This window comes from Brevibacillus gelatini (genome assembly GCF_003710935.1).
GTDB lineage: Bacteria > Bacillota > Bacilli > Brevibacillales > Brevibacillaceae > Brevibacillus > Brevibacillus gelatini.
The window spans coordinates 1-57,671 of record NZ_RHHS01000015.1; the positions used below are offsets into that span (position 1 = coordinate 1).

General features: G+C 55.5%; 10 protein-coding genes (1 of these 10 running past the window's edge). 8 read left to right on the forward strand and 2 right to left on the reverse strand.

From position 1 onward, the window contains the following. The first annotated feature begins 91 nt into the window (after positions 1-91). From EDM57_RS05445 to EDM57_RS05460, 4 genes are read left to right on the forward strand one after another with little or no spacing between them, the layout of a single operon-like run. Positions 92-3,211 (forward strand): efflux RND transporter permease subunit, encoded by a 3,120-nt coding sequence (locus EDM57_RS05445; RefSeq protein WP_122903760.1) that lies wholly within the window; start codon positions 92-94, stop codon positions 3,209-3,211. 24 nt (positions 3,212-3,235) lie between these two features. After that, positions 3,236-4,570, forward strand: a complete 1,335-nt coding sequence (locus EDM57_RS05450; RefSeq protein WP_122903761.1) for an efflux RND transporter periplasmic adaptor subunit — start codon at positions 3,236-3,238, stop codon at positions 4,568-4,570. Positions 4,571-4,590: 20 nt separating this feature from the next. After that, positions 4,591-5,382 carry a thioesterase II family protein gene (locus tag EDM57_RS05455; protein WP_122903762.1) on the forward strand — a complete coding sequence of 264 codons (792 nt, stop codon included), beginning with the start codon at positions 4,591-4,593 and terminating at the stop codon, positions 5,380-5,382. Next, a complete protein-coding gene (locus tag EDM57_RS05460) occupies positions 5,379-6,929 on the forward strand; it encodes an aldo/keto reductase (protein ID WP_122903763.1) in 1,551 nt (516 codons plus the stop codon). Before EDM57_RS05455 ends, EDM57_RS05460 begins: the two co-directional genes overlap by 4 nt. Before the next feature lie 129 nt (positions 6,930-7,058). Here EDM57_RS05460 and EDM57_RS05465 read toward each other — a convergent pair whose 3' ends face one another. Together EDM57_RS05465 and EDM57_RS05470 are read right to left on the reverse strand one after the other, a co-directional pair. Continuing rightward, positions 7,059-7,823, reverse strand: a complete 765-nt coding sequence (locus EDM57_RS05465) for an ABC transporter permease (protein WP_122903764.1) — start codon at positions 7,821-7,823, stop codon at positions 7,059-7,061. A 1-nt stretch (position 7,824) separates the two neighbouring features. After that, positions 7,825-8,760, reverse strand: a complete 936-nt coding sequence (locus EDM57_RS05470; RefSeq protein ID WP_122903765.1) for an ABC transporter ATP-binding protein — start codon at positions 8,758-8,760, stop codon at positions 7,825-7,827. A gap of 549 nt (positions 8,761-9,309) precedes the next feature. Between EDM57_RS05470 and EDM57_RS05475 the strand changes: the two genes are divergently transcribed. The 4 genes from EDM57_RS05475 to EDM57_RS05490 all read left to right on the forward strand — a co-directional run. Continuing rightward, on the forward strand, positions 9,310-16,032 hold the full coding sequence (locus EDM57_RS05475) for a non-ribosomal peptide synthetase (protein WP_281274218.1): 6,723 nt from the start codon (positions 9,310-9,312) through the stop codon (positions 16,030-16,032). Positions 16,033-16,059: 27 nt separating this feature from the next. Then, positions 16,060-31,521 (forward strand): non-ribosomal peptide synthetase, encoded by a 15,462-nt coding sequence (locus tag EDM57_RS23880; protein ID WP_281274219.1) that lies wholly within the window; start codon positions 16,060-16,062, stop codon positions 31,519-31,521. 13 nt (positions 31,522-31,534) lie between these two features. Continuing rightward, complete coding sequence (locus EDM57_RS23885) at positions 31,535-54,754, forward strand: non-ribosomal peptide synthase/polyketide synthase (protein ID WP_122903768.1); 23,220 nt, start codon at positions 31,535-31,537, stop codon at positions 54,752-54,754. 75 nt (positions 54,755-54,829) lie between these two features. After that, positions 54,830-57,671 carry the 5' end (the start) of a non-ribosomal peptide synthetase gene (locus EDM57_RS05490; protein WP_122903926.1) on the forward strand. Its footprint extends 12,416 nt past the window's final position, so the window shows 2,842 of its 15,258 coding nt (coding positions 1-2,842); the start codon lies at positions 54,830-54,832; its stop codon lies beyond the right edge, outside the window.

Below are 57,671 nucleotides of genomic sequence, written 5' to 3' on the forward strand. Positions count from 1 at the left end.
GGGTTATGGTGATGAATCAATTTTCTTGAAGTAAAAAAGCGGAAGGCGTAATATAGATGATGGAATTTATTAGCAATGAGGGGGGGATTCCTTGCGTTTTTTAACGACATTTTCTCTCAGAAATTCAACCGCTATTATCATCATCAGCCTACTCGTCGTCATTAGCGGCATCGTCGCTGCCATGTCGCTCAAAGTAGAGCACATGCCTGACGTTTCCTTTCCTGTGCTTGTCGTCAGTACCGCTTACCCGGAAGCATCGCCGGAAGACGTGCTCGACGATGTAACGAAACCGCTGGAACGGGAAATCGGGCAAGTGTCGGGCATTACCGCATTGGAATCGTATTCGAACAGCAACAGCTCCATGCTGAAAGTCTATTTGGAAACCGGTGCGGATGTACAGGCTGCCCGAGACGAGGTGGAGCGAAAAATTTCCGGTGTCGCGCTTCCCGAAAAAGCGAGCAGGCCGCAAGTCATGGTCCAGGGCTTTAGCAGTCAGCCTGTCTATTATTTGTTTGTAACAGGGCAGAACGAGGAAAGCGGGCTGGATCTGTTCGACAGCGAAGTAAGGGACACCGTGCTCAAAGAACTGGAAGGAATTGAGGGCGTCGATAAAGTAGCGACAGTAGGCGGACAATTCCAGGAAATGAAAATCATGCCGAAAGCAGATGCGCTCAACTACTACGGTATCTCCCCGTTGCAATTGAAGCAGCTTTTGCTCGAGAACCATATCGCTTTGCCGATCGGCACGATCACGGAAGATGGGGAAGAACGGATTATCCGCGTAGTGAGCCGATACCGCAACGTGGAAGACATCCGCAATACCAAACTGTTCCTGTCGGGCGACCCGGAAAACGGCATTGCCTACGTCAGACTTGGCGACATCGCAGACGTCAACTTTGACCGGGCAGCGCAATCGATCAGCCGCTTCAATGGGCAAAACGGCATCAATATCAACATCTATAAGACACGGGATGCCAATGCCGTAGAAACAGGCGATGCCATCAACGAAAAAATCGCCCATCTTCAGGAAACGTACAAACATTTGACCTTTACCACGATTTACGATTCATCCCTCGATATTAAAAACTCGATTAACGGCATGCTCAAGGAAGGCTTGCTCGGAGCCATCATGGCTTCGCTGATTATCCTGCTGTTTTTGCGTCATGTAAAAGCTACGATGATCGTCCTCGTTTCCATCCCGACGTCGATCCTGGTGAGCCTGATCTTCATGTCCTGGATGGGCATTACGCTCAACATGATTACGCTGTTCGGAATGGCGGTCGCGGTTGGCCGGGTCGTGGATGACAGCATCGTCGTGATCGAAAATATTTTCCGCCACTTGCAGTTGAACAAGGAACGCAAGGAAAGCCTGATTCAATTTGCCACCAATGAAATGCTTCACGCCATTACTTCATCGACTTTTACGACCACTGCCGTATTTTTGCCGATTGTCTTTGTCAGCGGGATGATCGGAGAGGTGTTCCGGCCATTCGCACTGACGGTTGTCTGCTCGCTGTTTGCCTCTCTGCTGGTAGCCGTGACGATAGTTCCGTTGCTGGCCAAGATGATAATCCTGAAAAATCGCAATATTAAGGAATATGAGCACGGCAAAGTGACGCACGCTTACAGAAAGCTGCTTCAATGGTCGCTGCACCACAAGCCCGCAGTCGGTCTTTTGTCTTTTGTCCTCTTGGTAGCAAGTCTGGCGCTGTTGCCGTACATGAAATTCGGGTTGCTGCCCGAGTCGGAAGCAAAGTACATATTCGCCCAAGTGACATTGCCAAAAGGAACCCAACTGAACGTCCTCGACGATACGATTCGTCAGCTCGAAAGCAAGCTGCAAGCCCAGGCGGAAGTCGAGTCCATCCAAAGCAGCCTTGGTTCGGAAGACGGAGCGGATATTCGGCGGACGAACGAAGCTGTCCTGCTGATAAAAACAGGGGAAGATACAGACCTCGACCAAACGATCAAAAAATTTGAGGAAATCATCAAACCGTCGATCCCGCTTGGCTCGGAAATGGTTCTGAGCAAGCCAGGCAGCAACGAGAGCAATCAGTTCAAAGTAGTCCTGCACGGGCCTGATCTCGAACGGCTGAAAGAAGCGCGCGACATCGTCAAGGCGAAGCTGAAAGAAAGCCCTCTTTTGACCAACGTGCGCGACAATTTGAACGACATCAACGAGGAAGTCGTCATCAAGGTCGACCGGGACGAGGCGGCAGAGCTGGGAATATCGCCGGTGCAGGTTGCCCAGGAAGTGAACCTGCTCGTCTCGGATACGAAAATCGGCAAAATCAGGATCAACGACAAAGATTACGATCTGTTTTTCGGGCTGAGCGAAGACCGCGAAAAATCGCTGGAGGAACTGAAAAACATTTACATTCAGACACCAGGCAAGCAACAGGTGCGACTGCTGGACTTCGCCGAGATCGACCAGGAAAAAGTACAGTCGCAAATCAACCGCAAGGACGAAAAGCAATTCGTGCAAATTACGGCGGATATTGTGAGCGACAACAAAGGGGGAGCGAGCAACTTCCTGTTTGCGCTTCTGCAAGCAGAAGAGCTGCCGAACGGCGTCACGCTGTCCTCCGAAGGGGTCGCAAGCGACATGGAAAAAAGCTTCCAGGACATGCTCCTCGCTATCGGGGCCGCGATTTTCATCGTCTACATTGTCATGCTCATCTCGTTTGGCAATGCTACGGCACCACTTGCGATTCTCTTGTCCTTGCCGCTCGCTGTGATCGGCGGCCTGTTTGGGCTGTTTTTGACGGGCTCCGTACTTGATGTGACCGCCCTCATCGGCTTTTTGATGCTTGTCGGCATCGTCGTGACGAACGCAATCGTGTATGTGGACAATATCCAGCAGCGGAGACTCGCGGGGGCTTCCATGCGCGAGGCTGTCGTCGAAGCGGGCATTACCCGTATGCGCCCGATTATCATGACGGCAGTAGCGACGGTTTGCGCACTCCTGCCGCTTTGTCTTGGCTTTTCCGAAGGGGCCTTGATGACGAAAAGTCTGGCGATTGTCGTCATTGGCGGACTGATTACGTCGACGGTCCTGACCTTGATCGTGGTGCCGATCGGGTATGAGCTGCTGTATCGGATCAAGAAAGAGTTTTTCACTCCGGATACCGAGGAACAGGAGAGGGAGCCAGGCGAGGACATGTTTATTTCCGTGCTGAGAAGTTTGCGCGACATGAAAAAGTCTGGGTAGGCAGAAGAGAGGGGCTTTTCAGAGATGAAGAGGAAGAAGCTAATCAACGTAGGTGTGAGTTGCCTCTTGGGCGCGACGATCATCGCGGGATGCAATTCACAAGCGACGGAAAACAAAAACGCCAACGGCGGACAAGCTCAGCTCGAAAAGCAGTCCGGCACGGAGGTGGAGCTGATTAAAGTCGAGAACGCCATCGACGTCCAGGTAGCGGAAGTGACAGAGGGAGAGCTTCAGGAGTCGGATCGGCTGCTGGCAGAAGTATTTGCCAATACCGATGTCAGCATCGTTGGCAAGACAGGCGGGACCGTCTCGCAAATTCTCGTGAAAAAGGGCGACCCCGTGAAAAAGGGACAAGTCATCGCAAAGCTGGATCAGACGGAGGCGATGCTGAGACTGCAGCAAGCAGAAGCAACACTGGCGGTCGCCAAGGCAAATCTGGAGCATACAAGCAGAGTGGGAACTTCCCAGCAGTTGGCGGAAAACCAGTTGAAGCTGGCAGAGCAAGCCTACAAGCACACGGAGAGCGTGATTGCCCAAGGCATGCAACTGGCGCAAGCAAACTACGACCGCGCCAAAAAACTGTACGAGCAGCATGCCTTGTCCAAAGGCGAGCTGGAAAATGCCGAGAATGCCTATCTGCAAGCGAAAAACCAGTACCAAAGCCAGCTCGATCAGGCGAAAACCGCTTTGAACAACGCCCGGACACAAGTGAACCAGGCTGATAAAAATGGACGGATCACGCAAGCCAATATCCAGCAGGGGCAAGCCGAAGTGAACATTTCCCGAAACGCCTTGGACAACACGCTGATAAAAGCAACGGTAGACGGCATAGTCACCGAAATTCTGGTTCAGGAGGGAGATACGATCACCGCGCAAAAGCCTGTTGCGACGATCATTAACCTCGACCCGGTCATTGTGAAGGCAAACGTTTCGGAAAAAGTGTTGCCAGCCTTGCCAAAAGGCACACAGCTTGACGTACAAATCCCGTCCCTTGGAATCAAGGCCAAGGGCACGGTTTCCTTCGTCGGACTAAGTGCTTCTGGCCAGTCCAGGCTGTTCCCCGTCGAAATCGAGGTGCCCAATCCGAAAGGAACGATTTTGCCCGGGATGAAGGCAGAAGTGTCCTCCCAAAAAGGACAGGCTGGCATTCTCGTGCCAACCGACGCCATTTTGGAGCGCAATGGAAAATCAGTCGTCTACGTCGTAAACGATGAGAGAGTGGCAGAAAAAGAAATCGCGATCACCCTGAAAGGAACGGAGAGGACGCTGATCGAGTCAGGTGTGAAGAAAGGTGACAAGGTCGTCATCAAAGGACAATCCCAGTTGAAAGACGGGGCAAAAATCAACATCGTTCCATAATGAGGCAAGGAGGATACCTGATGCAAAAAACAAACGTTTCCCAAACCCGCTGGCTGTTCTCGCCGCAACTGGCGCCGGAGGCAGAGCTTCTTTTGTTCTGCTTCCACTATGCGGGTGGACACGCGGGCATTTACCGGGACTGGCAGAAAAAGCTGCCCGTTCAGATCGGCGTTTGTCCGGTGCAACTGCCTGGCAGAAGCAACCGTTTTACCGAGCCGTTCCATACGGATTTGTCTGTGCTGATCCGTGAGCTGGCAGAAGCGCTCTTGCCTTATCTGAATCGGCCGTTTGCCCTTTTTGGGCATAGCATGGGGGCTTTGCTCAGCTTCGAGCTGGCCAGATATTTGCGCAAACATTACGGCATCAAGCCCTTGCATTTGTTTGCCGCCGGACATCATGCCCCGCATTTGCCTGATCCCGGCGAAGCGATTCACCATCTGCCGGACCCGGAGTTTTTGCAGGGACTGAGAACGCTGAACGGTACGCCGCAGGAACTTTTTGACCAAGCAGAAAACGAAGAGATTTTGCAAATGCTCTTGCCGATGCTTCGCGCGGATTTCACGATCTGCGAAACGTACCAGTACGAGGATGAAGAGCCGTTGGAGTGCGGATTGACCGCGATTGGCGGCCGGCAGGACCCGGATGTGACCGTGGAGCACATGGAAGCCTGGAAAAAGCACACCCGCGCTTCCTTCCACATGCACATGCTGCAAGGCGACCACTTTTTTATCCATTCGGAGCAAAAAGAGCTTCTGTCGATTGTGGAATCAACACTGCAAAGCTATCTTGTCGGAAACAGGGGGATAGGATGATTACAGGAAAAGCGACGCTGGAAGGGACACAGCGGCTGGCACAGGCCAATCCGCATCTTGCATACAGGCAGTTTGGCGGCTTTGATGTTTGGATCAGTCAGGTCGGCTTCGGAACATACCGGATTGATGAGCAGGATGAACAGTACCAGCACGCCTTGCGCAAAGCGCTGCTCGAAGGGATTAACCTGATCGACACCAGCAGCATGTACGCAAACGGCAGTGCGGAAAAAGTCATCGGCCATGTCTTGAAGCAGCTTGTCGACGAAGAAAAAATCAGGCGGGAAGAGCTTGTCATCGTCTCCAAGGCGGGCATTGTCGTCGGGGAGGACTCCGAAGAGACGATGAAGCGGACGGCCGCAGGCAAGCCGTATCAGGACTTCACGACGGTCCATGAAGGGATGTCGATTTGCATCCATCCGGAGTATCTCCAGGATCAGCTCACGCGCAGCCTGCAGCGCTTGCAGCTGGAACAGATTGATTGCTACATGCTGCACAATCCGGAATGGTATTTGTTATGGGCCAAAATGAACAAGATCAAGCAGCAGGAAGCGTACGAAGAACTGCTGGAGCGGATCGAGAAAGCTTTTTTGCACCTGGAAAAAGAAGTCGAGGCTGGGCGTATCCAATGCTACGGAGTCAGCGCCAACTCGTTTGGCAGCAATCCCAAGGAGTTTGACTTTATTGCGCTGGATACCCTTTGGGAGATGGCGGAAAAAATCAGCCCAGATCACCATTTTCGCGTGATCCAGTTTCCGATGAACATGTACGAGTCAGGCCCTTTGCTGGAAAAAAACCATGGGCACGGCCTGAGTGCATTGCGCTTTGCCAAGGAAAAAGGGCTGGGCGTGATGACCAACCGGACGCTGGATGTGACAGCGAAGGAAAAAATTTTCCGCCTGACAGACATCCGTATGGAACCTGAAACAGTGATTGACGAGAAGGAAGCGACCCAAAAGATCAAAGCCTGCCTCGATCGCATCGATGAAGTGGAGGATCAGATCGTCGACCATATTTTGCCTGCGTTGAAGCTGGAGAGGGACGAGGTAAAGGAGCTCAAGAAAAAGGTAACGGCGGGCGCGATGCTCCGCAAATATTGGAAAAAGCTGTACTCTTCGGCAAACGTGCACAATGTGCAAAGCCTGCTGTTTGAGCCGGTCATCACCGATCTTCGCAAGTCGATCGCAAAGCATGGAGAAATGGACGGCCAGACGCTGGAATGGCTGGATACGTACAAGGAAACTCTCACCCAAGCAACAGATGCCTTGAAAAGCTACTACACGCCCAAAGACTACCAGCGGGCGCAAGCGATTAAAAAAGAGCTGTCGCGGGTGCGCCCGCATTTGATGGCGACAGACACATTGAGCCAGGCTGCCATCCGCACGATGCGGGCAACGCCAGACGTGCACGGCATTCTCGTCGGCATGCGGCGGGAGCACTATGTCGATGATGTGCTCGCGGAATTGCAGCGACCTTTGGATGCGCAGTTGCAGGAAGAAGACTGGCAAACGATTACCCAGACGCTTAAAGCGGTCATTGGCGCACGCTAAAACGAAGGGAGCCGCCTGCGGGCCGTTCCCTTTTTTTCTCGGAATGGAAAGAGTGGGCAAGGCAAAAGAAAACCACCGCATAAATCGCGCACGTCAACGATTTCATGCGGTGGTTGTTTCATTCATTCGTTATTTCCACTTGCTGATAATGTGCTCGCGATCAAACAGCTTCACACTGATCTGGAACGTAATCAGGGAGACAACCGCACATACGGTCACCAGGCCGAGATAGATCAGCGGATTGCTCATCATCGAGAGGAAAATCACCTGACTGATGGCAAGTCCGATGATCGGCAATACGAGCAAGGCGCCGAATTGCTGCGCGGCGGCGACGTTGTCCACTTTGGAGGAAACGACAACGCTCAGCGACAGGCTGATGATCGAGATAAATGGGACGAGCAGGATCATCGCGAGGATGAACACAATGGAAAAATGGGAGCTGGCATTTTCAAAGCTGGCGAAGATAAAACCCAAAAAGATAAGCTGGATCACCCAGGTCAGGGCGATGGACGGCAAGGAGAAAGCAAGAATTTTCCCCAGCAAAAACTCTCGGGTGGAAATGGGAGTGACCAGCACGCTTTCCAGCGTTCCTGTAATTTTTTCCGTGATGATGCTCGAAGTGGCAAAAGTGAGCGGGATCATCGCCGGGACGATCAGAAACAGAAGGAAATAGAAGCGGGCAATGGCAATCGTACCGTCCTCTCCGGCCACGTTGAGCAGCGGATTGGTCAATTTCATCAAGGTCAGGACAAACTCCATCTTGCCGTTTTGCGCAAAAACCGTCGTTATCAAGGCCATAATCAAGATCACGAATGGCGCGGCAAGATTCGTAATCAGCACAGAGCGGTTGGCAAAAAGCTCTTTCCACTCTCGAATGATGACAAATGTCGGCATATTAGATCGCCTCCTTTTCTTGGTCCAGCAAGCTCAGGTAGGAATCTTCCAGCGAAACAGAGAGCGGTGTTATGTATTTGACCGTGACATCCGCTGCGACCAGCTTTTTCACCAACTGCGGGTTGGCTGTCTCCGGGTCAGCGATTCTCAGATGAAACTGGTTTTCCACGCGTTTGTACGCTTCGACTTCCTTGGCTTCCTTGATAATCTGCTCCGACTTTTGCAGGTCTGCGCCGACATCGAGAATCACGTTGTAGGTGCTCCATTCTTCGCGGAATTTTTGCGGGGTGGTCAAGCGAATGACTTCGCCCTTGATGATCGCGAATTCATGGCACAATTCGTCAATCTCGGTCAGGATGTGCGAACTCATGATGATCGTTTTCCCGGAGGCAGCCCATTCGCGGATCAAATCTTTCAGCTTGCGAATGCTGACGGGATCGAGATTGGCTGTGACTTCGTCCAGGAAGAGGACTTCCGGGTCGTGCAAAATCGCGCAGATGATTGAAAGCTTTTGCTTCATTCCTTTTGACAACCTGCCGGCAGGGTCGTTTCTTCTTTCCCACAAGTCGAACTGGCGCAGCAAAAACTCGATGCGGGAGGCACGCTTGGCTTTGGGAATCTGGTAGCAGGCAGCGAAAAATTCCAGGTTGTCCAGGACAGAAAGCTTGTCGTACACCCCCGGTGACTCTGTGACGCAACCGATTTTTTTGCGAATCTCTTCTTTGTGCTTGCTGATTTGATGGCCAAGGATGGTGACTTCTCCGGAGGTAGGCTCGATGAGGCAGGACAGGATGCGCAAGGTTGTCGTTTTGCCAGATCCGTTGGGGCCGAGTAGACCGAAAATCGTTCCTTTGGGAATCGAGAGAGAGATTCCGTTCAGAACATTTTTGTCGCCGAACGACTTTTTCAGGTCTTTCATTTCGATTACATGCTCCATCAATTATCACCTTTTTTCGAATGATTGTGTATAATAGAAATTGCAGCGTTTTCCATATATTCCACATTTTCTCTCTTCTTGTCGAAGTTCCTCTTTTTTCATCATGAATATTTTTTTTAATGATGAAGTCGTTTTTGACTGCTTGCACAGGACTTGATGCATGAGCAGTTCGTCCTGCTTTCCTCCACGTTTTTCTTTCGGAGTCGGCTCCCGTTGCCCGCGAGCACCATAGGGGCACCAGGGGGGGGGTTCTATCATGGTTAAGAGTTTTTAATCAAAAAGGAATTCTTTTCAGATTCAGAAAAATATAAACACTTGACCTCTAACTATTTACAAATTACCATGGTTTTGTACAATATGTAAAAAAGTGTAAGGTCTTGTCTCAAGAAAGATTTTCAGTCGAAGCTACTTTTTTGTCAACGAAATTTTGGAAGTGCTGGTGGTGTTTTTGTGAGAATACTATTCCTGACAACGTTTATGAGCAAAAGCAACAAAGTTGTACGGTACTTGGAATCATTACACCACGAAGTCGTCATATGCCAGGAGAAGTTGGATGAGCAGTCAGAATTTTTAGAAGATGTCGATTGGATCGTCAGCTATGCGTACGGCTATATTTTGGACAAGGCAATCGTCTCCCGCTTCAAAGGTCGCATCATCAACCTTCACCCCTCCCTTTTGCCCTGGAACAGAGGGAGAGATCCTGTTTTCTGGAGTGTCTGGGACGAAACGCCTAAAGGTGTGACGATCCACCTCATCGACGAAAATGTCGATACCGGGGAGATTCTCGTTCAGGAAGAGATTGCTTTTGCCGACGAAGATACGCTGCTCGATTGCTACAACAAGGCGCACCAGGCGATGGAAGACCTGTTCATCCGCGAGTGGGAGAACATCGTGCATGGGCGACTCACGCCCTATCCGCAGCCTGCCGGTGGAACCATCCATTTCAAAAAAGACCGGGATTTCTACAAAAATCTGAATATGACGACGGTAAAAGATTTGTTGGCATTAAAGCGGTTTTGCGAAGCGAACAACGAGGGAGCAGCGCCGATCGACAAAGCTTACCACCAGTTGTTTGAACAGCAGGTGGAACAGTCACCGGACAATGTGGCGGTTGTCGATCAGGGGCGTTCCTTGACATACAGACAGCTGAACGAACGGGCAAACCAATTGGCCCACCATCTCCGGTCGAGAGGCGTCAAGCCTGACGATCAGGTGGCCATTATGCTGGACAAGTCGTTGGACATGCTCGTCACTATTCTCGCGGTGATGAAAGCAGGAGGGGCCTATGTTCCCATCGATCCGGAGTATCCGGCGGAACGAATTGCCTATATGCTGAACGACAGCAGTGCCACCATTTTGTTGACAGAGACAAAGCTGAAAGACAGAGCGTGCGGCGGCTGCGAAGTGATCGACGTGTGCGACCCAGGCAACTACAGCGACAGGAAAGACAATTTGCCGCACGTCAACCGGCCGACGGACCTGGTCTACGTCATGTACACATCTGGTTCGACAGGCCTGGCCAAAGGCGTCATGATCGAGCATCACAATCTGGTTAATTTTTGCCAGTGGCATCGCCGTTATTTTGCCGTGACCGCTGCGGACAAGGCATTGGTGTATTCCAGCTTTTCATTCGACGGGTCGGCACTCGATATGTTTCCGTACCTGCTCGCAGGGGCATCTCTGCACATCGTGCCTTCCCGGTTGAAATACGACCTCGAAGCGCTGAACGACTACTGCAATCGGGAACAAGTCACGATCAGCTATTTTCCGACAGGAGCGGCGGAGCAGTTCATGCAAATGGACAACCATTCGTTTCGCGTCGTGATTACGGGCGGCGATGTGCTGAAAAGAGTGGAGCGGCGCGGAACGTACAAGCTCTACAACGGTTACGGGCCGACAGAGTGCACGATCATGGTGACGATGTTTGAGGTAGACAGACAGTACCCGAATATCCCGATTGGCAAGCCGATTGACCGCACCCGCATCCTGATTTTGGACGAGGCCTTGGCATTGCAGCCGCTTGGGGTAGCGGGCGAGCTATTCATCGTCGGCGAAGGTCTGGGGCGCGGTTATCTGAACCGTCCCGATTTGACGGCGGAGAAATTTTTGATCCATCCGCAAACAGGCGAGCGCATGTACCGCACAGGTGACAGGGCACGCTTGTTGCCTGACGGAAATATCGAGTTTCTGGGCCGCCTCGACAACCTGGTCAAAATTCGCGGATACCGCATCGAGCCGGGGGAAATTGAGCCTTTTCTCATGAGCCACCCGCGCATCGAACTGACAACGGTTGTCGCAAAAGAGCGGGAAGACGGGCGCAAATACCTGGTTGCCTATTACGTCGCCCCCGAAGTAATCCCGTCTGGCGAACTGCGGGAATGGCTGCGAAACGATCTGCCGGAGTACATGATCCCGACGTATTTTGTCCATATGGAGAGCTTTCCGCTGACCACGAACGGAAAGGTGGACAAGCGGGCACTGCCAGAGGTGCAAACGGGCGGGGAACTGGGAAGAGAGGACTACATCGCCCCCACTGACGAGCTGGAGCAACAGTTGGCCATGGTGTGGAGCCGCGTGCTGGGGATACCACAGATCGGAATCGACGACCATTTCCTCGAACTGGGCGGAGACTCCATCAAGGTTATGCAACTGATTCACCAGCTAAAAGACATCGGGTTCCAGTTGCGATACGACCAGCTTTTCCTGCATCCGACGATCCGGCAACTGAAACGGCTTTTCTCAGAAGAGCAGCAGGCGAGCCTGGAGCCTTTGCCGGAGCTTGGGGAACAACAGGAATACGAGACATCGGCGGTGGAGAAGCGGATGTACGTCATCCAGCAGCAGGACGTCGAGTCGGTCGCCTACAATGTGGTTTTTACGGTCGATTTTCCATTGAGTGTCGATACTGAGCAAATCCGCCAGGCTCTGCAGCAGTTGGTACAGCGGCACGAAGGCTTGCGAAGCACGTACCACCTGCACGGTGACGAGATTGTGAAGCGGATTGTCCCTTGGGCAGAGCTGCCCTTCGTCCGCCAGACAGGGGCAGAAGAGTCGGTCCACAGTTTGCTTGCCGAACAGATCAAACCGTTTGATCTGGCACAAGCGCCGTTGCTCCGGGCGGGTGTGATTGAGACTGCAGACAGAAACATTCTTTGGATCGATTCCCATCATATCCTGATGGACGGTTTATCCAAATCGATCCTGCTGCGGGAATTGCAGGCTTTGCTCGAACAACAGCCGTTATCACCTGTGGAAAAAACTTACAAATCATTCGCGCGCTGGCAAAACGAATGGCTCACAAGCGACGAATACGAACAGCAGCTTTCGTACTGGAAAACGCTTTTGCAAAGAGAGCTTCCCGTCGTCCAGCTACCGACGCGAAAACGGCCGCCGCAATTGACATATGAAGGGGCGATCCAGACGCATCGCGTAAGCGCGGAGATCACGCGAAAGCTCAAGGCAATCGCAGCCAGACATGATCTGACCTTCTACATGCTCATGCTCAGCATCGTGTCCCTCTGGCTGTCCAAGATGAACAACGACAGCGAAGAGGTCATACTGGGCACCGTGACAGACGGCAGGCAGCATCCGGATACGCGCCAGATGCTGGGGATGTTCGTCAATACCTTGCCGCTGTTGCTCTCCCTCGATCACGAGAAAAGCTTTTTACATAACCTGCAACTGGTCAAACAGGAGCTTTTGCCGGCTCTGCAAAACCAGTACATACCCTTTGACAAAATCGTCGAAGGCTCTGGGGTAAAGCGCGAAGGAAATCGCCATCCGCTGTTTGACGTGATGTTCATGATGCAAAGCCCGCCGGAAAACGAGCTGGAGAAGCGAATGCGCTACATCCACAACGGCATCAGCAAGTTTGACCTGACACTGGAAGCGGTGGAGAGGGAAGATGAGCTGCACGTCGTGTTCGAATACAACACCAACTTGTTTGATGAGGGCAGCATCAGCCGCATGATCGCCCAGTTTGCACACCTGCTCCTGCAAGCCGTTCACGGGCTGGACAAGCCGCTCAAATCGTTTGAACTGCTGCCAGAAGAGCAAAAGCGCGAGCTGCACACACAGATGAACGATACAGCCAAAGCTTACCCCGACAAGCTGCTGATGCCGATGTTTGAGGAATGGGCAGCGGCGACACCTGACAAAACGGCGCTCGTTTTCCGCGAACAAGGTGTGACGTATCGCGAACTGAACGAACGGGCGAACCGGTTGGCGCACACTTTGCGGGAAAAAGGAGTGCAGCAGGACGATCTGGTCATGCTGATTGCGGAACGATCTGTGGAGATGATCGTCGCGATTTTTGCCGTGCTGAAGGCGGGGGGAGCGTATCTCCCGATTGATCCACACAGTCCGACAGAGCGGATCGACTACATTTTCGCAGACAGCGGTGCCAAACTGGTGCTGGCGCAAGCGCGTTTTGCTGAAAAAGCAAGCGCAGCGAAGATCGTGCTGGAGCTGGACAACGAGAGCAGCTACGCACCTGACGCAAGCAATCCGCCACCAGTGAATAAGCCGGGAGACCTGGCGTATGTGATGTACACGTCCGGCTCAACCGGGAAACCAAAAGGGGTCATGATTGAGCACGGCGCATTGCTCAATGTGATTCACGCCATGCAGGATGCCTATCCGTTGTTGCACGACGATGCCTTCCTGCTGAAGACGACCTACATATTCGATATTTCGGTCGCAGAAATCTTCGGTTGGGTTCCCGGCAATGGCCGACTGGTCATTTTGGAGCCAGGAGCGGAAAAGAACCCCGCAGAAATATGGCAGGCGGTAGTCCGGGAAGGCATTACCCACATCAACTTTGTGCCGTCCATGCTGATCCCGTTTGCCGAGTATTTGCAAGGACGAGCGGAGCGGCATCGGTTGCGGTACATCCTCGCCTGCGGGGAAGCGATGCCGGATAATCTCGTGCCAAAAGTGTTTGAAGTTTTGCCAGAGGTGAAACTGGAAAACATCTACGGGCCGACGGAAGCAACGATCTACGCCTCCCGTTATTCGCTCACACCGGACAGCGTGGAAAGTCCTGTGCCGATCGGGAAGCCACTCGCCAACTATCGCATGTACGTCCTCAATCGACATGGACAGCTGCAGCCAATCGGCGTGCCAGGCGAGTTGTGCATCGCGGGTACAGGTCTGGCGAGAGGCTATTTGAAAAATGAGGCGCTGACGCAGGAAAAATTCGTGGCGCATCCGCTGGAAAGCGGCGAGCGGATTTATCGCACGGGGGACCTCGCTCGTTATCGGGAAGACGGCAACATTGAGTACCTTGGACGGCTCGACCACCAGGTGAAAATTCGCGGGTACCGCATCGAGCTGGATGAAATCCGCAGCAAGCTGATTCAGGAGGAATCGATTCAGGATGCGGTAGTCGTAGCGAGAAACGATCAGAACGGGCAAGCCTACCTGTGCGCCTATCTGCTTTCCGAACGGGAATGGACCGTCGGCCAGTTGCGGGACGTGCTGCGGCGTGAGCTGCCGGAGTATATGATTCCATCCCACTTTGTGCTCATGAAGGAGTTTCCGCTCACGGCAAACGGCAAGCTGGATCGCAAAGCTTTGCCCGAACCTGACGGCAGTGTGAAGGCTGAAGGGGAATACGCGGCGCCGCGAACCGAACTGGAAACGACGGTGGCGAAAGTCTGGGCCGAAGTGCTTGGCGTCGAGCAGGTAGGGATTCGCGACAACTTTTTCGAACTGGGCGGAGACTCGATCAAAGGCTTGCAGATTGCGTCGCGCCTGCAACGGCACAACCTGATAATGGTCGTGAACCACCTGTTCAAGTATCCGACGGTTGAGCAGATTGCACCGCATATTCATTTCGAGAAAATCGACATCGAGCAGGGACTGGTGACGGGACCGGTTATGCTCACGCCGATGCAGCGGTATTTCTTTGAACGGATCACATCGGACAGACATCACTGGAATCAGGCGAGGATGCTTTACCGTCCGGAAGGCTTTGCGCAAGAGCTGGTACGGGAGGCGTTGCACGCACTTGTTCGGCACCACGATGCCTTGCGCATGAGTTTTTGCGAATCAGACGAAGGAATTGTCCAGTTCAATCGAGGGGACGAAGGAACGCTGTATGCATTCGAGCTGGTGGACTGCACGGAAGAGCTGGACGTATCGCGCAAAGTGGAAGAGAAGGCGAACAGTCTGCAAGCCGGGATGAATTTGCTGGAGGGGCCGCTCGTTCAGGCAGCGCTCTTCCGGACGAGAGCAGGCGACCATCTGCTTCTGGCGATTCACCATCTGGTTGTGGACGATGCGTCCTGGCGTATCCTTCTGGAAGACTTCCGAACCGCCTATCAGCAGGCAGCTTCTAGTCAGCCCATCACCTTGCCGAAGAAAACCCATTCCTATCAAAAGTGGGCGGAAGAACTGCAGCATGCGGCCGCCAGCAAAAAGCTGGAAAACGAGCTGGCCTATTGGAAAAAGGTCGAATCCACCCCGACCCGTCCGCTGCCCAAAGACCAGGAGACGCTCTACCAGACGGAACAAAACACAGTGACGGCATGGGTTCGCTTTTCCAAAGCCGAGACAGAAAACTTGCTTCACCACGCCAATCACGCCTATCAGACGGAGCCGCATGAACTTTTGCTGACGGCTTTGGGAATGGCTTTGCAGGAGTGGGCAGGGGCAAGCGATGTCAGCATCTTTTTATCAGGACGCGGTCGAGAAGCGATGGTCAAAGGGCTGGATGTTTCCCGCACCGTCGGATGCTTCCGCACGCTGTTCCCGGTCGTTCTGCCTGCGGCCCAATCAGGCCAGACAGGAGAGCGGATCAAGCTGGTCAAAGAGATGATGCGAGCCATTCCCAATAACGGGATCGGGTACTCCATCCTCAAGCATCTCTCTGCTTCTACCGACAAGCATGACAGCCATTTGACGCTTCAACCTGAACTTGTTTTCCATTATTCGGATGATTTAGATGAAGGTGGAACAAATGATTTGTTCACGTTCTCCCATCTGCCACAAGGTCGACTGCTCGGCCCAGCCGCCGAGCGCATGCACCAGTTGGAACTATACGCAAAAATCGTCGGGGATGAGTTGGCCGTCTATGCTCACTACAACCGCAATGAGTATCGCAAGACGACAATCGACAAGCTGTTAGGACTTTTTCACTATCATCTGAATACGATTGTGACCCATTGTACGCAAAAGAAAGACGTCGAGTTGACCCCAAGCGACTTTGTGGACAAGGACCTCTCGATGGCAGAACTGGACGACATTATGGACTTGATTGGCGATTTGTAAGTATCTGGAATCAGGAGGAGAGCAGTCGTGTCAAGGAATAAGATCGACAATATCTATCCGTTATCTCCTATGCAAGAGGGAATGTTGTTTCATTCCCTCCTGGACGAAGAAACCGAGTCCTATTTTGAGCAATTCCGGTTCACGATCAAAGGGCTCATCGATCCAGCTATCCTGGAACAAAGCTTGAACGCACTGATCGAGCGACACGATATTCTCCGCACTGTTTTTCTCCTTGAAAAAGTACAGAAGCCTCGACAGGTTGTGCTCAAGGAAAGAAAGACAACGGTTCAGGTGGTGGACATTACCCACCTGAACCCCGATGAGCAAGACGCCTTTCTGGAGGACTTTGCAAGCAAAGATCGCAGGAAAGGCTTTGATCTGGCAAAAGACGTGCTCATTCGTCTTGCGCTTGTCCGGACTTCATCCGATTCGTATACGCTTTTCTGGAGTCACCATCATATTTTGCTGGACGGCTGGTGCATTCCGATTGTGCTGAATGACTTTTTTCAAATCTATCAGCAATTGAATGCAGGGCAGCCAGTCCAACTTGGCCCGGTATACCCCTACAGCGCGTACATCAGCTGGCTCGGGGAGCAGGATGCCGAAGAAGCAAAAGCAAACTGGGCGAGGTACATAAGCGGCTATGAGCCCAGCAGCTTTTTGCAAAAGCAGGGCGTCGGCCACAAATACAGGCAAGCGGAATTTGTCTTTGCGATTGACGAGGCACTGACAGGCGAATTGAACAGGCTCGCCAAGCAATTGCAAGTGACGGTTAACAATCTTTTCCGCACGATCTGGGGGCTCATGCTGCAACGGCACTGCAACACGGATGACATCATCTTCGGATCGGTTGTCTCCGGGCGGTCGAGCGAAGTTATGCACGTTGAGCAAATGGTGGGACTGTTCATTAACACCGTGCCTGTCCGTGTCCAGGCGAGCGAGCGGCAAACGTTTGCTGACCTGGTGAAGCAAGTGCAGGACGAGTCGCTTTCGCTGGAAAAATACCATTATCTTTCCTTGGCTGACATCCAAGGGAAGCAAAATTTGATCGATCATATTGTTCTCTTCCAAAACTATCCGATGGGCCAAGAGTTTCTGGCCCGCTTAAACCAATACAACCAGGATTTTACCCTCACTCATCTGACTGCATTTGAACAAACCAACTACGATTTGAACGTAATGGTTACTCCGAACGACGTCATCACGATCAAGTACATTTACAATGCTTCTTGCCTGACAGAAGAACAACTCATGCACATCAGTCAACAACTCACGACGATTATGACACAAGTCACAGACAACCCGGACATTCCTTTGCAGCAGCTCGAAGTAGTGGACCCGGCAGAGAAACATCGGCAGCTTCATTCCTTTAACGATACGAATCGCCATTATCCTGTTAATCAATTGATTCATCAAATTTTTGAAGAGCGTGCCGAGCAAAATCCGGACCGGGTTGCGCTGGTAATCGGCGAACAAACGGTCTCTTATCGCGAATTAAACGACAAGGCCAATCAACTCGCTGCTGTATTACGGGTCAGAGGCGTCGGACCGGAGAGCATTGTCAGCCTGCTTGTCGAACGTTCGGCGGAGATGCTGATTAGCATTCTGGCGATTTTGAAAGCGGGCGGAGCCTATTTGCCGATTGATCCCGCCCATCCGAAGGAACGGATTGAATACATTTTGCAGGACAGCAAAAGTCAATGGCTGCTGACGACCAAGCGCTTCCTTGAGACGATTGATTTTCCTGAGCGGATCATCAATCTGGAGGCGGAAGAGTTTTACCAGGGCGTGGCGGACAATCCGCCGTGCAGAGCGCATGTGGGAAATCTGGCTTACGTCATCTATACATCCGGTTCGACTGGCAAGCCAAAAGGGGTCATGATCGAGCATGCAAGTCTGCTCAACATCCTCTTTGCCCTGCACGAGGAATACCCGCTGCTGGAAAACGATGCGTATTTGCTGAAGACGACCTACACCTTTGACGTGTCCGTCGCAGAAATATTCGGCTGGATGTTGGGCAGCGGCAGACTGGTCATTCTCGATCCCGGCGCGGAGAAGGAACCGGCGCAAATCTGGGAAGCGATTGTGCGCCATGGCGTAACGCATGTCAATTTCGTCCCGTCCATGCTCATTCCGTTTGTTGACTATGTGCAAGACCGCGAGCAAGCCAACCAGCTGCGGTACATTTTCGCCGCCGGGGAGGCCATGCCGTCCGATTTGGTGGCAAAAGTTTACGAGGCACTGCCAGACGTCATGCTGGAGAACATCTACGGCCCGACGGAATCGACGATCTATGCCACGAAGTTCTCTCTGACGCGGGATTTTCGGGAAGTTTCTGTGCCGATCGGAAAGCCGCTCGCCAATATTCAGACGCATATCGTCAACAGACACGGGCAGTTGCAGCCAATCGGCGTCCCTGGTGAATTGTGCATCGCCGGAGCCAGCCTGGCGAGAGGATATTTGAACAACGAAGAGCTGACCAACGAAAAGTTCGTCCCTCACCCGTTTGCGGAGGGCAAGCGCATGTACCGGACTGGCGACCTGGCTCGTTATCGCCCTGACGGGAACATCGAGTACCTTGGCCGCATCGACCATCAGGTCAAAATTCGCGGTTATCGGATTGAGCTGGACGAAATTCGCAGCCAACTGATCCTGGAAGATTCGATTCGCGATGCGGTTGTTGTGGCCCATACCGATCATAACGGTCAAGCGTATTTGTGCGCCTATTTCATCGCGGACAAAATGTGGAACGTTTCGTCCTTGCGTGAATGGCTTCGCCAAACATTGCCCGAGTACATGGTGCCGTCCCATTTTATCCAGATGGAAGAGTTTCCGCTGACCTCCAGCGGAAAAATTGACCGCAAAGCCTTGCCTCTCCCTGACGGCAGCGTGAATACGGGCACCGCGTACAGTGCGCCGCGCAACCCGATTGAGGAACTGCTTGCCCGCATCTGGGAGGAAGTGCTCGCTGTAACGCGAGTCGGGATTCACGACAACTTTTTCGAGCTGGGCGGTCACTCGCTTTTGGCGACACAAGTGCTGTCGCGGACAGCGAAGCTGTTTCAGGTTCAGCTTACGATGCGGGAGATTTTTACTTATCAGACGGTAGCTGAGCTTGCCGAGCGGATTCAATTCCTGCGCCAGGGAGCGGAGGTCGTGAAGCTAAGCGCAATCGAGCCGCGCCCACTCACTGTTTCGGACGAGTGGCCGCTCTCCTACGCGCAGCAACGTCTCTGGTTCCTTGATCGGCTCATCCCGAACAGCGCCATGTACAACATTCCGGTCGGATTCCGGCTGCGAGGTGAAGTGGATGCGCAAGTGCTGGAATGCGCTTTGAATGAAATCATCAGACGGCACGAGTCGCTCCGCACCACGTTTATCGACGTAGACGGGCGCGCCGTTCAGGTAATCCATACAGATGTGCACTTGTCGCTTGGCGTGATGGATCTGCGCAACAAACCGGCAGCGGAAAAAGACGCGGAGTGGAAGCGGATGGCGGCAGAAGACGCGTCAACACCATTCCAGCTCGATCAATGGCCGTTAATGCGTGCCGTGTTGATCCGGTTGGCGGAGCAAGAGTCCATTCTCTGGCTGAATGTACACCATATCATCGCGGACGGCTGGTCGATGGATGTACTGGTGAACGAACTGAGCACGGTGTACGAAGCATTGCTCAAGAAAGAAGCGGTGCCGCTTGCTGACTTGCCGATCCAGTACCGCGATTATGCGATATGGCAGCGGGAACAAGGGCAAAACGACGTATGGGAAAAGCAGCTTGGCTACTGGAAACAGAAACTGGCTGGCAGCGAACCGCTGTTGCCGCTGCCGACAGATCGGCCGCGTCCGGTCGTACAAAGCTATCGCGGCGACAATCTTTCCTTTTTCGTGTCGGGTGAAGTGGGGCAAAAGCTGCGCGAACTGGGCCGCAAGGAAGGTGCGACACTGTTCATGACGCTGCTTGCGGCGTTCAAAAGCTTTCTGTACCGCTATACGCATACGACAGACATATTGATTGGGACGCCAGTGGCCGGACGCAATCGGCAGGAAATCGAAAACCTGATCGGATTTTTCGTCAATATGCTGGTTCTGCGTACCGACTTGTCCGGCGACCCGTCATTCGTGGAATTGTTGCGGCGTGTGCGTGAGACGGCGTTTGATGCATTTGCCAACGAGGACCTGCCTTTTGAAAAACTGGTGGATGAACTGCAAATCGAGCGCAGTCTGAGTTATTCCCCGCTGTTCCAGGTGCTGTTCGCTCTGCAGGGGATGTCGACAGGCGTACGCGAAGGCGAGACGCTGGCGATTGCACCGGATGAAGTCCAGCTCAACCAGACGACCAAATTCGATTTGACGCTGACGATGATCGAAGCGGAAGACGGCGGGTTCAAGGGTGTGTTTGAATACAGCACGGATTTGTTTGACCGTTCGACCATTGAGCGTATGGCGGGGCATTTCTGCCATCTGTTGCAAGCTGTTGCCGCCCAGCCAGGGCAAAAGCTTACGTCCATTCCGCTGCTCGGTGATGCGGAACGAACCCGGATGCTCGTCGAGTGGAACCGGACCGAAGCTGCTTATTCCTGCGAGCGGAATGTCCACGAACTGGTCGCCTGCATGGCACGCGAGTTTCCCGAGCAGCTTGCTGTGATCGGCGAAGAGGGAGCGATCACCTATGCAGAACTCGATGCGAAGGCCAACCAGCTTGCGCACGTCTTGTTGAAACGCAAGATTGGCGCCGAGGATCTGGTCGGGATTTGCGTAGAGCGTTCGATTGAAATGCTGATCGGTCAACTTGCGATCCTCAAGGCAGGGGCCGCTTATGTCCCGATGGACCCGGCGTACCCCCGTGAGCGACTCGCTTTCATGATGGACGATGCGCAAATGTCACTGGTTTTGACCCAGGAGCGGTTGCTTGGGGCATTGCCGGAAAGCGCTGCGGCGTATCTTTGCCTGGACAGGGATTGGCAGGAGATTGCCCAAGAGAGCCGGGTTGCGCCAGCCATCACGACAAAAGCGGAGCAACTCGCCTACGTCATCTATACGTCCGGTTCAACGGGTACGCCAAAAGGGGTGCAGATCGAGCACGGGTCGCTGCTCAATCTGGTCTACTGGCACCAACGGGCGTACAACGTTACTGCCGGGGATCGGGCCTCGCAAATTGCCGGAACGGCTTTTGACGCTTCGGTATGGGAGACTTGGCCGTATTTGACGGCAGGGGCGACGATTTGCCAGCCGCCGGAAGAGATTCGTCTCATGCCGGAAAAGCTGCGGGATTGGCTCGTCGAATCCGCGATCACGATCAGCTTTTTGCCAACCCCTCTGGCCGAGAGCCTGCTTGCTTTGGAATGGCCGAACAAAACAGCGCTGCGCTACATGCTGACAGGCGGCGACAAGCTGCACCAGTACCCGACTGCAGATGTGCCGTTTACGCTCGTGAACCAATACGGTCCGACCGAAAATACCGTCGTCGCGACAGCGGGCGTCGTGCCTGCTGGCGGAGAGCGGGCGTCTGCCCCTTCCATCGGGCGGCCGATTGACAACGTGGCGGTGTATGTACTCGATGAAAACAGACAGCCTGTACCTACTGGTGTAGTCGGGGAGCTGTACATTGCCGGAAAAAGTCTCGCGCGCGGCTATTTGAACCGGCCAGACCTGACAGCAGCCAGCTTTGTGCCGAATCCGTTTTCCCCGGTCCCCGGTGAGCGCATGTACCGCACGGGCGATCTGGTCCGTTATGGAGCGGATGGCAGCCTGGAGTTCATCGGGCGTGCCGACAATCAGGTAAGCATTCGCGGGTTCAGGATCGAGCTTGGCGAAATTGAAACAGCGCTGTACACGCATCCGGCAGTATTGGAGGCCGTGGTGGTCGTCAGGGAAGATGTGACGCCTGGGATGAAGCGGCTGGTCGCCTATGTCGTGCTTCACGAAGGCGAAGCGATCCTGACGGGCGAGCTGCGTCAGTCGCTGAAGGAGAAGCTGCCGGACTACATGGTGCCGTATGCAATCGTACTGCTGGATGCTCTGCCGCTTACGCCAAACGGAAAAGTAGACCGTCGTGCATTGCCAAGACCCGATGTCTCGCAAACGGAGTGGGAAGGCCGCCATGTCCCGCCGCAAACAGAAGCGGAACGCAAGCTGGCTGAAATTTGGCAAGAAGTTCTCGGGGTAGAGTCGATCGGGGTTCACGATAACTTTTTCGAGCTTGGCGGAGACTCGATTTTGACGATTCAGATTGTCTCGCGGGCCAGTCAGGCGGGGCTGAAATTGACGCCGAAGCATTTGTTTGACGCGCAAACATTGGCGGAGCTGGCTGCCAGCGCTGTAGTTGTGGAGGACGCTCCACAGCAGGCGGAGCAAGGGGTCGTAACTGGCGAGCTGCCGCTTACGCCGATTCAAATGTGGTTTTTTGAGCAGGAGATTCGCGATCTCCATCACTGGAACCAGTCGGTCATGCTGGCTGTCCGGGAAAAACTGGATGCGACTTTCCTGGCAAAAGCTTTTGCCGCGCTGCCTGTTCACCACGATGCGCTGCGCCTGCGTTTTCCATACGTCGACGGAAAGCGGAAACCGTATCACGCAGCGATCGCGGATGAAGACGTGCTGCAAGTGATCGATCTGTCGTCCGTTCCCGAAGCGGATCGCGAAGCCCGGATGCAGGCCATCGCGGACGAACTGCAGGGAAGTGTGGACATCGAAAAAGGGCCGCTGCATCGCGCCGCATACTTCCAGCTCGGCAGTGAGCAGCGTCTGTTCATTGTCATTCACCATCTCGCAGTCGATGGTGTTTCCTGGCGGATTATTCTGGAAGACTTGCAAACCGCCTATCAGCAACTGAAAGCTGGGCAAAAGCTGGAGTTGCCTCGAAAAACGACTTCGTTCAAAAGCTGGTCGGAGGCATTGGTACAGTTCGCCCGGCAAAGCAAGGTCGACGACTACTGGATGCAGCTTGACACCGGAAAAATATGCCCGCTGCCTGTGGATCACCCGACAGGCACAAACAAGGAAGGTCTGGCGGTACAAGTGAAGGCGAAGCTGAGTGTGGACGAGACGCGCGCCCTGCTGCAAGAAGTGCCGGCTGCTTATCGCACCCAGATAAACGATGTCCTGCTCAGCGCCTTGACCCGAACGGTTGCCGACTGGACGGGCCAAGAGACGCTCTACGTTGCCGTTGAGGGGCACGGACGGGAAGCGATCAGCGATGGCGTGGACATTTCCCGGACTGTGGGCTGGTTTACGAGCATGTACCCGGTCTTGCTGGAAGCAAAGCCGGAGATGGCATGGGGAGACATGCTGAAATCGATCAAGGAACAGCTTCGCGCCATTCCCGACAAAGGCATTGGATACGGCATTCACCGTTATCTGAGCAACGACGGGCAAACAGTCGCACGTTTAACGGCCTTGCCGCAGCCGGAGATCAGCTTCAACTACCTGGGACAGTTTGGCCAAGCGCAAACGGCTGATGCCGCCTTGTTCCAGATGATCCCGAACTGGTCCGCTTCCAATCAGGGCAAAGAGGAAACCCGTCTGCACAAGCTCGACTTCCTTGGCATGGTGACACAAGATCAGTTGGAAATGACCTGGACGTACAGCGGCGACCTGTACGAACAAAGCACAGTGGAAAAGCTCGCACGTCGCTACGTACAAGCGCTGCAAGCGATCATTGCCCATTGCCGCACAGAAGAAGCAGGGGGCTATACTCCTTCCGATTTCCCGCTGGCTGAGCTCGATCAGAAGAGCCTGGACAAGTTCATCGGAAAAAATCGCCGGATCGAAAACGTCTACACGCTCACGCCGTTGCAGGAGGGAATGCTGTTCCACTCCTTGTACGAGCAGACAGGCGGGGATTACGTCGTGCAACTGGCTTTGAAGCTGAACGATGTAAATGTGGCGCTGTTTGCGGAAGCTTGGCAAAAAGTCGTCGAGCGTCACGCGATTCTCCGCACGTCGATCCTCTGGAGCGGACTGGAGAAGCCGCATCAGGTCGTCCATACGCACGTCAAAGCGGATGTCACGCAACTGGATTGGCGTCATTTGACAGAAGCGGAGCAGGAAGCGAGCCTGCAAGCGTATCTGGAGCAGGATCGCAAGCGCGGTTTCGATCTTGCCCGTCCGCCACTGATGCGCTGGGCATTGATTCGCCTTAATGCCAACACCAGCCAGTTCGTTTGGAGCTTCCATCACATGCTTCTGGATGGGTGGAGCACGCCGATTGTATTTAACGATTGGCTGGCGTTTTATCAGGCAGCGCGCCAAGGGCGTGAAGCAAAGCTGCCAGCGATTCCTCCGTTCTCTGCTTATATCGCCTGGTTGAAGCGGCAAAATCTGCAGGCAGCCGAGCAGTATTGGCGCGATTATTTGCGGGGCTTTAGCGTTCCGACTCCGCTTGCGATGGGCAAAGCGGGCGGAAGCGCCGGACAGCCAAAAGAGTACGCCGACCACAAACTCGTCTTGACGAAGGAGACGACTGCGCGGCTCCACGCCTTTGCGCGAAGGCATCAGTTGACGCTGAATACATTGGTCCAGGGTGCCTGGGCACTGATTCTTGGCCGTTATGCTGGCGAAGCTGAAGTGTTGTTTGGGGCAACCAGCCTGGGACGCCCGGCCGATTTGACCGGAGCCGAATCGATGGTCGGACTGTTTATCAACACGTTGCCAGTGCGTGTGCTTTTGCCGGAGCAGACGGACGTCATCAGTTGGCTGCACGATTTGCAGCAGGCCCAAAGCGAGATGCGCCAGTACGAATTTACGCCGCTGGTAGACATCCAGAGCTGGAGCGAGGTGCCGCGCGGACAGTCGTTGTTTGACAGCATTTTCGTTTTTGAAAACTACTTGTCCGGCACAAGTGCCGAGTCCGATTCCGGTGTATGGCTCGGGGAAGTCAAGGCAGTCGAGCAGACGAGCTATCCGCTGACACTCGTCGTCGCCCCTGGCGAAGAGCTTTTGCTCAAACTGATTTATGAGACAGGGCGATTTGAGCGAGAGGCGATCGACAGAGTTTTGGCTCAGTTGAGCAGAGCGCTTGAGGTCATCATGCTTCAACCGCAGGAACCGCTCGCTGCGCTGTCGATCATCACAGACGAGGAACGCCACAAGCTGCTGGTGGAATGGAATGCGACCGAAGCGGAGTACGCGCGCGACGTCGTGATTCACCAGTTGGTGGAAGCGCAAGCAGCGGCAACGCCCGATGCAGTGGCGCTGGTCGTCGGGGAAGAGCGCCTGACGTACAGAGAGCTGAACGAACGGGCAAACCAGTTGGCTCGCTACTTGCGCGAACAGGGGATCGGGCCGGAAGTATTGGTTGCTGTCCTGATGGAGCGCACGACAGAGATGATCGTCGCCATGCTCGGCATTCTCAAGGCAGGCGGGGCGTACGTGCCGATTGATCCGGCCTACCCGCAAAACAGAATCGGCTACACGCTGGACGATTCGCAAGCGGCGGTGGTCCTGACCCAAGAACGATTGCTGCCGATGCTGCCTGACCATGCTGCCAGGGTCATTTGCCTGGACCGCGACTGGGAGCGCATCGCAGCAGCGCAGCGCGTAGACAACCTGCCGAGTCTGGCTAAGCCAACGAACTTGTCCTACGTGATCTACACGTCTGGCTCGACAGGTCTGCCAAAAGGGGTGGCGATCCAGCACAGCAGCGTCATCGCCTTCATCCATTGGGCGAAAACGGTCTTTTCGGCGGAAGAGATGAGCGGTGTGCTCGCCTCCACCTCGATCTGCTTCGACTTGTCTGTCTATGAGATTTTCGTGACGTTAAGCTGCGGCGGCAAAGTGATTCTGGCTGACAACGCCTTGCACCTGCCAAACCTGCCGGCAGCAAACGAAGTGACTTTGGTAAACACCGTACCATCTGCTGCCAAGGAACTGGTGCGGATGAATGCCATTCCTTCAAGCGTTCGGGTAGTCAACCTGGCCGGGGAGCCTTTGCCGAACACGTTGGCGCAAAGCCTGTATGCGCTGGAGCATGTGGAAAAAGTTTTCAACCTGTACGGTCCTTCGGAGGATACGACCTACTCCACGTATGTGCAGGTGCCAAAAGGAGCCGAGACAGAGCCGACGATTGGCCGTCCGCTGTCCAATACGCAAGCGTACATTCTCGACGCCAGTCTGCAGCCTGTGCCGCTTGGCTTGCCAGGGGAGCTGTACCTTGGCGGCGACGGTCTGGCCCGCGGCTACCTGAACCGTCCGGAGTTGACGGCAGAGCGCTTTGTTCCCAATCCGTTCCACCCTGATCCGCATGCGCGCATGTACAGAACCGGCGATCTGGTGCGCTACTTGCCAGATGGGCAAATCGAGTATTTGGGCCGCTTGGACCATCAGGTGAAAATTCGCGGCTACCGGATCGAGCTGGGAGAGCTGGAAGCTGTACTGCGCACCCATCCGGCGGTCAAGGAAGCGGTGGTCATGGCAAGAGAGGACAAGCTGGGAGAAAAACGTCTCGTGGCCTACCTGACAGAAGCGGATGGAAAAAGAGAAGAGAGTGCAGTCTTGACTGCCTGGGCAAAAGCAAAGCTGCCGGAATTCATGGTTCCGTCCGTCTTCGTCTGGCTGGAGGCCATGCCGCTTACGCCAAACGGCAAAATCGACCGCAAGCAGCTACCAGAGCCAGAGTGGAGTCAGACAGTTTCTACTCAAGACTATGCAGCGCCGCGCAACGAGACGGAAGAGATGGTGGCAAACATCTGGTCGGACGTGCTTGGTGTCGGGCAAGTCGGAATCCACGACAACTTTTTCGAGTTGGGCGGACATTCGCTTCTGGCGACGCGGGTCATTTCCCGTCTGCGTGAAACATTTGCGAAAGACGTGCCGATCCGCGCCATTTTCGAAAACCAGACCGTTGCCAAGCTGTGCGAAACACTCGGCGAAATGTTGCCGGAAAAAACGGAAGCAGCGATCAGCCCCGTTTCGCGGGATCGTCATTTGCCGCTGTCTTTTGCGCAGCAGCGCCTGTGGTTCCTCGACCGGCTGATGCCAGACAGCACCTTGTACAGCATCCCGTCCGCCGTGCGCTTGCTCGGAGATTTGCATATCGAGGCATGGGAAAAGAGCATGCAGACGCTGATCCGGCGCCACGAAAGCCTGCGGACAACCTTTGGCGATGTGGATGGAAAAGCCGTGCAAGTCATTCATCCCGAGCTGGCATGGACGCTGAATGTCATCGACCTGCGCGGCTTGCCGGCAGATGAGCGGGAAGCAGAAGCGCACCGCTTGGCGGGCGTGGAAGCCGCAACGCCATTCTGCCTGAGCAAAGGTCCGCTGTGGCGCACGCTTTTGATTCGCCTGACAGAGCAAGAGTCCGTCTTCCTGTTCAATATGCACCATATTATTTTCGATGGCTGGTCCATCCGCATTTTCATCCAGGAAATGCGTGCGCTGTACGAAGCGTTTGTTTATGGAGCAGAGCCTCATTTGGACGAGTTGCCGCTGCAATACGCCGATTACGCGGTCTGGCAGCGGGAGTGGCTGAAAGGCGACGTACTCACCGGGCAACTGGCGTACTGGAAAGACAAGCTCGCGGGTGCCGAACCGCTGCTGGCCTTGCCGACAGATCGTCCGCGTCCCGCCGTGCAAAGCCATGAGGGGGCGATGTACACGATTGCGCTGTCAGACGAACTGCAGTCGAAGCTGAACACGTTCAGCCGGGAAGAAGGCGTGTCGCTGTTCATGACGCTGCTGGCAGCCTTCCAGACGTTGCTCTACCGCTACAGCGGGCAGGAGGATATTCTCGTCGGCAGCCCTGTCGCTGGACGGACCAGACAAGAGACAGAGCAGATGATTGGCTTTTTCGTCAATACACTGGTGCTGCGCACAGATTTGTCAGGAGAACCGAGCTTCCGCGATTTGCTGGCAAGAGTGCGGGAGACGGCGCTTGAAGCATTTTCCCACCAGGATTTGCCGTTTGAAAAGCTGATTGACGAGTTGGAGCTGGAGCGCAGTCTCAGCTACTCGCCGCTGTTCCAGGTGATGTTTGTCCTGCAAAACTTCCAGCTTGATGTGAGCGAAAAAGCGGGAATCCGACTGGCGGAATTCGATATGGACGAGCATCTCGTCACGGCCAAGTACGATCTTACGTTGACCATGGCAGAAAAGGCGAGCGGGCTGACGGCTACTTTTGAATACAGCACGGCTCTTTTCGATCAAGCGACGATTGTGCGCATGGCCAAGCATTTCACGCAATTGCTGGAGGCAGTCGTGCAGATGCCGGAACAGTCCATCACCCGGTTGCCGCTACTTGCGCAGGATGAGCGCGAACAACTGCTTGTGGCATGGAACGATACAGCGACAGCTTACCCGCGGACGAAACGGGTCGACCAATTGTTCCAGGAAGCAGCGCGGACATATCCCGAGCGCATCGCGGTCGTATCGGAAAATCGGGCGATCACCTATGCCGAACTGGAGAAACGGGCCAACCAGACGGCCAATTACTTGCAAAAACAAGGGGTGCGCTCAGGCTCGCTCGTCGGGATCTGCGTCAAGCGTTCTTTGGATATGCTGATCGGATTGCTAGGCATTCTTAAAGCTGGCGGGGCCTATGTGCCGTTAGATCCCGATTATCCACAGGAACGTCTGGCGTACATGATGAACGACGCGCAACTTACGGTATTGCTCACGCAGGAACAACTGCTGTCAGCCTTGCCAGCAGGAGAGCGGACGACGATCTGCCTGGACCGCGACTGGGCAACGATTGCCAAGGAGAGCGAGCTTGCGCCTGCTCTTGACACGACAGCGGAAAGTCTCGCCTACGTCATCTACACATCCGGTTCTACCGGTTTGCCAAAAGGCACACTTGTCCCGCATCGCGGCATTGTCCGGCTGGTCAAGGAAACCGACTATGTAACGATTACGGAGCAAGACGTTTTCCTGCAAGCATCTACGGTGTCGTTCGACGCGGCGACGTTTGAAATATGGGGCAGCCTCCTGAACGGGGCGAAGCTGGTACTGCTGCCGCCTGAGCTGCCTTCGCTCGCGGACATCGCACAAGCGATCCGGACGCACAAAGTGACGACGCTCTGGTTGACAGCCGGGTTGTTTACGCTGTTGGTCGATCATCACAAGGAGTATTTGGCGGGAGTTCGCCAACTGCTGGTAGGCGGCGATGTCGTCTCTGTAGCCCACGTCAGAAAAGCGCTGGAAATCGCAGGGCTGACGGTTATCAACGGGTACGGGCCAACGGAAAACACGACGTTTACTTGCTGCTATCCGGTTACGGAACTGCCGGAGACGTTCCAGTCCTTCCCGATTGGCCGACCGATCAAAAATACGACGGTCTACGTGCTGGATCGGCACATGCAGCCGGTTCCGATTGGCGTGACGGGTGAACTGTACATCGGCGGAGACGGTCTGGCAATCGGATATTTGAATCGCCCTGACTTGACGGCAGAGCGCTTTGTGCCAAATCCGTTCTCGTCCGATCCAAAGGAGCGTCTCTACCGCACAGGCGACCTGGTGCGCTACCTGCCAAATGGCCTGATCGAGTTCATCGGCCGGATCGACAACCAGGTGAAAATTCGCGGATTCCGCATCGAACTGAGTGAAGTGGAGTCGGTTCTTGCCAAACACCCTGCGGTTGCCGCATCGGTGGTCGTTGTCCGCGAGAGCGAGCCGGGCATGAAACAGCTCGTCGCTTACGTCGTCAAGGAAGCGGAGCAAGGGCTTGAGCCAGCAGAACTGCGCCAGCACTTCAAAGCGCATGTGCCCGATTATATGGTGCCGGCTGCGTTTGTCATGCTGGATGCCTTGCCGCTTACGCCAAACGGAAAAGTCGACCGCAAAGCGTTGCCCGAGCCCGTCTTTGAACGCAGCCAGGAGGATAGCTCGTTTACGGCAGCTACGAGCCTGATCGAGCAAAAGCTGGTGGACATCTGGTGCGCCGTCCTGCGTATGGATCGCATCGGCATTCACGATAACTTTTTTGAGCTGGGAGGCGATTCGATTCTCAGCATTCAGATCGTCGCCCGCGCGAACAAAGCCGGAATTCATCTGACGCCAAAGCAGTTGTTTGATTATCAGACGATTGCAGAGCTGGCAAAGGTTGCAGAAAAAAACCAAAAAATTACAGTCGAACAAGGCAAAGTGACAGGCGACGTTCCGCTCTTGCCGATCCAGAGCTGGTTCTTCGAGCAAGAACAGCCATCACCGCATCACTGGAACCAATCCATGCTGCTTCGCGTGAACGAACCGTTGGAGGAAGAGCCTTTGCAGCAAGCCGTCGCCCACCTGCTCGCACACCACGACGCGCTTCGCCTGCGCTACACCTATGCGGAGGGACAGTGGAAGCAGGCGTATGCAGATGTCGATGCAGATGTGCCGCTCAGCGTGGAAGACCTGTCCATGCTCCCGCCAGCCCAGCATGCGAAAAAGATCGAAAAGCTCGCGCAGCAGGCACAAGCGAGCCTGGATTTGGCGAACGGGCCGCTCGTGAAGGTCGTCTACTTCGACCTCGGGTTTGATCGACCTGGCCGTTTGCTGATTGTCATTCACCACCTGGTCGTAGACGGTGTCTCGTGGCGCGTGCTGATCGAGGACCTGCAAACGGCATATATGCAAGCTGCGAACGGAAAAGAGATTCAATTGCCGGCGAAGACGACCTCCTACAAAACATGGGCGGAAAAATTGCGCGAGTACGCCGCATCCGACCGCATGCTGGCCGACCGCACATACTGGCTCGCGGCAGCGGACGAGATGGCTGCCCATGCCCCGGCAGTCGATGACAGGGAGCGAAATATCGAAGAAAACTGCCAGACATTGACGATCTCTCTGGAGGAAGCAGAGACAGATGCGCTTTTGCAAAAAGTTCCCGCTCGTTACCGCGTGCAGATCAACGATATTTTGCTGACGGCGCTGGCTTTGGCCTACGCCAAATGGACAGGCGAGCACTCTCTGCTGGTCAACCTGGAAGGTCACGGCCGCGAAGAACTGTTCGAGGATGTCGATCTTTCCCGAACCGTCGGCTGGTTTACGTCGATGTATCCGCTCCTGATCCAGCTGGACCAAACCATGTCGTTGGAAGATACACTGGCACGCGTCAAAGAGAAGCTGCAACAAATTCCAAACAAAGGTCTCGGCTACGGCCTTCTGCGCTACATCGCTTCGGACGACGAGGTGGTCGAAAAGCTCAAGGCGATTCCGCAAGCGCCGATCAGCTTCAACTATTTGGGGCAGTTCCATCAAGCGGCAGAGACAGATTCTCTGTTCGGATTCGCAGAAGGAGAAAACAGAGGCTCCAACAACGCACCAGACAACAAGCGGGCCCACCTGATCGACGTGGTGGCGGCCGTCACAGAAGGCAAGCTGGGTGTAAGTTTCCTCTACGACGAGACACGGTATAGCGAGGCGAGCATCGAAACATTCGCCCGGCATTACACGGATGCCTTGCGTTCACTGATCCATGCGGAGAAACAAAACTACAGACCCGAAGACTTCGAGGATGCAGATCTGAGTCAAACGGCGTTGAACAAGGTTCTCGCCAAGCTCAAGAAAAGATAGGGGGATGAACTCGATGGGGAATTTCACTGATCTGTACACCTTAACCCCGCTGCAGGAAGGAATGCTGTTCCATTCGCTGTACTCCGAAGGTTCGGCCTATATGATCCAGAACACTGCCGTTCTTACAGGCGAGCTTGACATCGCAAGCTTTGAAAAAGCCTGGAACAAAGTGGTGCAAAGACATTCGATTTTACGTACCGGCTTCCTCTGGGAAGAGGTCGAGAAGCCGCTGCAGGTGGTCTTCGAACATGTTCCTTTTACCATTCACCAGGAAGACTGGTCCGATCACAGCGAGACTGAACAGGAAACGATGCTGGCAGCGTTTTTGCAAAATGAAAAAGAAGCGGGCTTCGACTTGAGCGAAGCCCCGCTCATGCGCGTAACAGTCATCAAAAAGGCCGAAGCCGTGCACCAGCTCGTCTGGAGCTTCCACCATCTGCTGTTGGACGGATGGAGCAGCCCGATCGTTTTTCAGGAAGTTCTCGAATTTTATCAGGCGTACCGCCAAGGCAAAGAGCTGAGACTGCCGCAGCCAAGACCGTTCAAGGATTACGTCTCCTGGCTCCGCCGTCAGGACAAGCAGGCAGCCGAGACGTTCTGGCGCGAGTTTTTGGGCGAAATCGAGAATCCGACGCCGCTTCCTTTTGAATCGTATGCCAAAAGGAAGCAAGAGACGGAAAAAGGCATTCGGGAATCGACAAAAATTTTGTCTCGTGACGTGACCAAAGCGCTTTCCAAATTGGCGCGGACGTACAAAGTCACCATCAACACCATCGTGCAAGGCGCATGGGCGATCCTCCTCAGCCGTCTGAGCGGCGAGGAAAGCGTGGTGTACGGGGTAACCGGCTCCGGGCGCCCGAGCGACCTGCCCGGCGTGGAGCAGATGGTGGGGATGTTCATCAACACCTTGCCGATGAAGGCGACCGTCGCTCCCGAGAAAACGCTGGCTCACTGGTTCAAGGAATTGCAGGAACAGCAATCCAGAGTCCGCCAGTATGAATACACGTCATTGGTCGACATTCAGGGCTGGACGGATGTTCCGCGCGGGATGCCGCTGTTCGAAAGCATTTTTGTATTTGAAAACTACCCGCTCGGGGAAGAGGCCGAGCAGGAGGTCGGGTTCACCATCTCTCATGTGCAACACTTCCAGGAGGTGGATAATCCGCTCACCGTTGTCGGGATTCCGGGTGATCCGTTCCGCATCAAAATGATGTACGCGACAGAGCGCTTTGAGCCAGCGGCAATCGAGCGGACTCTTGACCAGCTCGAACGTATTCTGGAGGCAATCGTTGACAATCCGGAGCAACGCCTGTCCGCGATTTCATTGCTCAGCGAGGAAGAGAAGCAGCACTTGCTGTTTGAGCTGAATCAGACTGCGACCCACTATCCTGCCGACAAAACGGTCCATCAACTGTTTGCAGAGACAGCAGCCAAGTACCCGGAGCGCATCGCCGTCGTCGCGGGCAACCAGCAGTTGACTTATGCCGAGTTGGAGGCAAAAGCGAACCAGCTTGCTCACTACTTGCAAAAGCAAGGAGTGGAGACAGGTACTTTTGTCGGGATATGCGTGGAACGCTCGGCGGACATGCTCGTCGGACTGCTTGCGATTCTCAAGGCAGGCGGGGCGTACGTGCCGCTCGACCCGGCGTATCCAAAAGAGCGTCTCGACTTCATGCTGGCCGATGCCAACGTGTCCGTCTTGCTGACCCAAAAGCATCTGGCGAAAATGTGGAGAAGCCGCAAGCGCCGCGTTGTCTGCCTGGACCGCGACAGGAAGAAATGGGCAGAAGAAAGTACGCTTTCGCCTGCTGCGGATACGACCAAGGACAGTCTCGCCTACGTCATCTACACGTCGGGCTCTACGGGTACGCCAAAAGGGGTTCTCGTTCCGCATCGCGGAATCGTGCGTCTCGTGAAGGAAACGAATTACGTCACGATCAGCGAAGAAGACGTCTTTTTGCAAGCATCTACCGTATCGTTTGACGCGGCTACTTTTGAAATCTGGGGAGCGTTGCTGAACGGAGCTAAGCTTGTGCTGATGCCGCCGCATCTGCCTTCGCTCGATGAACTGGGCGAAGCGATCCAAAAGCACAACGTGACGACGCTGTGGCTGACAGCCGGGCTGTTTTCCATCCTGGTCGACCACAAAGCCGAATATTTGCGCGGTGTGCGGCAGTTGCTCGTCGGCGGTGACGTCGTCTCCGTCCCGCATGTGCGAAAAGTGCTGGCCATGGGCGGCATCACCGTCATCAACGGCTATGGCCCGACGGAAAACACGACGTTTACGTGCTGCCATCCGGTCACGGAGCTTGCCGACGAGATCACCTCGTTCTCGATTGGCCGTCCGATCAGCAACACGACGGTGTACGTTCTGGACAAAAACAGACAGCCTGTTCCGATTGGTGTTGCAGGCGAACTATACATAGGGGGAGACGGTCTTGCTCTTGGCTATTTGAACAATCCGGAGCTGACCGCAGAGCGGTTCGTGGACAATCCGTTCGACCCGCAAAAAGGTTCACGCCTGTACCGGACAGGCGATCTGGTCCGCTATTTGCCGGACGGCACGCTTGACTTTATCGGGCGGATCGACAACCAGGTCAAGATTCGCGGTTTCCGCATTGAATTGGGCGAGGTGGAAGCAGCGCTCTCTTTGCATCCGGCTGTGAACGAAATCGTGGTGCTGGCCCGCGAAAACAAGCAGGGCGAGAAGCACTTGACAGCGTATGTGACCGCATCGGCAGAGGAATCGCTCCATGCGTCCGACTTGCAGGCATGGGCAAAAGCAAAGCTGCCTGAGTTCATGGTGCCGACTTTTTACGTATTCCTCGATGCCATGCCGTTAACGGCGAACGGCAAGATCGACCGCAGACGACTGCCGGAGCCGGAATGGGACACTTCCGCTCTTTCTGGAGAATACATAGCGCCGCGCAATCAGGCAGAAGAGCTCATTGCCAACATCTGGTCGCAGGTGCTTGGAGTCGAACAAGTAGGGATTTACGACAACTTTTTCGAGCTGGGCGGACATTCGCTGCTGGCGACACGGGTCGTTTCCAGGCTGCGCGAAGCGTTTGGCACAGATCTGTCTGTGCGTTCGATTTTTGAGCATCCGACGATTGCCGCATGGAGTGAGCAAGCCACTGCCCTCATGGTGGGCGAAAAAGAGACGGACGGTACCACGATTCAGCCTGTGCCGCGAGAGGGCAAGCTGCCGTTGTCTTTTGCCCAGCAGCGGCTGTGGTTCCTCGATCAGCTCATGCCGGACAATCCGATGTACAACATTCCGTTTGCGCTTCGCATACAGGGAGAGTTGGACGTAGCGGCCTGGGAAAAAAGCTTGCAGACGATCATTTCGCGCCATGAAAGCTTGCGCACGACGTTCACGGACGAAGACGGACAAGCCGTGCAGGTAATCCATCCGCAGTTGGACTGGAAGCTTGCTGTGCTGGACTTGCGCGAGCTTGCCGCGAATGAGCGGGAACGGGAAGTAGACCGACTGGCTGCTGCCGAAGCTGCCCAACCGTTCAACCTGAGACAAGGGCCGCTGCTGCGCGCGTCGATGATCCGAATAGACGACCAAGCGTATGTCTTTTTCCTCAACATGCATCACATTATCTCTGACGGCTGGTCGATGGGCGTCTTCCTGCGCGAATTATTAGCCTATTACGAAGCTTTCCGCAAAGGAGAGGCGCCAACGCTCGCAGAGATGCCGATTCAGTACGCGGACTTTGCCGCCTGGCAGCGTGAATGGCTGGCTGGCGAGGTATTGGAGCAGCAGGTTGCCTACTGGAAAGAGAAGCTGAGCGGAGCGGAACCGCTTTTGGCTCTGCCGACAGACCGTCCGCGCCCTGCTGTCCAAAGCTACGCAGGGGCAGTCTATACCACCACTTTCTCGCGGGATTTGCTCGGCAAGCTGAAAGTCCTTAGCAAGGAAGCGAATGCTACCTTGTTTATGACGCTGCTCGCGGCTTTCCAAACCCTTCTGTACCGCTACAGCGGTCAGGAAGACATCGTGGTGGGCAGCCCGGTTGCTGGCCGCAATCGCCAGGAAACGGAGAAACTGATCGGGTTTTTCGTCAACACGCTGGCGCTGCGAACACAGCTATCCGGCGAGCTTACCTTTACCGAATTGCTGGCACGGGTTCGGGAAACAGCACTGGCAGCCTACGCGCATCAGGATGTGCCTTTTGAAAAACTGGTCGATGAGCTGCAACTGGAGCGCAGCCTGAGCTACTCGCCGCTGTTCCAGGTCATGTTCGTCCTGCAAAACTTCCCACTCGAGGAAGCGGAAGCGTCGGACATCCAGCTTACGTTGCTCGATACGGAACGCCACTTGACGACCTCCAAGTTCGACCTGACGCTGACAATGCGAGAGCAGGCAGACAGGCTCATTGCCTCGTTTGAGTACAGCACGGATTTGTTCGACCGCGCGACCATCGAGCGGATGGCGGAACATTTGCAAAACCTGCTGGAGGCAGTCATCGCCGAACCGGAAGAGCCGATAGGGCAGCTTGCATACTTGAGCGAGAGCGAACGGCACAAGCTGATCGTCGAGCTGAACGATACAGCCACCGACTATCCGCGTGATAAAACTGTGGCGCAGCTGTTTGCAGAAACAGCGGCCAAGTACCCGGAGCGCATCGCCGTCGTCGCGGGCGACCAGCAGTTGACCTATGCCGAGCTGGAGGCACAAGCGAACCAGCTTGCCCACTACTTGCAAAAGCAGGGAGTGGAGACAGGTACTTTTGTCGGGATATGCGTGGAACGCTCGGCGGACATGCTCGTTGGACTGCTTGCGATTCTCAAGGCAGGCGGGGCGTACGTGCCGCTCGACCCGGCTTATCCAAAAGAGCGTCTCGACTTCATGCTGGCGGATGCCAACGTGTCCATTTTGCTGACCCAAAAGCATCTGGCGAAAATGTGGAGAAGCCGCAAGCGTCATGTTGTCTGCCTGGACCGCGACAGGAAGAACTGGGTGGAGGAAAGTACGCTTGCGCCTGCCGCGGATACGAGCAAAGACAGTCTCGCCTACGTCATCTACACGTCGGGCTCTACGGGTACACCAAAAGGGGTTCTCGTTCCGCATCGCGGAATCGTGCGTCTGGTGAAGGAAACGAATTACGTCACGATCAGCGAAGAAGACGTCTTTTTGCAAGCATCTACCGTATCGTTTGACGCGGCTACTTTTGAAATCTGGGGAGCGTTGCTGAACGGAGCTAAGCTTGTGCTGATGCCGCCGCATCTGCCTTCGCTCGATGAACTGGGCGAAGCGATCCAAAAGCACAACGTGACGACGCTGTGGCTGACAGCCGGGCTGTTTTCCATCCTGGTCGACCACAAAGCCGAATATTTGCGCGGTGTGCGGCAGTTGCTCGTCGGCGGTGACGTCGTCTCCGTCCCACATGTGCGCAAGGTGCTGGCCATGGGCGGCATCACCGTCATCAACGGCTATGGCCCGACGGAAAACACGACGTTTACGTGCTGCCATCCGGTCACGGAGCTTGCCGACGAGATCACCTCGTTCTCGATTGGCCGTCCGATCAGCAACACGACGGTGTACGTTCTGGACAAAAACAGACAGCCTGTTCCGCTGGGAGTAGCAGGTGAATTGTATATCAGCGGAGATGGTCTGGCTCTTGGCTATTTGAACAATCCGGAGCTGACCGCAGAGCGGTTCGTGGACAATCCGTTCGACCCGCAAAAAGGTTCACGCCTGTACCGGACAGGCGATCTGGTCCGCTATTTGCCGGACGGCACGCTTGAATTTATCGGGCGGATCGACAACCAGGTCAAAATTCGCGGCTTCCGCATCGAATTGGGCGAGATCGAGACAGCGCTCGCGAGCCACCCGGCTGTGCAAGACGCGTTCCTCCTGGTGCGAGAAGATACACCTGGTGACAAAAGGCTTTGCGCCTACCTTGTTTTTGCAGAAGGCGAAGCGGTTGAACCTGTCGAGATGCGCTCGTATCTCAAAAACAAGTTGCCGGAGTACATGATTCCGTCCGCTTTCGTGAAAATTGACAGCCTCCCGCTGACGCCGAACGGAAAAGTGGACCGCCGGGCACTGCCAACACCGGAATATGTGGGCGGCGAGGCAACTGACCGTTATGTGGCGCCTGTGACAGAGCTGGAAGTAATGCTTGCCGATATTTGGAAAAGTGTGCTCGGTGTAGCGAGCGTCGGCATCCACGACAACTTTTTTGAACTGGGCGGGGACTCCATTCTCAGCATCCAGATCGTGGCCCGGGCGAACCAGGCAGGCATTCGCTTCACACCGAAGCAGTTGTTCGAGAATCAGACAATCGCCGAGCTGCTGCGCGTCGTGACAGATGCGAACCAGGCGTCAGGTGCGAAATGGGAAAACGAGCAGGGGACCGTCACCGGGAACGTGCCGCTTACCCCGATCCAGAAATGGTTTTTTGAAGCTGAGCAACCTTCCCTGCATCACTGGAACCAGTCGTTGCTGCTTACTGTACAGCAGCCGGTGGACACTGCCGTTCTGGAACGGGCGATTGAGAGCTTGCTCTCGCACCACGATGCGCTGCGCATGCGTTTTACGCGACAGGACGGCACGTGGACGCAACAGATGGAAGGGCACAGCGATCAAGTCCCATTCCGCAGCGTGGACTTGTCGAATCTCCCGCGGGAAGAACAGGCAGCCCGGCTGGAGGAAATCGCCAGTGAGGTTCAAGCGAGCCTGAACATTACGGAAGGCCCGGTCGTACAGGCCGTGTACGTGAACCTGGGGGATAGCGAAGCGGGCAGGCTGCTGCTCGTCGTTCACCACCTGGTCGTCGACGGAGTATCGTGGCGGATTTTGCTGGAAGATTTGCAGCATGCCTATGAGCAACTGGCAAACGGTCAAGACGTGCATTTCCCGGCGAAGACCACTTCGTTCAAGATGTGGGCAGAGCAATTGGTCAACTATGCCAACTCGGATGAGCTGAACCAGGAAAAAGCGTACTGGCTCCGCCAAGGCAGCGGGGTGAGTCCGCTCCCGATCGACCATCCGTTTGAGCCTGGCCAAAACACGGAAGCGTCAGCGCGACAAGTGACGTTCTCGCTGAGCAAAGCGGAAACGCGCGCCTTGCTGCAAGAAACACTATCCGCCTACCGCCTGCAAATCAACGATGTGCTGCTCGCCGCCCTGGCCAAAGCGCTGAACCGCTGGACAGGAAAAGAGACGCTGTACGTCCATCTGGAAGGGCACGGCCGCGAGGAAATTATGGAAGGCGCCGATCTGTCCCGTACCGTTGGATGGTTCACAAGCATGTATCCGGTGCAACTGGCGTTTGACCAGACGATGCCGTGGGGCAGCCTGCTGAAAACGGTCAAGGAGCAGCTTCGCCAGATTCCGCGAAAAGGAATGGGCTACGGCATCCTGTACTACCTGAGCGATGACGATGCGTGGAGAGAGCAGGTGCAGGCACAGGCAAAACCGGAAATCAGCTTCAACTACCTTGGGCAGTTTGACCAGGTGATGTCGAGCGATTCGAAGTTCGGCATCGCGGAGGAAGCGAGAGGCTCGAATATTGCCCCTGATTCCATTCGTGCGCATTTGCTGGATGTGAACAGCGTCATTTCAGGTGAACAACTGCACATTACCTGGATGTACAGCCAAAACATCCACAACGAAAGCACGATCGAAGCAGTGGCCCGTGATTACATGGCGGCCTTGCGCGAAATCATGGCCCATTGCCGCTCCGAAGAGGCAGGGGGCTACACCCCTTCCGACTTCCCGCTGTCCCGTCTGGATCAGCGCGCGCTCGACCAATACGTGGGCAAGGAGCGCTCCATTGAAAACGTCTATCCGCTGACTCCGCTGCAGGAAGGAATGCTTTTCCATTCCTTGTACGAGCAGACGGGCGGAGACTATGTGGTGCAATTTTCCATGACGATGCACCATTTGCAGGTTGACGTTTTCCAGCAGGCATGGCAAAAGGTCGTGGACCGTCACCCGATTTTGCGCAGTTCCTTTATTTGGGACGGGGTGGCCAAGCCGCATCAGATTGTCCGCAAACATGTTCCGGTATCGGTTGTGGAAAAAGATTTGCGCCATCTGCCCGCCGATCAGCAAAAAGCGGAGTGGGACGCGTTTTTGGAGGCGGATCGCAGAAGCAGCTTCGCGATTACCGAGCCGCCGCTGATGCGCTGGACGTTGTTTCGGATCAGCGACGAAGCGTACCGCTTCATCTGGAGTTTCCACCACGTCTTGCTTGACGGCTGGAGCGTACCGCTCGTCATGAAAGACTGGTTTGCCGCTTATCTGGCTCTGGCGGACGGAAAAGACATTCAGCTTGGCGCTGTGCAGCCGTTTTCCCACTATGTCGCGTGGCTGCAACGCCAGGATTTGCAAGCGGCCGAGCGCTTCTGGCGCAGCCATTTGAAAGGCATTTACGCTCCGACCCAGTTGAAGATGGGAAAAGCAGCGCAACCTGGCGCGGTTCGGAAAGCGTACGACGAGCGTTCCATTCGCTTCTCGGCGCAGTGGACACAGCAATTGCAAGCTTTTGCCCGTCAGCATCAGGTGACGATGAATACATTGGTGCAGAGCGCATGGGCATTGATCCTTGGCGCTTACAGCAACGAAGCGGATGTTGTTTTCGGGGTAACGGGTTCCGGACGTCCGGCCGATTTGCCTGGCGTGGAAAACATGGTGGGGCTGTTCATCAACACACTGCCGATTCGCGTGACCCTGGACCCGCGCAAAACAGTTCGGGAATGGCTGCGCGAATTGCAGGAGCTGCAGGTGGAAATTCGCCAGTACGAGTACACGTCGCTGGTTGACATCCAAAAATGGAGCGAAATCGAGCGTAACGCTTCCTTGTTCGAGAGCATTTTTATCTTTGAAAACTACCCGATTGACGAGTCTGTCAAAGAAGTGGATCACAGCTTCCGAATCGCAGATGTGGACTCGGTGGAGCAAACGAACTATCCGCTGACGGTCGTTTGCGGCCCTGGCGAAGAGTTTCTGGTCAAAATCAAGTTCGATCAGAGTCGCTTCGACGGTGGAGGAATCGAGCGCGTCCTGGAGCAGATGACGCTTCTGCTGCAATCCATGACAGCCAACCCGGACCAACTGCTTGCTGACGTGAGCATGATGAGTGAACGCGAGCGGCAGCAAGTGCTTGTCGAGTGGAACGAGACGAAGGTGGAGTATCCGACAGGGCTGTGCGTGCATCAAGCGTTTGAACAGCAGGCGGCAAAGACACCGGATCACGTCGCGCTCGTGTACAAAGAGCAGGAGCTGACGTATGCCGAGCTGAACCAACGGGCGAACCAACTGGCACATCAACTGCTTGCGCAAGGAGCGAAGCCGGATACGCTTGTCGGGATTTGCGTCGAGCGCTCGCCGGAAATGATAATCGGCATTCTCGGTGTGCTGAAAGCGGGAGCCGCCTACGTGCCGATCGATCCGGCACTGCCGCAAGAGCGGATGGCGTACATGCTCGAAGATTCACAGGCTGGCGTTTTGCTGACGCAGCAATCGCTCGTCGATATGTTGCCCGCAACGAACGCTCGCGTGATTTGCCTCGATGGCGATACACGGGCAAATGAGCCTGTGACCAATCCGGAAAGCGGGGCTACGGAACAAAATCTTGCCTACGTCATGTACACGTCAGGCTCTACCGGGTTGCCAAAAGGGGTGATGGTTGAGCACAACAGCGTGATGAATATGGCCTATGCCTTGATCGAAGCGTTTCGGATTCAGCCATCCAGCCGCGTCCTGCAGTTTACATCGTTCAGCTTTGACGTGTCCGTCTCCGAGATCGTCATGGCTTTGCTCGCCGGAGCGACACTGGTGATCGAGGATCGGGAGTCGCTTTTGCCAGGCCCTGAACTCATTACGGTTTTGCGAGAAAAACGCATCACGACCGTCTCGATGGTGTCCTCCGTGCTCGCAGCATTGCCTGGTGCTGATTTGCCTGACTTAAAAACGTTGATTGTCGGCGGAGAGGCACCAAGTGATGAACTTGTTGCCCGCTATGCGGCAGGTCGCCAGTTTTTCAACTGCTACGGACCGACGGAGGCAACGGTGTGCTCCACCATGATGCTGTGCCAGCCGGATATGAAAAATGTGCCAATCGGCCGTCCGATCGCCAATGCGACCTTGTACGTGCTGGATGCGAATATGAAGCCAGTTCCGGCAGGAGTACCCGGTGAACTGTACATCGGGGGGAAAGGCCTGGCCCGTGGATACTGGAATCGTCCAGAACTGACGGCAGAGCGCTTTATTGCGCATCCGTTCGGAGCAGAGGGAGAGCGGCTCTATCGCACAGGCGACCTTGTCCGCTATTTGCCAGATGGCAACCTCGAATTCCTTGGACGAATCGATACGCAGGTGAAAATACGCGGTTACCGCATCGAGCTGGGAGAAATCGAGAATGCGCTCAGCCGACACGCTGCGGTACAGGAAGCCGTAGTCGTTGCGTTCGATCAGCGTTTGGCGGCGTATCTGGTGGCGGCAGGCGAAGACAAGCCGGCAGCAGAGGAGCTTAGCCGCTATCTGAAAGAAACGTTGCCTGACTATATGATTCCATCCGGTTTTGTCTGGATGGAGGCGATTCCGCTTACGGTCAACGGAAAAGTAGATCGCCGCGCACTGCCTGCACCGGACTGGGGACAACGGACCAGCCAGCGGGAGTATGTCGCGCCGCGCACGCCGACGGAAGAAATGGTAGCCAACATCTGGGCGCAGGTGCTGTCCGTCGAGCAGATCGGAATCCATGAGGATTTCTTTGAACGGGGCGGTCATTCGCTTTTGGCTACCCAGGCCGTTTCCCGCATGCGCCATGCTTTTGGCGTGGAGCTGCCGCTTCGCACGCTGTTTGACTATCCGACAACCGCTGCGATCAGCGGGCAAATCACCGCCCTTTTGCAGGGAGAAAACCGTGTGGACAGCTCGCCGATCACACCCGTGTCGCGTGACAAACAACTGCCGCTTTCGTTTGCCCAGCAACGGCTGTGGTATTTGGACAGGCTGATGCCGGACAGTTCCGTGTACAACATCCCGTCGGCTGCCCGTCTGTACGGGGAAATGGACGTCGAAGCGTGGGAGCGCAGTCTCCAGCTGATGATTCAGCGCCATGAGAGTTTGCGGACGACTTTCTCCGACATCGACGGGGAAGCCGTGCAAATCATTCATCCTGACATCGCGTGGAAGCTGGAACGAATCGATTTGCGGGACGCAGACAATCGCGAAACAGAGGCATTGCGTCTCGCGGCAGAAGATGCGAAACAGCCGTTTGACTTGCAGCGAGGTCCACTGCTTCGCGCAAGCCTGATTAGCCTGGCCGAGCAAGAGTACGTCTTTTTGCTGAACATCCATCATATTGTTGCGGACGGCTGGTCGATGAGCGTATTCATGGACGAGCTGGCAACGATCTACGAATCGCTTCGCAAGGGAGAAACGCCGCAGCTTGCCGCAATGCCGCTGCAATATGCCGACTATGCCGCATGGCAGCGCCAGTGGCTGCAAGGAAGCGTATTGGAGCAACAGGTAACATACTGGAAGCAGAAACTGGGCGGTGCCGAACCACTTCTGGCCCTGCCGACAGATCGTCCGCGCCCTGCCGTGCAAAGCCACAATGGGGCGATGCATACGATTACGCTTTCGGCAGAGTTGCTCACCGCGTTGAAGGCGCTCAGCCGTGAAGAAGGCTCGACGTTGTTCATGACGTTGCTCGCTGCCTTCCAGACCTTGCTCTACCGCTACAGCGGTCAGCACGACATCATCGTCGGCAGTCCTGTTGCCGGACGTAACAGACAGGAAACGGAGTCGCTCATCGGCTTCTTCGTCAATACACTGGCGATGCGCACCGACATGTCCGGGGACCCGACGTTCCGCGACTTGCTCGGAAAAGTCCGGGAGACCGCGCTGGAAGCGTATGCGCACCAGGACCTACCGTTTGAAAAGCTGGTGGATGAGCTTGCGCTTGAACGCAGTCTCAGCTACTCGCCGCTGTTCCAGGTGATGTTCGTCCTGCAAAATATTCCGCTGGGCGTCCAGACGCTGTCTGACATCCGCATCGAGCCGTTTGACAGAGGGCATGAAGGGGTAAGCGCCAAGTTTGACATCACCCTGACTGCTGCAGAGCTGCCGGACGGACTGATGGCAACCTTCGAGTACAATACCGATCTGTTCGATCCGGCCACGATTGAGCGGATGGCGGGTCATTTTGCCAACCTGCTGGAAGCCATCACGGCAAATCCGTTGCAGAAGATTACAGCGATTCCGCTCATCAGCGATCAGGAACGGGAGCAGGTTCTCGTGCATTGGAATGACACGCGTGTACCGTTTGAACGGGAAACGTGCGTGCACGAGTTGGTTGCCCGGATCGCCCGGGAGATGCCGAATCAGCTTGCGGTCGTCTCCGCTGATGGACAGATCTCTTATGCCGAACTGGATGCCAGAGCGAATCAGGTGGCAAACTGGCTGCGAAATCAGGGAATCACCTCCGAGACACTCGTCGGTATTTGCGTACAGCGCTCCATCGACATGCTCGTCGGTCAACTGGCGATCTGGAAGGCGGGCGGTGCGTACGTCCCGATGGACCCTGATTACCCGCAAGAGCGTCTCGCGTTCATGATGGCAGATGCCGGCATGCCCGTTGTCCTCACTCAGGAGCACTTGCTTGCGCGACTGCCGCAAGAGACTGCTGCGTTACTTTTCTGCCTGGACCGCGACTGGAATGTCTTGGCAAAAGAGAGCAGCGAAGCTCCGGTGATCGAGATGACAACAACAAGTCTCGCCTATGTGATCTACACGTCTGGTTCTACCGGAACGCCAAAAGGGGTAGAGATCGAGCATGCTGCCTTGCTGAACCTCGTGTCCTGGCACCAACGGGCATACAACGTGCAGGCTGAAGACAGGGCGACTCAAATCGCGGGTACAGCCTTTGACGCTTCGGTCTGGGAAATCTGGCCGTACCTGACGAAAGGCGCGACGCTGTACCTCCCATCCGAAGAAATCCGTCTCGTGCCGGAAAAATTGCGGGATTGGCTTGCTGTGTCGGAGATTACCATCAGCTTTTTGCCAACCCCACTTGCCGAGAGGATGCTTGCGCTGGAATGGCCGGGTCACACCAGCTTGCGCTACATGCTGACAGGGGGAGACAAGCTGCACGACTATCCGCCGGCAACCTTGCCGTTTACCCTGGTGAATCAGTACGGGCCAACGGAAAATGCGGTTGTGGCGACGGCAGGTATCGTTCCGCCAGAGGCGGGGCAAGGGTCCGCGCCATCCATCGGACGTCCGATTGACAACGTGCAGGTGTACGTCCTCGATGAAAAGCTGCAGCCTGTGCCGATTGGCGTAGCGGGCGAACTGTACATTGCAGGAGACAGCCTGGCGCGCGGCTATCTGAATCGCCCCGAATTGACCAAGGAACGGTTCGTGGCCAATCCTTTCTCTGAAAAAACGGGCACGCGCATGTACCGGACGGGGGACCTCGTGCGCTACTTGCCGGATGGAAACATCGAGTTCATCGGGCGGGCTGACGATCAGGTAAGCATCCGCGGCTTCCGTATCGAGCTGGGCGAGATCGAAACGGCATTGTACAACCACCCGGCGGTAAAAGAAACGGTCGTCGTCGTTCGGGAGGATACGCCGGGAGTGAAGCGACTCATTGCCTACGTCGTGCCGACAGAAGGGCAGGAGGTGCGGACAGGCGATTTGCGCAGCTATCTCAAGGAAACGCTGCCTGAGTACATGGTGCCAGCCGCCTTTGTTCTCATGAATGCCTTGCCGCTGACGCCAAACGGCAAGGTAGATCGCAGAGCGCTCCCCGCCCCTGACTTGTCCCGCAGCGAGGCAGCAGGCACTTTTGCCGCTCCGACAACCGAACTGGAAGCCAAGCTGGCAGACATCTGGAAAAGTGTGCTGGGCGTTGCCGAAGTCGGCATCCACGACAACTTTTTTGAGCTCGGCGGCGACTCCATCCTGAGTATCCAGGTTGTCTCCCGAGCCAATCAGGCCGGAATTCGCCTGACGCCGAAGCAGCTTCTGGGCAATCAGACAATTGCGGAACTGGCGGGCGTCGCAATCGTAACGGACGACACCCCAGCAGCGAAACTGTCCGCCGAGCAAGGCATCGTGACAGGGGACGTGCCGCTCACGCCGATTCAGTCGTGGTTTTTTGCCTCCGGGCAGCCGTCAGTCCATCATTGGAACCAATCCTTGCTGCTCACGGTTCAACAGCCTGTTGATCTGAGCGTCCTGGAGCGGACCATTGAGGTGTTGCTCGCTCATCACGACGCCTTGCGCATGCGTTATGCCAAGACGGAGCAAGGCTGGACACAGCGGATCGAAGGGGTAGCGGAGTCGGCGCCATTTTACAGTGTTAGCCTTGCTGAGTTGCCTGACGAACAGCAACTGGCTCGGCTGGAGGAAATCGCAAACGAGGTGCAAGCAAGCCTGCATCTGATGGAGGGGCCTGTTGTTCAAGCGGTTTACTTCCATCTCGGGGCCGATCAGCCTGGCCGTCTGTTGCTCGTCGCCCATCACCTTGTGGTAGACGGCGTGTCGTGGCGTATTTTGCTGGAGGACCTGCAAACCGCCTACGAACAACTGGCATCCGGTCAATCCGTGCAACTCCCGGCCAAGACAACCTCCTTTAAAACGTGGGCCGAACAGCTGCAAAAATATGCCGCTTCCGAAGCCATCGAGCAGGAAAAAGCATATTGGCTGAGCCAAAGCAGCGAGGTGAGCCGACTGCCGATTGACCACGCGTTCGATCCAGGTCAAAACACGGAAGCGACCGTCAAGCAAGTCACCCTTTCCCTGACAGCGGAAGAAACCCGCGCGTTGCTGCAGGATGCACTGGCGCCATACCGCCTGCAAATCAACGACGTGCTGCTAGCCGCTCTCGCCAAAGCCTTGCATGGCTGGACGGGCGAAAAGACAATGGCTGTCCATCTCGAAGGGCACGGACGCGAAGAACTGATCGAGGGTGCAGACTTGTCCCGCACTGTTGGCTGGTTCACGAGCATGTACCCGGTACAGCTTGCCATTGAGCCGACGAAGCCGTGGGGCGAGTTGCTGAAGGCAGTCAAGGAACAGCTTCGCCGCATTCCGAACAAAGGGGTCGGCTACGGCATCCTGCGTTATTTGAGTCCGGATGAGGAACTGCGGACAAGACTCGGCGAGAAGGCGCAGGCCGAGATCAGTTTCAACTACCTTGGCCAGTTCGATCAGGCAGTCTCGCCCGAGTCGAAATTTGGCATGGCCCAGGAATCGAGAGGAGCCCATCTCGGGGAAAATGCGCTACGTCAGCATTTGCTGGATGTCAACAGCGTCATTACGGGAGAGCAGCTCCATGTCACGTGGATGTACAACGAAAACATTCACGAGGAAAGCACGATTCAAGCGCTCGCGGCAAGCTACATGGAAGCGTTGCGCGAGATTATCGCACACAGCCAGTCGGCAGAGGCAGGAGGCTATACGCCGTCCGACTTCCCGTTAGCACGCATGGATCAACGCGCTCTCGACAAGCATCTGGGACAAGATCGCCTGGTCGAAAACGTCTATCCGCTCAGTCCGCTGCAAGGCGGCATGCTGTTCCACTCCCTGTACGAACAGGAGGGGGGAGACTACGTCGTCCAATTGGCGATGACCATGGAAGGGCTGCATGTGGAAGCTTTTGAACAGGCGTGGCAAAAGGTCGTCGACCGCCATTCGATTTTGCGCACATCGTTTATTTGGGAAGGTCTGGAGGAACCGCATCAGGTTGTCCGCAGACAAGTACAGGCGCGCGTGGAAAAAATCGACCTGCGCCATCTCTCTCCGGCAGAGCAAAAAGCGGAGCTTGCCCGCTATCTGGAGGCTGATCGCAGACGCAGTTTCGAGATCACGGCACCGCCGCTCATGCGCTGGACGCTGTTCCGCCTGAGCGAGGGAGCATATCGCTTTGCGTGGAGCTTCCATCACGTCCTGCTCGATGGGTGGAGCATCCCGATTGTGCTGAAAGACTGGTTCGCCGCGTATTTGTCCCTGGCAGAAGGAAAAGAGGCTGCCTATAGTCCGATTCAGCCGTTCTCGCACTATATCGAATGGGTTTTGCGCCAAGATTTGCAGGCAGCCGAGCAGTTCTGGCGCGAGCAGCTAAAAGGCTTTTACGAGCCTACGCCATTGGCGATGGGCGATAGCGCGAGTGGTCAGGCTGAGACTGCAAAAGGATACGCGGAGCGAGAAATTCGTTTGCCGGAAGACGTGACAGCCCAATTGCAAGCTTTTGTCCGTTCGCATCAGTTGACGTTGAACACGCTTGTGCAAGGGGCATGGGCGCTTGTCCTGAGCCGCTACAGCGGAGCAGATGACATCGTCTTCGGTGCGACAGGCTCCGGCCGTCCGGCTGATTTGCCCGGCGTGGAGGACATGGTTGGTCTGTTCATCAACACGCTGCCGATTCGCGTTTCAGTGGATGCGAGCAAAACGGTGCGGGAATGGCTGCATACCATGCAAAAGCAGCAAGTGGAGCTGCGCCAGTACGAGTACACGCCGCTCGTCGACATTCAGGGCTGGAGTGACATGCCGCGCAACACGGCGCTGTTCGAGAGCATTTTCATCTTTGAAAACTACCCGCTTGGCGAGTCTGTGCAGGCAGAAGACCACCAACTGCATTTGTCTGACGTGGAGACGATTGAGCAGACGAACTATCCGCTCACGGTCGTCTGCGGCCCAGGGCGAGAACTGATCCTGAAAATCAAGTTCGACCAAAGCCGTTTCACTTCCGAGCGAATCGGGCGCGTGCTGCAGCAGATGTCCCTTTTGCTCAAGTCCATGGCAGCAAAACCGGAGCAGCGCCTCGCAGAAGTGTCGATGATGAGTGACAGCGAGCGCCAGCAGGTGCTGTTCGAATGGAACGATACGAGCGTGGCATATCCCGAACAGCTATGCGTTCATCAGGCGTTTGAAAAACAGGTGGAGAAGTCGCCAGATGCCGTGGCCCTCGTCTACAAGAATGTGGAGTGGACCTATGCCGAACTGAACCAGCGGGCTAACCAGTTGGCGCACAGACTGCTCGCATGGGGAGTACAACCGGATACGCTGGTGGGCATTTGCCTCGAGCGTTCGCCGGAGATGATCGTCGCTTTCCTCGGCGTGCTGAAAGCAGGGGCTGCCTACGTGCCGATTGATCCGGCGCATCCGCAGGAACGGATCGCCTACATGATCGAGGATTCGCAGGCGAGCGTTTTGCTGACACAGCAATCGTTGCAGGACAGGCTGCCTGCCGATTCCAGTCAGGTGATCTGCCTCGACAGCGGCGAACTCGCGAATGAGCCGACCGCCAATGTGACAACAAGCGTCAGCGAACACAATCTGGCCTATGTCATCTACACGTCCGGCTCGACCGGGTTGCCAAAAGGCGTCATGATCGAGCATCACAGCGTCATGAACCTGGCGCATGATCTGATGCAAACGTTCGGGATCGACGCGACCAGCCGCGTCCTGCAATTCATCTCGTTCAGCTTCGACGTGTCGGTGTCCGAGATCGTCATGTCCTTGCTCGCCGGTGCGACCCTGGTTATCGAGGATCGCGAGGCGTTGCTGCCAGGGCCTGAGCTGATCCGGGTATTCCAGGAGAAGCGTATCACGGTAGTATCCATGACTTCTTCTGCACTGGCCGCCTTGCCGGAAGCTGATTTGCCTGATCTGCAAACGATTATCGTCGGCGGCGAACCGCTCAGCCGTGAGCTTGTCGCCCGCTTTGCAAATGGCCGCCGGTTGTTCAACTGCTACGGACCGACCGAAACAACCGTCACGGCTACGCTCAAGCGTTGTCAGGATGATGGCAAAAATCCGCCAATCGGCCGACCGCTTGCCAATGTCACAACCTATGTGCTGGATGCACACGGGCAGCCTGTGCCAGTCGGCGTACCAGGCGAACTGTACATCGGCGGCAAAGGGGTGGCAAGAGGCTACTGGAACCGTCCCGAGCTTACGGCAGAGCGCTTTATCGCGCATCCGTTCGGACGGGAAGGAGAACGGCTCTACCAGACGGGCGACCTCGTTCGCTATCTGGACAACGGCGAGCTCGAATTCCTGGGCAGGATCGACGACCAGGTCAAAATTCGCGGCTACCGCATCGAACTGGGCGAAATCGAAAATGCACTCAGACAACATCCCGCTGTGCAAAACGTCGTGGTTATCGCACGCCAGGATCGGTCCGAAGACAAGCGTCTGGCTGCTTATCTGGTCGCAGCCGATAGCCAGCAGCCGAGTGACGAAGAGCTTGTTCGCTATCTGAAAACGACCTTGCCGACATACATGATCCCGGCAGGCTACGTCTGGATGGAGAAAATCCCGCTTACGGTCAACGGAAAGGTAGACCGCCGTGCCCTCCCTGCACCGGATTATGAACGCGACACGTCAGCAGCGCAGTATGTGGCTCCGCGCAGTCCTGTCGAAGAAATCGTGGCGAACATCTGGGCGCAGGTACTGGCGGTGGAGCGAATCGGAATCCATGACGACTTTTTTGAACGGGGAGGCCATTCCCTCCTGGCTACCCAGGCAGTTTCCCGCCTGAAAGAAGCATTCGCTGTCGATGTGCCGCTGCGCATGCTGTTCGAGCATCCTTCTGTTGCTGCGATCAGCGAAAAGCTTGCCGAACTGCTGGAGGCCAAATCGGGAGTCGCCAACGTTCCGATACTCCCTGTTCCGCGCGATCAGCATCTGCCACTCTCGTTCGCCCAGCAACGGCTGTGGTTCCTGGATCGTTTGATTCCGGACAGCGCCTTGTACAACATTCCGTCCGCGATGCGCATAACAGGGCAGCTTAACATCCAGGCATGGGAACGCAGCTTGCAAATGATAATCGAGCGGCACGAGAGCTTGCGCACGACGTTCACGGACATTGACGGGGAAGCTGTGCAGGTCATTCACCCTGCGCTCGAATGGCACCTCGCTCACATTGACTTGCGCGACTTGCCGGATGAAGAGCGGGACGCCCAGGTACAGCGCTTGGAAAAAGCAGAGGCTACCCAGCCATTCCACCTGCGTACTGGACCGTTGATGCGGGCTACGCTTATCCAGACAGGCGACGAGCAGTTCGTCTTCCTGCTCAACATGCACCATATCGTCTCAGACGGCTGGTCAATGACCATTTTTATGGGAGAGCTGGCTGCCATTTACGAAGCGCTGTGCAAGGGAGATAGGCCGCAGCTTGCCGAGCTGCCGCTGCAATACGCAGACTTTGCCGCCTGGCAGCGTGAGTGGCTGCAAGGAGAGGTGCTTGAACAACAGCTCGCCTACTGGAAAGAAAAGCTGGATGGCGCCGAGCCGTTGCTGGCCTTGCCGACAGACCGTCCGCGCCCGGCTGTACAGACGCATCACGGTGCTTTGTACACGACGACATTCTCGCTGGAGCTTGCAGAAAAGCTGCATGCACTCAGCCGTCAGGAAGGCGCTACGCTGTTCATGACCTTGCTTGCGGCATTCCAAACGTTGCTCTATCGCTACAGCGGTCAGGACGACATCATCGTGGGAAGTCCGGTGGCTGGACGCAACCGACAGGAGACGGAGGGGTTGATCGGTTTCTTCATCAACACCCTGGCGATGAGGACAGATATGTCCGGCGCGCCGACGTTCCGCGAACTGCTGGCGCGAGTGCGCGAGACTGCGCTTGCGGCGTACACGCATCAAGACCTGCCCTTTGAAAAGTTGATAGACGAACTGGAGCTGGAGCGCAGCCTCAGCTACTCGCCGCTCTTCCAGGTCATGTTCGCGCTGCAAAACTTCCAGATGCAGACGCATGAATTTGAGGACATCGAGATCGCGCCGTTCGAAAGCAAGAACGACGCCGTCATGTCCAAATACGATATCAGCCTGACCATGGCAGAGACGCCAACCGGCCTGCTCGCTACGTTTGACTACAATACCGATTTGTTTGACCACAGCACAATCGTGCGCATGGTCAATCATTTCCAGCGACTGCTGGAAGGCGTCGCCGACCAGCCAGATCAGTCGATTACGACTTTGCCGCTCTTGGATGCAGAAGAGCGCAAGCAGCTTGTACTCGCGTGGAACGACACGGCTGTCGACTATTCGTATGAAGAAACCGTGCACGAACTCGTGGCGAAAATGGCCCGGAAGCTGCCGGAGCAAACGGCGGTCGTCTCCGCAGAAGGCTCGCTCACCTATGCAGAATTGGAGCGAAGAGCGAATCAGCTCGCGAACTACTTGCGACAGCAAGGGGTTACAGCGGAAACGCCTGTCGGAATCTGCGTCGAACGCTCCATGGAGATGATTGTCGGCCAGTTGGGGATTCTCAAAGCAGGCGGGGCATTTGTTCCGATGGACCCATCCTATCCGCAAGAGCGCCTGGCCTTCATGATGGAAGACACACAAATGCCAATCGTGCTGACCCAGGAACGATTGCTTGCGACATTGCCAACAGCGGATGCAGCGTTCATTTGCCTTGATCTCGATTGGGAGCTGATTGCAGAAGAGAGCACGGAAGCCCCGGAAATCACGACAACCACGAACGAACTGGCTTATGTCATCTACACGTCAGGCTCCACCGGAAAGCCAAAAGGCGTGGAAATCGAGCACCGCGCGCTGTTGAATCTCATTTACTGGCACCAGCGCGCCTACAAGGTCACGCCTGCTGATCGGGCATCGCAAATCGCGGGAACAGCCTTCGACGCCGCTGTCTGGGAAATCTGGCCGTATTTGACGGCAGGTGCGACGCTTTGCCTGCCGCAAGAAGAAATTCGCCTCGTTCCGGAAAAATTGCGCGATTGGCTCGTAGAGGAAGGGATCACGATCAGCTTCCTGCCGACGCCTCTTGCCGAGAGTTTGCTGACTGTTGAATGGCCGAGCCACGTCAGTCTGCGCTACATGCTGACAGGCGGGGACAAGCTGCATCAGTACCCTGCGGAACATGTGCCATTCACGCTGGTAAACCAGTACGGACCTACGGAAAATGCGGTCGTGGCGACAGCAGGCATCGTTCCCGTACAAGCGGGCCAGCTAACTCCGCCTTCCATCGGCCGCCCGATTGACAACGTGCAAGTTTACATCCTGGACGAAAACAGACAGCCAGTGCCGATGGGTGTTGCAGGCGAGCTGTACATTGCGGGCAGCAGCCTGGCGCGTGGGTACCACAAGCGTCCGGATTTGACCCAGGAACGTTTTGTAGAGAACCCGTTCAGCCCTGTGCGCGGGGAAAAAATGTACCGCACGGGCGATCTCGTCCGCTACCTGCCAGACGGCAACATCGAGTTTATCGGCCGTTCCGACGATCAGGTAAGCATCCGCGGTTTCCGCGTTGAGTTGGGCGAAATCGAGACGGCCCTGTACACGCATCCTGCTGTCAAGGAAGCGATTGTCCTCGCCCGCGAAGATATGCCGGGGGTCAAAAGACTGGCGGCGTACATCGTGCCAGCAAAGGGAGCCGCTTACGAAGCGGGCGAGTTGCGCAGCTACCTCAAGGAAAAGCTTCCGGAATACATGGTGCCTGCCGCATTCGTCATGCTGGAACCTTTGCCGCTGACGCCTAACGGCAAAGTGGACCGCCGGGCCTTGCCAGTGCCGGACTACACAGCGGACGGGGAATACGTTGCACCAGAGACGTTTGTCGAGCGAGTGCTGGCGGAGATATGGAAAGATGTCCTGGGGGTAGAGGAAGTCGGAATTCACGACAACTTCTTCGAACTCGGGGGAGACTCGATCCTGAGCATTCAGATCGTGGCACGGGCTGCCCAATCCGGCATTCGCCTGACGCCGAAGCTGTTGTTTGAAAACCAGTCGATTGCCGAGCTGGCTCAAGCAATCGGGGAGTCGGTCAGCATCTGCGCGGAGCAGGGGCCCGTCACAGGCAACGTGCCGCTTCTGCCGATTCAGCACTGGTTCTTCGAGCAAAAGCTGGCGAATCGCAATCATTGGAACCAATCGGTACTGTTGACTGTTGCGCCGATTGATCCGGACATCTTGCGACAAGCCTTCTACCATTTGCTCGGTCACCACGATGCCCTTCGCCTCCGTTTCTATCACGAGGATGGGCAGTGGAAACAGTGGGGCGCTGAATGGTCAGACATCGTTCCATTTAGCGCGGTGGAATTGGCAGATTTGCATGCCGAGCAGCAGGTGAAGCGAATCGAGGAAATTTGCAACGAAGCTCAGGCAAGCTTGCATCTGGCAGATGGTCCGTTGCTTCGTGCCGTTTACTTCGACCTCGGCCGCGAGCAGGAAGGCCGCTTGCTGATCGTCATACACCACCTGGCTGTCGACGGGGTGTCGTGGCGCATTATCACGGAAGACTTGAACAAGCTGTGCAACCAGCTTTTGCAAGGCAAGCAGGTGCAACTGCCGCCGAAGACGACTTCCTACAAATATTGGGCAGAAAAATTGGCAGAGTACGCCCATTCCGACAGTATCAGGGAAGAAGCAGCGTATTGGCTGAACAGCCTCGATGCAGAGGTGAACGCCCTGCCAAAAGATTACGAAAACGGCCAAAACCGCGAGCTTTCTGCCAAAACAGTTTCCGTCGCTCTGTCCAAGGAAGAGACGAAAGCACTCCTGCAGGAGCTGCCAGCAGTCTACCAAACCCAGATCAACGACGTCTTGCTGACTGCTTTGGCCGAAGCGATCTTCGTCTGGACCGGAAATCAGACGACACTGGTCCATCTGGAAGGACATGGACGTGAAGACCTGTTTGACGACGTCGACCTGTCCCGTACAGTCGGCTGGTTCACAACGATGTACACCATCCTCCTGGATACGAGAGGCACAACTTCGCTCAAAGCAGCGCTCCAAGCGACCAAAGAACGGTTGCGCAGCATTCCGAACAAAGGGATTGGCTACGGCATCCTCCGTTACCTGAATCAAGAGATGGCAGAGAAGTTCAAGGCTTTGCCAAAAGCAGAGATCAGCTTTAACTACCTGGGCCAGCTTGACCAGGCCATCCGCGACACAGATTCCTTGTTCGGCTATGCCAGCGAAGCGAGAGGCGACAACTTCAACCGCAACTCCGACCGTCAGCACCTGCTTGACTTCGGTTGCTCCGTTGTCGGCGGCCAATTGGTCGTAACCATCGCCTTTAGCGAAGAAATGTACCGTTTCGAAACGATGGAAGCATTGGCGGACTACTATGTGACCGCTCTGCGTCAATTGCTGGAGCTGGCCGAGAACGAAAAAGCCGCAGGACCTGCAACAACCGCTGCGAGCGATTTGTCCGAATTTGGCTGGGATGACGAAGAGATTGCCGACTTGCTTGATCTCATCCAGGAAAAGTGATTGATCCAATCTGCCGAGAGGCGTCAAACGCCGGCGCCTCTTTTGGCAAATTTTTATGGGGGTGAACAGGAAAAGATGAATAACATTGAAACGTATTATCCCGTTACTCCTTTGCAGCAGGGCCTCATTTTTCACAGTTTGCTGGAGCCGGAGTCCGGAGCCTACATCGTACAGATGGGGCTAAAGCTGCAAGGTCCTCTGAATGTCTCCTTGTTTGAACAGGCATGGCAGTGCCTGGTAGACAGACACGCCATTTTTCGCACCAGATTTGTTGGCGGCAAAGTAAAAGAATACGTCCAGGTCGTCCTGAAAGAACTGAAAATTTCTGTGGTAGAACACGATCTCCTTCATCTTTCCTCCTCCGAACAAGAGGCGTTTTTACATACGTTTGCGAAAGAAGATCGCAAACGCGGCTTCAACGTCGAGCAAGCGCCGTTGATGCGATTGAACCTGTTTCATTTGGGCAGCGATACCGTGCATTTTCTGTGGACGCTGCACCACGTACTGATCGACGGCTGGAGCATGCCTCTGGTCTTCGGCGAAGTGTTTGCAGCCTACGACATGCTCAGCAAAGGCGAGCCGGTACAGCTCCCTCCGGTCAGAGCGTACCGCGACTACATTTTGTGGCTGAAAAAGCAGGACCTGAAGCAGGCGGAAGCCTTTTGGCGCAATTATTTGCAAGGCTTTGCGGAAGCGACGCCGCTTTCGTTCGGACGTGCCTATAAAAATCCTTACCTCGATCAAAAGCAGTACCGGGAACTGGATTTGACCGTCAGCGAGCCGATTTCCCGCGCGCTGCAAACGTTGGCACGCCAGCACCGTCTGACCGTCAACACCATTGTGCAGGGAGCGTGGGCCTTGCTTTTGAGCCGCTACAGCGGTCAGGATGACATTGTGTTCGGCGCCACCGTCTCGGGACGTCCCGCCGATTTGCCCGGAGTCGAGACGATGATTGGTCTGTTTATCAATACCCTGCCCGTCCGGGTGCAGATCAGACAGGATGAGAGTGTCATCAGCTGGCTCAAATCTTTGCAGCAACAGCAAGCCGAGTTTCGCCAGTACGAGTACACGCCGCTTGTGGAAATCCAGGGCTGGAGCGATGTACCGCGCGGACAATCGCTGTTTGAGAGCATTCTCGTCTTTGAAAATACGCCTGTCGGGCAATCAGGCGGCGGTGGAGAAAGCGCGATCTCGATTGTGGACGTGCACTCGGAGGAGCAGACAAACTACCCGTTTACGCTCGTAGCAGCCTCCGGCAAGACGATCGACATCAAGGTCAAATTCGATGAAAGCCAGTTTGAGCTGTCTGCCATTGAGCGGGTTCTCGATCAGCTTCACTCGCTGCTGGTCTCGATTGCCAAAAACGCCAGACAACGGCTTGCCGATGTCTCTCTCATCAGCGAGAGCGAACGTCATCAAGTTCTCGTCGAGTGGAACCGGACGGCAGTGGAATACCCTACAGGGCTTTGTGTTCATCACGCGTTTGAGCGGCAAGTGGAAAAGACGCCGAATACCGTGGCCGTTGCCTATCACGATGTCGAACTGACCTACGCGCAGTTGAACGAGCGGGCAAACCAGTTGGCTCACCGCCTCGTCAGCGAAGGGGTAAAGCCGGATACGCTCGTCGGTATTTGCACAGAGCGTTCGCCTGACATGATAATCGCCATCCTTGGGGTAATGAAATCCGGGGCTGCCTACGTGCCGATTGATCCTGCCCACCCACGAGAGCGCATCGCCTACATGATCGCGGATTCGCAAGCGCGTGTGCTGCTGACCCAGCAGTCGCTCATCGAGATGTTGCCTGAAACAGTGGCGAACGTCATTTGCCTCGACAGCGATGAACTGGCCGATGAGCCTGTTGAAAATGTTGCAAGCGAGGCTACGGAGCGAAACCTTGCCTACGTGATCTACACCTCTGGCTCTACCGGACAGCCAAAAGGGGTCATGGTCGAGCACCACAGCGTAATGAACATGGCGCATGCCCTGATCGAAGCGTTTGACATTCAGCCGACAAGCCGTGTCCTGCAATTTACTTCGTTCAGCTTCGACGTGTCGATTTCCGAAATCGCGATGGCGTTGCTCGCTGGTGCGACGCTGGTCATCGCCGATCGGGAGTCGCTCATGCCAGGTCCTGAGCTGATTCACGTTTTGCGGGAACAGCGCATCACTGCCGTTTCCATGGTGTCTTCCGTGCTGGCGGCTCTGCCGGATGCCGAACTGCCTGACCTGCGCACGCTGATTGTCGGCGGAGAAGCACCGAGCCGCGAGCTTGTGGCCCGCTACGCGCCCGGCCGCCGGTTTTTCAACTGCTACGGCCCGACGGAAGCGACCGTATGCTCCACGATGATGCTGTGCCAGCCCGGCATGGAGAACCCGCCGATCGGCCGTCCGATTGCCAACGCGACGATGTACGTCCTGGACGCAAACCTCCAACCTGTGCCTGTCGGAGTACCCGGTGAGCTGTACATTGGCGGAAAAGGCTTGGCTCGCGGCTACTGGAATCGTCCCGAGCTCACAGCCGAGCGCTTTATCGCGCATCCGTTCGGCGCGGAAGGCGAGCGCCTTTACCGGACGGGCGACCTCGTTCGCTATCGGCAAGACGGCAATCTCGAATTTCTCGGACGCATCGACCATCAGGTAAAAATTCGCGGGTATCGCATCGAACTGGGCGAGATTGAAAATGCCCTCAGACAGCACCCTGCCGTGCAAGAGGCACTGGTCATCGCCCGGGAAGAAAAAGCGGGTGACAAGCGCCTGGCAGCGTATCTGGTGGCAGCGACGAACGAAGAGAAGCCGGCTGTAGAGGAGCTTGCCTTTTTCCTCAAGGAAACATTGCCGGATTACATGATTCCGGCAGGCTTTGTCTGGCTGGATGCGATTCCGCTTACCGTCAATGGAAAAGTGGATCGCCGAGCCT

Bases quoted from the DNA above. Each gene is read 5' to 3' on its own strand.
- EDM57_RS05455 (WP_122903762.1), top strand. From the start codon at position 4,591: ATGCAAAAAACAAACGTTTCCCAAACCCGCTGGCTGTTCTCGCCGCAA.
- EDM57_RS05470 (WP_122903765.1), bottom strand. From the start codon at position 8,760: ATGGAGCATGTAATCGAAATGAAAGACCTGAAAAAGTCGTTCGGCGAC.
- EDM57_RS23885 (WP_122903768.1), top strand. From the start codon at position 31,535: ATGGGGAATTTCACTGATCTGTACACCTTAACCCCGCTGCAGGAAGGA.
- EDM57_RS05450 (WP_122903761.1), top strand. From the start codon at position 3,236: ATGAAGAGGAAGAAGCTAATCAACGTAGGTGTGAGTTGCCTCTTGGGC.
- EDM57_RS05460 (WP_122903763.1), top strand. From the start codon at position 5,379: ATGATTACAGGAAAAGCGACGCTGGAAGGGACACAGCGGCTGGCACAG.
- EDM57_RS05465 (WP_122903764.1), bottom strand. From the start codon at position 7,823: ATGCCGACATTTGTCATCATTCGAGAGTGGAAAGAGCTTTTTGCCAAC.